The organism is Cupriavidus sp. OTU4054 (assembly GCF_038440175.1).
Lineage (GTDB): Bacteria > Pseudomonadota > Gammaproteobacteria > Burkholderiales > Burkholderiaceae > Cupriavidus > Cupriavidus pauculus_D.
In genome coordinates, this window is sequence record NZ_JASATF010000032.1 from 1 (window position 1) to 56009 (window position 56009).

At 66.5% G+C, this 56009-nt stretch carries 54 protein-coding genes (1 of these 54 running past the window's edge); 33 read left to right on the forward strand and 21 right to left on the reverse strand.

Annotated elements, in window-relative coordinates; all coding sequences use genetic code 11:
• Positions 1-198: 198 nt before the first annotated feature.
• The gene (gene thiL, locus AAHB16_RS27715) at positions 199-1212 is read right to left on the reverse strand and encodes a thiamine-phosphate kinase (RefSeq protein WP_342052513.1); all 1014 of its coding nucleotides are present in this window, start codon (positions 1210-1212) and stop codon (positions 199-201) included.
• 234 nt (positions 1213-1446) lie between these two features.
• On the opposite strand from thiL, the gene AAHB16_RS27720 reads away from it, so the two are divergent.
• The 3 genes from AAHB16_RS27720 (at position 1447) to AAHB16_RS27730 (ending at position 5019) form a co-directional block, all read left to right on the forward strand.
• Complete coding sequence (locus tag AAHB16_RS27720; RefSeq protein WP_150370713.1) at positions 1447-3771, forward strand: NADP-dependent malic enzyme; 2325 nt, start codon at positions 1447-1449, stop codon at positions 3769-3771.
• Positions 3772-3973: 202 nt separating this feature from the next.
• Entirely contained in the window at positions 3974-4414 is a 441-nt protein-coding gene (locus AAHB16_RS27725) for a ribonuclease domain-containing protein (RefSeq protein ID WP_191002166.1), read from the forward strand.
• The gene (locus tag AAHB16_RS27730; RefSeq protein WP_342052514.1) at positions 4411-5019 is read left to right on the forward strand and encodes a barstar family protein; all 609 of its coding nucleotides are present in this window, start codon (positions 4411-4413) and stop codon (positions 5017-5019) included. Before AAHB16_RS27725 ends, AAHB16_RS27730 begins: the two co-directional genes overlap by 4 nt.
• Positions 5020-5100: 81 nt before the next feature.
• Here the strand turns inward: AAHB16_RS27730 and AAHB16_RS27735 are convergent, their stop codons facing one another.
• Genes AAHB16_RS27735 through AAHB16_RS27745 form a run of 3 tightly spaced genes read right to left on the reverse strand, consistent with a single transcriptional unit; the run spans position 5101 to position 6931 of the window.
• Positions 5101-5712: a YidB family protein gene (locus AAHB16_RS27735; RefSeq protein WP_342052515.1), complete on the reverse strand. Its 612-nt coding sequence runs from the start codon at positions 5710-5712 to the stop codon at positions 5101-5103.
• Positions 5713-5747: 35 nt separating this feature from the next.
• Entirely contained in the window at positions 5748-6497 is a 750-nt protein-coding gene (locus AAHB16_RS27740; protein WP_342052516.1) for a 16S rRNA (uracil(1498)-N(3))-methyltransferase, read from the reverse strand.
• Positions 6497-6931 (reverse strand): VOC family protein, encoded by a 435-nt coding sequence (locus tag AAHB16_RS27745; RefSeq protein ID WP_150370717.1) that lies wholly within the window; start codon positions 6929-6931, stop codon positions 6497-6499. The genes AAHB16_RS27740 and AAHB16_RS27745 overlap by 1 nt, the downstream gene beginning before the upstream one ends.
• Before the next feature lie 225 nt (positions 6932-7156).
• On the opposite strand from AAHB16_RS27745, the gene tkt reads away from it, so the two are divergent.
• Positions 7157-9193, forward strand: a complete 2037-nt coding sequence (gene tkt, locus AAHB16_RS27750; protein ID WP_191002167.1) for a transketolase — start codon at positions 7157-7159, stop codon at positions 9191-9193.
• Between the two features lie 30 nt (positions 9194-9223).
• Positions 9224-10222 (forward strand): type I glyceraldehyde-3-phosphate dehydrogenase, encoded by a 999-nt coding sequence (gap, locus tag AAHB16_RS27755; protein WP_150370718.1) that lies wholly within the window; start codon positions 9224-9226, stop codon positions 10220-10222.
• Between the two features lie 47 nt (positions 10223-10269).
• Here the strand turns inward: gap and AAHB16_RS27760 are convergent, their stop codons facing one another.
• A complete protein-coding gene (locus tag AAHB16_RS27760) occupies positions 10270-10875 on the reverse strand; it encodes a flavin reductase family protein (protein ID WP_342052517.1) in 606 nt (201 codons plus the stop codon).
• Between the two features lie 309 nt (positions 10876-11184).
• Here AAHB16_RS27760 and AAHB16_RS27765 point away from each other — a divergent pair, with 309 nt between their 5' ends.
• Positions 11185-12177, forward strand: coding sequence for a LysR family transcriptional regulator (locus AAHB16_RS27765; protein ID WP_150370720.1), 993 nt, complete (start codon positions 11185-11187; stop codon positions 12175-12177).
• Between the two features lie 91 nt (positions 12178-12268).
• Here AAHB16_RS27765 and fur read toward each other — a convergent pair whose 3' ends face one another.
• Positions 12269-12700 carry a ferric iron uptake transcriptional regulator gene (gene fur, locus AAHB16_RS27770; protein ID WP_150370721.1) on the reverse strand — a complete coding sequence of 144 codons (432 nt, stop codon included), beginning with the start codon at positions 12698-12700 and terminating at the stop codon, positions 12269-12271.
• 204 nt (positions 12701-12904) lie between these two features.
• Here fur and AAHB16_RS27775 point away from each other — a divergent pair, with 204 nt between their 5' ends.
• From AAHB16_RS27775 to AAHB16_RS27815, 9 genes are all read left to right on the forward strand, one after another.
• Complete coding sequence (locus AAHB16_RS27775) at positions 12905-13552, forward strand: outer membrane protein assembly factor BamE (RefSeq protein WP_342052518.1); 648 nt, start codon at positions 12905-12907, stop codon at positions 13550-13552.
• A 95-nt stretch (positions 13553-13647) separates the two neighbouring features.
• A complete protein-coding gene (gene dapB / locus AAHB16_RS27780) occupies positions 13648-14445 on the forward strand; it encodes a 4-hydroxy-tetrahydrodipicolinate reductase (protein ID WP_342052519.1) in 798 nt (265 codons plus the stop codon).
• An 85-nt stretch (positions 14446-14530) separates the two neighbouring features.
• Positions 14531-17152: a leucine--tRNA ligase gene (gene leuS / locus AAHB16_RS27785; protein WP_150370724.1), complete on the forward strand. Its 2622-nt coding sequence runs from the start codon at positions 14531-14533 to the stop codon at positions 17150-17152.
• 36 nt (positions 17153-17188) lie between these two features.
• Positions 17189-17704: an LPS-assembly lipoprotein LptE gene (locus AAHB16_RS27790; RefSeq protein WP_150370725.1), complete on the forward strand. Its 516-nt coding sequence runs from the start codon at positions 17189-17191 to the stop codon at positions 17702-17704.
• Positions 17705-17714: 10 nt separating this feature from the next.
• Positions 17715-18773 (forward strand): DNA polymerase III subunit delta, encoded by a 1059-nt coding sequence (gene holA / locus AAHB16_RS27795; protein ID WP_342052520.1) that lies wholly within the window; start codon positions 17715-17717, stop codon positions 18771-18773.
• A 72-nt stretch (positions 18774-18845) separates the two neighbouring features.
• Positions 18846-20126: a glutamate-5-semialdehyde dehydrogenase gene (locus tag AAHB16_RS27800; RefSeq protein WP_342052521.1), complete on the forward strand. Its 1281-nt coding sequence runs from the start codon at positions 18846-18848 to the stop codon at positions 20124-20126.
• Between the two features lie 4 nt (positions 20127-20130).
• Positions 20131-20553 carry a CopD family protein gene (locus AAHB16_RS27805; protein WP_150370728.1) on the forward strand — a complete coding sequence of 141 codons (423 nt, stop codon included), beginning with the start codon at positions 20131-20133 and terminating at the stop codon, positions 20551-20553.
• A 12-nt stretch (positions 20554-20565) separates the two neighbouring features.
• Positions 20566-21171 carry a 2-hydroxychromene-2-carboxylate isomerase gene (locus AAHB16_RS27810; RefSeq protein ID WP_150373683.1) on the forward strand — a complete coding sequence of 202 codons (606 nt, stop codon included), beginning with the start codon at positions 20566-20568 and terminating at the stop codon, positions 21169-21171.
• Between the two features lie 24 nt (positions 21172-21195).
• Entirely contained in the window at positions 21196-22494 is a 1299-nt protein-coding gene (locus AAHB16_RS27815; protein WP_150370729.1) for a THUMP domain-containing class I SAM-dependent RNA methyltransferase, read from the forward strand.
• A 19-nt stretch (positions 22495-22513) separates the two neighbouring features.
• Here the strand turns inward: AAHB16_RS27815 and AAHB16_RS27820 are convergent, their stop codons facing one another.
• The 5 genes from AAHB16_RS27820 to AAHB16_RS27840 all read right to left on the reverse strand — a co-directional run bounded on the left by AAHB16_RS27820 (position 22514) and on the right by AAHB16_RS27840 (position 27279).
• On the reverse strand, positions 22514-23557 hold the full coding sequence (locus tag AAHB16_RS27820; RefSeq protein ID WP_150370730.1) for a response regulator: 1044 nt from the start codon (positions 23555-23557) through the stop codon (positions 22514-22516).
• A 219-nt stretch (positions 23558-23776) separates the two neighbouring features.
• The gene (locus tag AAHB16_RS27825; RefSeq protein ID WP_342052522.1) at positions 23777-25249 is read right to left on the reverse strand and encodes an NAD(P)(+) transhydrogenase (Re/Si-specific) subunit beta; all 1473 of its coding nucleotides are present in this window, start codon (positions 25247-25249) and stop codon (positions 23777-23779) included.
• Positions 25246-25572 (reverse strand): NAD(P) transhydrogenase subunit alpha, encoded by a 327-nt coding sequence (locus tag AAHB16_RS27830; RefSeq protein ID WP_150370732.1) that lies wholly within the window; start codon positions 25570-25572, stop codon positions 25246-25248. Before AAHB16_RS27830 ends, AAHB16_RS27825 begins: the two co-directional genes overlap by 4 nt.
• Positions 25573-25705: 133 nt before the next feature.
• Positions 25706-26068 (reverse strand): aspartate 1-decarboxylase, encoded by a 363-nt coding sequence (panD, locus tag AAHB16_RS27835; protein WP_150370733.1) that lies wholly within the window; start codon positions 26066-26068, stop codon positions 25706-25708.
• 89 nt (positions 26069-26157) lie between these two features.
• Entirely contained in the window at positions 26158-27279 is a 1122-nt protein-coding gene (locus AAHB16_RS27840; RefSeq protein WP_150370734.1) for a Re/Si-specific NAD(P)(+) transhydrogenase subunit alpha, read from the reverse strand.
• A gap of 272 nt (positions 27280-27551) precedes the next feature.
• On the opposite strand from AAHB16_RS27840, the gene AAHB16_RS27845 reads away from it, so the two are divergent.
• The 5 genes from AAHB16_RS27845 to mnmA all read left to right on the forward strand — a co-directional run bounded on the left by AAHB16_RS27845 (position 27552) and on the right by mnmA (position 31460).
• A complete protein-coding gene (locus AAHB16_RS27845) occupies positions 27552-28394 on the forward strand; it encodes a TorF family putative porin (protein ID WP_342052523.1) in 843 nt (280 codons plus the stop codon).
• Between the two features lie 124 nt (positions 28395-28518).
• A complete protein-coding gene (locus AAHB16_RS27850; RefSeq protein WP_150370736.1) occupies positions 28519-28878 on the forward strand; it encodes a hypothetical protein in 360 nt (119 codons plus the stop codon).
• Entirely contained in the window at positions 28865-29779 is a 915-nt protein-coding gene (locus tag AAHB16_RS27855) for a 4-hydroxy-tetrahydrodipicolinate synthase family protein (RefSeq protein ID WP_342052524.1), read from the forward strand. The genes AAHB16_RS27850 and AAHB16_RS27855 overlap by 14 nt, the downstream gene beginning before the upstream one ends.
• A gap of 113 nt (positions 29780-29892) precedes the next feature.
• Positions 29893-30384, forward strand: a complete 492-nt coding sequence (locus AAHB16_RS27860; protein WP_191002168.1) for an NUDIX hydrolase — start codon at positions 29893-29895, stop codon at positions 30382-30384.
• Positions 30381-31460 (forward strand): tRNA 2-thiouridine(34) synthase MnmA, encoded by a 1080-nt coding sequence (mnmA, locus tag AAHB16_RS27865; protein ID WP_150370739.1) that lies wholly within the window; start codon positions 30381-30383, stop codon positions 31458-31460. The genes AAHB16_RS27860 and mnmA overlap by 4 nt, the downstream gene beginning before the upstream one ends.
• 117 nt (positions 31461-31577) lie before the next feature.
• On the opposite strand, the gene AAHB16_RS27870 is transcribed toward mnmA, so the two are convergent.
• On the reverse strand, positions 31578-32192 hold the full coding sequence (locus AAHB16_RS27870; RefSeq protein ID WP_342052525.1) for a glutathione S-transferase family protein: 615 nt from the start codon (positions 32190-32192) through the stop codon (positions 31578-31580).
• 305 nt (positions 32193-32497) lie between these two features.
• Here AAHB16_RS27870 and purB point away from each other — a divergent pair, with 305 nt between their 5' ends.
• Positions 32498-33874: an adenylosuccinate lyase gene (gene purB, locus AAHB16_RS27875; RefSeq protein WP_150370741.1), complete on the forward strand. Its 1377-nt coding sequence runs from the start codon at positions 32498-32500 to the stop codon at positions 33872-33874.
• A 7-nt stretch (positions 33875-33881) separates the two neighbouring features.
• On the opposite strand, the gene AAHB16_RS27880 is transcribed toward purB, so the two are convergent.
• From AAHB16_RS27880 to AAHB16_RS27895, 4 genes are all read right to left on the reverse strand, one after another.
• Positions 33882-35333, reverse strand: coding sequence for a CoA transferase (locus AAHB16_RS27880; RefSeq protein WP_342052526.1), 1452 nt, complete (start codon positions 35331-35333; stop codon positions 33882-33884).
• 11 nt (positions 35334-35344) lie between these two features.
• The gene (locus AAHB16_RS27885) at positions 35345-36265 is read right to left on the reverse strand and encodes an SMP-30/gluconolactonase/LRE family protein (protein ID WP_342052527.1); all 921 of its coding nucleotides are present in this window, start codon (positions 36263-36265) and stop codon (positions 35345-35347) included.
• Positions 36266-36301: 36 nt separating this feature from the next.
• On the reverse strand, positions 36302-37297 hold the full coding sequence (locus AAHB16_RS27890; protein WP_342052528.1) for a tripartite tricarboxylate transporter substrate binding protein: 996 nt from the start codon (positions 37295-37297) through the stop codon (positions 36302-36304).
• Positions 37298-37375: 78 nt separating this feature from the next.
• The gene (locus tag AAHB16_RS27895; protein ID WP_342052529.1) at positions 37376-38170 is read right to left on the reverse strand and encodes an enoyl-CoA hydratase/isomerase family protein; all 795 of its coding nucleotides are present in this window, start codon (positions 38168-38170) and stop codon (positions 37376-37378) included.
• 334 nt (positions 38171-38504) lie between these two features.
• Here AAHB16_RS27895 and AAHB16_RS27900 point away from each other — a divergent pair, with 334 nt between their 5' ends.
• From AAHB16_RS27900 to AAHB16_RS27930, 7 genes are all read left to right on the forward strand, one after another.
• Entirely contained in the window at positions 38505-39083 is a 579-nt protein-coding gene (locus AAHB16_RS27900) for a cytochrome b (protein WP_150370745.1), read from the forward strand.
• Positions 39084-39109: 26 nt separating this feature from the next.
• Positions 39110-39700 carry a YceI family protein gene (locus tag AAHB16_RS27905; RefSeq protein WP_150370746.1) on the forward strand — a complete coding sequence of 197 codons (591 nt, stop codon included), beginning with the start codon at positions 39110-39112 and terminating at the stop codon, positions 39698-39700.
• 67 nt (positions 39701-39767) lie between these two features.
• Complete coding sequence (locus AAHB16_RS27910) at positions 39768-40358, forward strand: YceI family protein (RefSeq protein WP_150370747.1); 591 nt, start codon at positions 39768-39770, stop codon at positions 40356-40358.
• A gap of 449 nt (positions 40359-40807) precedes the next feature.
• Positions 40808-42199 carry a class I SAM-dependent methyltransferase gene (locus AAHB16_RS27915; protein ID WP_150370748.1) on the forward strand — a complete coding sequence of 464 codons (1392 nt, stop codon included), beginning with the start codon at positions 40808-40810 and terminating at the stop codon, positions 42197-42199.
• Between the two features lie 28 nt (positions 42200-42227).
• Positions 42228-43559 (forward strand): sensor histidine kinase, encoded by a 1332-nt coding sequence (locus AAHB16_RS27920; RefSeq protein ID WP_150370749.1) that lies wholly within the window; start codon positions 42228-42230, stop codon positions 43557-43559.
• A 13-nt stretch (positions 43560-43572) separates the two neighbouring features.
• A complete protein-coding gene (locus AAHB16_RS27925; protein ID WP_150370750.1) occupies positions 43573-44718 on the forward strand; it encodes a hybrid sensor histidine kinase/response regulator in 1146 nt (381 codons plus the stop codon).
• Positions 44715-45713: a response regulator gene (locus tag AAHB16_RS27930; protein WP_150370751.1), complete on the forward strand. Its 999-nt coding sequence runs from the start codon at positions 44715-44717 to the stop codon at positions 45711-45713. Before AAHB16_RS27925 ends, AAHB16_RS27930 begins: the two co-directional genes overlap by 4 nt.
• Before the next feature lie 75 nt (positions 45714-45788).
• Here the strand turns inward: AAHB16_RS27930 and secF are convergent, their stop codons facing one another.
• From secF to queA, 5 genes are all read right to left on the reverse strand, one after another.
• A complete protein-coding gene (secF, locus tag AAHB16_RS27935; RefSeq protein WP_150370752.1) occupies positions 45789-46763 on the reverse strand; it encodes a protein translocase subunit SecF in 975 nt (324 codons plus the stop codon).
• A 21-nt stretch (positions 46764-46784) separates the two neighbouring features.
• Positions 46785-48665 (reverse strand): protein translocase subunit SecD, encoded by a 1881-nt coding sequence (gene secD, locus AAHB16_RS27940; protein WP_342052530.1) that lies wholly within the window; start codon positions 48663-48665, stop codon positions 46785-46787.
• Positions 48666-48871: 206 nt separating this feature from the next.
• Positions 48872-49198 carry a preprotein translocase subunit YajC gene (gene yajC, locus AAHB16_RS27945; protein WP_109580152.1) on the reverse strand — a complete coding sequence of 109 codons (327 nt, stop codon included), beginning with the start codon at positions 49196-49198 and terminating at the stop codon, positions 48872-48874.
• A gap of 231 nt (positions 49199-49429) precedes the next feature.
• A complete protein-coding gene (tgt, locus tag AAHB16_RS27950) occupies positions 49430-50569 on the reverse strand; it encodes a tRNA guanosine(34) transglycosylase Tgt (RefSeq protein WP_342052531.1) in 1140 nt (379 codons plus the stop codon).
• A gap of 14 nt (positions 50570-50583) precedes the next feature.
• Complete coding sequence (queA, locus tag AAHB16_RS27955) at positions 50584-51657, reverse strand: tRNA preQ1(34) S-adenosylmethionine ribosyltransferase-isomerase QueA (RefSeq protein WP_150370755.1); 1074 nt, start codon at positions 51655-51657, stop codon at positions 50584-50586.
• 97 nt (positions 51658-51754) lie between these two features.
• Here queA and recG point away from each other — a divergent pair, with 97 nt between their 5' ends.
• From recG to ubiA, 5 genes are all read left to right on the forward strand, one after another.
• Entirely contained in the window at positions 51755-53911 is a 2157-nt protein-coding gene (gene recG, locus AAHB16_RS27960) for an ATP-dependent DNA helicase RecG (protein WP_342052532.1), read from the forward strand.
• 90 nt (positions 53912-54001) lie between these two features.
• Positions 54002-54958 carry a LysR substrate-binding domain-containing protein gene (locus AAHB16_RS27965; RefSeq protein ID WP_150370757.1) on the forward strand — a complete coding sequence of 319 codons (957 nt, stop codon included), beginning with the start codon at positions 54002-54004 and terminating at the stop codon, positions 54956-54958.
• 90 nt (positions 54959-55048) lie between these two features.
• Complete coding sequence (locus tag AAHB16_RS27970; protein WP_150370758.1) at positions 55049-55237, forward strand: hypothetical protein; 189 nt, start codon at positions 55049-55051, stop codon at positions 55235-55237.
• Positions 55238-55362: 125 nt separating this feature from the next.
• Positions 55363-55848, forward strand: a complete 486-nt coding sequence (locus AAHB16_RS27975) for a Dps family protein (protein WP_150370759.1) — start codon at positions 55363-55365, stop codon at positions 55846-55848.
• Between the two features lie 80 nt (positions 55849-55928).
• Positions 55929-56009: the start of a 4-hydroxybenzoate octaprenyltransferase gene (gene ubiA, locus AAHB16_RS27980; RefSeq protein WP_342052533.1), read on the forward strand. Its footprint extends 804 nt past the window's final position; 81 of the gene's 885 nt are visible here — the first part of the coding sequence; the start codon lies at positions 55929-55931; its stop codon lies off the right edge, out of view.

Genomic DNA, 56009 nt, shown 5'->3' on the forward strand with positions numbered 1-56009 from the left:
CGGCGTGTCGGGGTGGGGGGCCCCGCCCCCGCGCGGCCGCCCCCCGGGTGGGTAGGCGGACATCTTGAAATCGGCTCGGTATCTAATGTTTTTGTCAGGCAGCCCGCAGGAAAGCGGGCCGCGCATGGCGGCATCATGACACGGCTTGCGTCGCCCCGTCATGCAGTAACGTCCGACCGGCGGGGTCGGCAGTCGCGGTCAGGGCGAAGCGAAGTGATCGAACCCCGCGCCGTCGAACCGGCAGGGATTGCCGTCGCGATCGACGAGCCGAAGTCCCGCCTCCGGCGTGATGGCGCCGACACGCGTCAGCGGCAGGCCGAGGCGCGTGGCGATGCCCGCGAGGGTCTCGCGCGCATCGGCCGGCGCCGTGAAGCAGAGCTCGTAGTCGTCGCCGCCGGTCAGCGTGCACAGCCGCTGGCAGTCCACGGGCTGGTTCGCGAGGATGTCCGAGCGCGGCAGCGCATCGACGTCGAGCCATGCGCCGACGGCCGAGCGGTCGAGGATATGTCCGAGGTCGCCCACGAGGCCATCCGAAATATCGAGTGCCGCATGCGCAACACCGCGCAGCGCCAGCCCGAGCGCGACGCGCGGCGTCGGCGTGTCCATGCGCGGCCGTACCGCGGTGAAATCGGGTTCGGGCAGCAGCCATTCGCCGCGGAAGTCGCCGAGCGCGAGGCGCGCGTCGCCGAGCGTGCCCGAGATCCAGATATCGTCGCCGGGCCGTGCGGCATCGCGCCGCAGCGCCTGGCGCGGCGGCACGTCCCCGAACACGGTGATCGACAGCGTCAGCGGCCCGCGCGTCGTGTCGCCGCCAATCAGCTCGCAACCGTGCAGATCGGCAAGTTCCAGCATGCCGGCCGCGAGTTCCGCGAGCCACGGCGCTTCGGCGCTGGGAAGCGCGAGCGCGAGCGTGAAGGCGCGCGGCTCCGCGCCCATCGCGGCGAGGTCCGACAGGTTGACCGCCAGCGCCTTGTGGCCGAGCGAGCGCGGCGGGACGTCCGGAAAGAAATGCCGGCCGGAGACGAGCATGTCCGTGCTGATCGCCAGCTGATGGCCGGGTCGCCCCTCGATCAGCGCGCAGTCGTCACCGACGCCGAGCGCGGCCTTGTGGACCGGGCGCGTGAAATAGCGGCGGATCAGGTCGAACTCGGATAAGCGATCGGGGGGAAGGGCGGCGAGAGCGGGGGCGGGAGGGGAGGCGGGAGGGGGCATGGCGTTCGGGACAGGGAGGGTCGAGCGCCGTGGAGAATACGGCTGGTCAAGCCCAGCGGCATGCGGCATATTGTACCGAAACGCAAAGCTGCCCCGCGTAAAACGCTTATTGTGAAATAATATTTCACAATATAAAATGCGAGGCTCTTATACAGAGAGACAGCGGGTACGGAGCCGGCCCGCTTCGGTCCCCGTCACATTCACGTGCGGCTCCACCGATCGGAAGATGCGCAGATGACAAGTCCTCAGCAGTCCCCGTCCCAAGACGACCTGAAACAACAGCAGCGTGAGGCGCTGCGCAAGGCCGCACTCGAATATCACGAGTTTCCGACGCCGGGCAAGATTTCCGTTACCCCCACCAAGCCGCTTTCGAACCAGCGCGACCTGGCGCTGGCCTATTCGCCGGGCGTCGCCGCCGCGTGCGAGGAAATCGTTGCCGATCCGGCCAACTCCTTCCGCTACACCGCGCGTGGCAACCTCGTGGCCGTGATCACCAACGGTACCGCAGTGCTGGGTCTCGGCGACATCGGTGCCGCGGCATCGAAGCCCGTGATGGAAGGCAAGGGCGGCCTGTTCAAGAAGTTCGCCGGCATCGACGTGTTCGATATCGAGATCGACGAGAAGGATCCGGAAAAGCTCGTCGATATCATCGCCTCGCTCGAACCGACGTTCGGCGGTATCAACCTCGAGGACATCAAGGCCCCCGAGTGCTTCTACGTCGAGCGCAAGCTGCGCGAGCGGATGAAGATTCCCGTCTTCCACGACGACCAGCACGGTACCGCGATCGTGGTCGGTGCGGCCGTGATCAACGGCCTCAAGGTCGTGGGCAAGGATATCTCCAAGGTGAAGCTGGTGGCCTCGGGCGCCGGTGCGGCCGCGCTGGCCTGCCTGGACCTGCTCGTGGACATGGGCATGAAGCTCGAGAACATCTGGGTCACCGATATCGCCGGCGTCGTGTACGAGGGCCGTACCGAGCTGATGGATCCGGAGAAGTCCCGCTTCGCGCAGAAGACCGACAAGCGCAAGCTGGCCGAAGTCATCGATGGCGCCGACATCTTCCTGGGCCTGTCCGCCGCGGGCGTGCTCAAGCCGGAGATGGTCAAGGGCATGGCCGAGAACCCGCTCGTGCTGGCCCTCGCCAACCCGAATCCGGAAATCATGCCGGAGCTGTGCAAGGAAGTCCGTCCCGACGCGATCATCGCCACGGGCCGTACCGACTACCCGAACCAGGTCAACAACGTTCTCTGCTTCCCGTTCATCTTCCGCGGCGCGCTCGATTGCGGCGCCACGACGATCACGCGTGAAATGGAGATTGCCGCCGCCAACGCGGTCGCCGAGCTCGCGCGCCAGGAGCAGAGCGATGTCGTGGCCTCGGCCTACGGGATCCAGGACCTGTCGTTCGGCCCCGAATACCTGATTCCGAAGCCGTTCGACCCGCGCCTGATCGTCACGATCGCGCCGGCCGTGGCCGAGGCTGCCGCCAAGGGCGGCGTGGCCGCGCGTCCCATCGAGGACATGGACGCCTACAAGCTGCAGCTGCAGCAGTTCGTGTACCACTCGGGCACGCTGATGAAGCCGATCTACGCGGCCGCGCGCAAGGTGGAGATGGAGCGCAAGCGCATCGTCTTCGCCGAGGGCGAGGAAGAACGCGTGCTGCGCGCGGTGCAGGTCATCGTCGACGAGAAGCTGGCCAACCCGATCCTGATCGGCCGTCCGGCCGTGCTGACGCACCGCATCGAACGCTTCGGCCTGCGCCTGCGCATGGGCGTCGATTTCACGGTGGTGAACCCCGAGCACGACGAACGTTTCCGCGACTACTCGGAGACGTACTACAAGATGATGGCGCGCGAGGGCATCACGCCGCAGTACGCCAAGCTGGAAATGCGCCGCCGTACCACGCTGATCGGCGCGATGCTGATCAAGAAGGGCGAGGCCGACGGCATGATCTGCGGCACCGTGAGCAACACGGCCGCGCATCTGCGTTACATCGACCAGGTCCTGGGCGGCACGCACTGCGTGTACGCGGCGATGAACGGCCTGGTCCTGCCGGGCCGCCAGATCTTCCTCGTGGACACGCACGTCAATATCGATCCGACGCCGAACCAGCTGGCCGAGATCACGATCATGGCGGCCGAGGAGCTCAAGCGCTTCGGCATCGAGCCGAAGGTCGCGCTGCTGTCGCATTCGAACTTCGGTTCGTCGGATTCGCCGTCGGCGATCAAGATGCGCGACACGCTCAAGATCCTGCGCGATCGCGCGCCGGATCTCGAGGTCGATGGCGAAATGCACGGCGACAGCGCGCTCGACCAGAAGCTGCGCGATTCGCTGGTGCCGGATGGCGCGCTGAGCGGCGAGGCCAACCTGCTCGTCTGCCCGAACATCGACGCGGCGAATATCTCGTACAACCTGCTGAAGGTTGCCGCGGGGAACAACGTGGCGATCGGTCCCATCCTCCTGGGTGTGAACGGTCCGGTACATATCCTGACCCCATCCGCCACGGTGCGCCGCATCGTCAACATGACGTCCCTCGTGGTCGTCGACGCGGCCGCCAAGCGCTAAGCACGCCTTTCAGCACAGCCGTATGAAAAAGCCGGGTCCGCCCGGCTTTTTCATTGTGTAATGGTTGCAATGTAAGTGTGTGCACACATATCAATAACATATTGAAACAATTGAAGAATTCCGGCGGCCACCCCTGCGGGGATTGATTAATCCGCGCCGGACGCGTAACCTTACGCCTTTGAATACTGGCGGAGTCCCCACGATGGCGAGAAGGCTGGCCCACGCATTGTCAGGGTTGGTGCTACGCGCTTCGTTGGCGGCTTCGCTGGCCGCTTCGGTGACCTTCGGCGCCGCGTTCTCGCTGGCGCCGCTGGACGCCATGGCCAGGCAGGCGCAGTCGGATGTGGCGGCGGGCATGGCGGGAACCATCGCCGTGCAGCAGTTGCCCAACGAGGCGCAGCGTACGCTGGAACGTATTCAATCCGGCGGACCGTTCCCGTATGACAAGGATGGATCGCGGTTCGGCAATTACGAACGCATCCTGCCCCAGCAATCGCGCGGGTATTACCGCGAGTACACCGTCAAGACGAATAGCCGGAACCGGGGAGCAAAGCGCATCGTATGCGGTGGTGATCAACGCGCCGCCAACGATTGCTATTACACGGAAGACCACTACAACAGCTTCAAACGGATAACCAAATGACGACTGACATTTTCGGATTGGGCGACGCCCTTGCCGCCCGCGACGAGCGCGGCGCCGGAGATGGCTGGCATCGGGCCCAGCATCAGGCCCAGAACCTCTACGACAATGTGCTGATGATGCCCCGACAAGAGCTCACGCACGGACTACCGCCCGCATGCGCGCCGATCGTGGTGCCCGGGTCCGAAGACGGCACCAACGAGGGAGCCATGAACCTGTTCAAGACGGTGCGCCCGAACATCGTCCAGTCGATCCGCGCGTTCCGCGTGCCCGAGCTGGCCCAGGCGGCCGCTGCCCTCGACCAGCATTTCCTCTATGCGAACTGCGCGAACTGCCAGAGCAAGGCGGAGATCCTGGAGACGATCGCTACCGAGTTCCTGTTCCCGAAGCATTTCGGCAAGAATTTCGACGCGCTGTCGGACTGCCTGACCGACATGATCCACAAGGCCGGCCCTCAGCCGGGCTTCGTGATCGTGCTGGAAGGCCTGCCGATCGCGCAGAAGTTCGACAAGGAAGCGCGCGAGGTCCTGCTCGACGTGTTCCGCGACGCCGCCGAGTTCTGGGGCGAGCGCAAGGTGCAGTTCCGCGTCTTCTACTCGTTTGCGTGATGACGCTGCACGCTACCGATTACGCCGCCGATGCAAAAACGCCCGCCTGAAGCGGGCGTTTTGCTTTGCGGCGACGGCCGCTCAGGCGTCCGGTACGCGGCCGTCGGGCGTCAGCCGGTCGATCAGCTCCGGTAGCCCGGCGCTGAGACTGGCCGCCACATCCTCGTGCGACATCCCCGTGGTTTCGGCGAGCGATTGCAGCGCGCCGCTGCCGCCGAGCGCATTCGACAACTCCGATGGGCTGATCGCCTCGTTGCTGCCGGTCCCGATCCACGAATCCACCTGATGGCCCAGTCCGGCCTGCGCGAGCACGTCGCGCAGCGCGCCGATGCCGCCCGCGGCGGCCCCCATGGCCTGCGCGCTGCCGGCCGCCTCGCCCTGGCCGCCCAGCAGGCCGCCCAGCAGCGAGCCGAGGTCGAGTCCGCCGGGCGCGGGTGCGCTGCCGCCGCCGAGCATGCCTCCCAGCACACCGCCCAATCCACCACCCAATCCACCAGCAGCGCCCGCCGTTGCGCCGTCCGCGGCGCCCGCGTCGCCGCCGCCCTTGTTGCGCATGGCCAGCATCGCCAGCAATCCCAGCGCCATCATGATCTTCGGGTCGAGCCCGCCGGCGCCCTGATTGCCTTGCGCGTCGCCCTGATGGCCGCCTAATTGGCCCAGCACGCCACCGAGTACGCTATCGAGTAGTCCCATGATCGACTCCTTGCAGGTGAGTAACGGAGAGGCCGTCAAAATCCGCCGAGCACGGCGTTCAGCGTCGCCAGGCAGGCCAGCCCGGCGGTTTCGGTGCGCAGGATGCGCGGTCCCAGTGACACCGCGGTGAAGCCCGCGCGCAGTGCCATGTCTTCTTCCTCGGGCGCCAGCCCGCCTTCCGGGCCGATCAGCAGCGTCACGCCGCCGGCCAGCCAGGCCTCGCGCTCCGCCGCCGCGAGCGCCGGCAGCGACGCGGTGGCGCGCGGCGATACCAGCAGCCGCGCGTGCGGCGAGGGCGAGGGCGGGGCCGCAAGCCATGCCTCCACGGTAGCTACCGGCGCGAGCGCCGGCAAGCGATTGCGGCCGCATTGCTCGCAGGCCGCGGCAATCAGCGCCTGCCAGTGCGCCTCGCGCTTTGCCGCGCGCTCGCCGTTCAGCCTTACCACCGAGCGGTGGGCCTGCAGCGGCTGGATCGCGGAGACGCCGAGTTCCACGGCTTTCTCGATCAGCCAGTCCATCTTGTCGCCGCCGGCGAGGCCCTGCGCCAGCGTGACGCGGAACGGCAGTTCGGCTTCGGCGGCATCGTGCGCGCCGATCTGGACCACGGCGCGGCGCTTGCCGAGCTCGACCAGCGTGGCCGCGTGGCTGCCGCCGTGGCCGTCGAACAGGGTCACGGCGTCACCAGGCGCCAGACGCAGCACCTGCGCATGGCGGACGACGGTTTCGGGCAATTCCAGCATGGCGTCGGCGGCGAGGGCCGCTTCGACGTAAAAACGGGGAGGCATCAGGGGGTATCGCGGGGGTTGTCGGGTTGTGCGAGGTGTTTGCCGAAGCCCCAGCGATAGCCGTCGGGGTCCTCGACCATGCAGTAGCGGTCGCCCCAGAACTGGTCCGCGGGCGGCATGACGCTGGTGGCGCCCGCGGCGATCGCGCGCGCGAACATCGCATCGACGTCCTCGCAGTACACGTAGAATGTCTGCGACGCTTCCACGCCGAGCGAGCGCGGCGTGCGCGCGGTGCTGCCCCAGGCGCCCTCGGGCGCGAACATCACCACGAGCTGGCCCTGGTAATGCATTTCCGCGTGCGTCGGCACGCCGTTCTCGTCGAGGACGTTGTGGGCCGTGAAGCCGAACGCGCGGCTGTAGAAATCGAGCGCGGCACGTCCGCTGGCGACCGTCAGGTAGGGGGTGAGCCAGGGCGTATTGGGCGGTCTGGTCATGATGGTCTCCGCGAAGGTCTCCTCAGTAGGGCAGGCACATGTTACGCGGGCGCGCCGCCGCTGTCGCGGCCCCCGGCGGGCCCGCGCGCGGATGACAACTCGGCACTTGGCGCCGCGCTATGCGCGCGAGCGTCCGGAAACCGCCCGGAACCGCTGGCGGGCGGTCTGGCGGAACGCCTCCTTCTGCTAAAATTGCGGTTTTCCCGCCGCCAGGTTTCCGCCCGCATGTCTGCCCTCGCACATCCCGCCACTAGTCCCTACGCTTCCCAGCCCGCCCAGCTGATGGCCAACGCAATCCGCGTGCTCGCCATGGATGCCGTGCAGCAGGCCAATTCCGGCCACCCCGGCATGCCGATGGGCATGGCAGACATCGCCGTGGCGCTCTGGAGCCGCCATCTGAAGCATAATCCGGCGAACCCGCACTGGGCCGACCGCGACCGCTTCGTGCTGTCCAACGGCCACGGCTCGATGCTGCTCTACGCACTGCTGCACCTGACCGGCTACGACCTGCCCGTCAGCGAGTTGAAGAACTTCCGCCAGCTGCACAGCAAGACCGCGGGCCACCCCGAATACGGCATCACCCCGGGCGTCGAGACGACGACCGGCCCGCTGGGCCAGGGCATCACGAACGCGGTCGGCATGGCACTGGCGGAACGCCTGCTTGCCGAAGAGTTCAACCGCCCCGGTTTCGACCTCGTCAACCACCACACCTACGTGTTCCTCGGCGACGGCTGCCTGATGGAAGGCATCAGCCACGAGGCCTGCTCGCTGGCCGGCACGCTGAAGCTGAACAAGCTCGTCGCGCTGTGGGATGACAACGGCATCTCGATCGACGGCGACGTCGTGCACTGGTTCGCCGACGATACCCCGAAGCGTTTCGAGTCCTACGGCTGGAACGTGATCCGCGCGGTCGATGGCCACGACGTGGCTGCCGTCGATGCGGCGATCGCGCAGGCCAAGGTCAGCGACAAGCCGACGCTGATCTGCTGCCGTACCGTGATCGGCAAGGGTTCGCCGAACAAGGCCGGCGGCCACGACGTCCACGGCGCCCCGCTGGGCGGCCAGGAAATCCTCGCCACGCGCGAGGCGCTGGGCTGGGCCCACGCGCCGTTCGAGCTGCCCGAAGACGTGTACACGGCGTGGGACGCCAAGGCGACCGGCAGCGCGCTGGAAAAGGCCTGGAACGCGCTGTTCGACGCCTACGCCGAAGTGCATCCGTACGAAGCCGGCGAATTCAGCCGCCGCATGCGCGGTGAGCTGCCGCAGGGCTTCGACGCCGCGGTGGACGCCTTTATCGCCAAGTGCGAAGAAAAGGCCGAGACGATTGCCACGCGCAAGGCCAGCCAGAACACGATCGAGGCCTTCGGCCCCGTGCTGCCCGAGTTCCTGGGCGGCTCCGCCGACCTGACCGGCTCGAACCTGACCAACTGGTCGGGCAGCAAGGCCGTGCGCGCCGACGCATGGGGCAACCATATCAACTACGGCGTTCGCGAATTCGGCATGAGCGCGATCATGAACGGCGTGGCGCTGCACGGCGGCTACATTCCCTACGGCGGCACGTTCCTGACGTTCTCGGACTACAGCCGCAACGCGCTGCGCATGGCGTCGCTGATGAAGATCCGCACGCTGTTCGTGTTCACGCACGACTCGATCGGCCTCGGTGAAGACGGTCCGACCCACCAGTCGGTGGAGCACGTGGCCAGCCTGCGCCTGATTCCGAACATGGATGTCTGGCGTACGGCCGACACCACCGAGACGGCCGTGGCCTGGGCCCAGTCGATCCGCCGCGAGGACGGTCCGAGCTGCCTGATCTTCAGCCGCCAGAATCTGCCGTTCCAGAAGCGTGACGATGCCACGCGCGCCAATATCGCGCGCGGCGGCTACGTGCTCCGCGACGGCAAGAACCCGCGTACGAAGCGTCCCGACGCCGTGATCCTGGCCACCGGCTCGGAAGTCGGCCTCGCGGTCGGCGCGGCCGACCAGCTCGCGATCGACGGCATCCACGTGCGCGTGGTCTCGGTGCCCGCGACGACGGTGTTCGACAAGCAGGACGCCGCCTACAAGGCGAGCGTGCTGCCGGCCGGCGTGCCGCGCGTCGCCGTGGAAGCGGGCGTGACCGACTTCTGGTGGAAGTACCAGGTCCAGGCTGTGGTCGGTATCGACACCTTCGGCGAGTCGGCGCCTGCCGGCGTGCTGTTCAAGCATTTCGGGTTCACCGTGGAGAACGTCGCCGATACGGTGCGTGCCACGCTGGCCCAGTAAGCGCTTTTATCGATTCAACTGGAGATAGACATGACCATCAAGATCGGCATCAACGGCTTCGGCCGTATCGGACGCATGGTATTCCGCGCGGCCGTCGCCAACTTCAAGGACGTCGAAGTTGTCGGCATCAACGACCTGCTGGAGCCGGACTACCTCGCGTACATGCTGAAGTACGACTCGGTGCACGGCCGCTTCGACGGCGAGGTGTCGGTCGATGGCAACACGCTGGTCGTCAACGGCAAGAAGATCCGCCTGACCGCCGTGAAGGATCCGGCCGAGCTGAAGTGGGGCGAGATCGGTGCCGACGTGGTGGTCGAGTCGACCGGTATCTTCCTGACGAAGGAAGGCGCGCAGAAGCACATCGACGCGGGCGCGAAGAAGGTGATCATGTCGGCCCCGTCCAAGGACGACACCCCGATGTTCGTGTACGGCGTGAACCACGAAACGTATGCCGGCGAAGCGATCATCTCGAACGCCAGCTGCACGACGAACTGCCTGGCGCCGATCGCCAAGGTGCTGAACGACAAGTGGGGCATCAAGCGCGGCCTGATGACGACCGTGCACGCCACCACCGCCACGCAGAAGACCGTGGACGGCCCGTCGAACAAGGACTGGCGCGGTGGCCGCGGCATTCTCGAGAACATCATCCCGTCGTCGACGGGCGCGGCCAAGGCCGTGGGCAAGGTGATCCCGGTGCTGAACAAGAAGCTGACCGGCATGTCGTTCCGCGTGCCGACCTCGGACGTGTCGGTGGTCGACCTGACCGTCGAGCTCGAGAAGCCGGCCACGTACGAAGAAATCTGCGCCGAGATGAAGTCGCAGAGCGCCGGCGCGCTGAAGGGCGTGCTGGGTTACACGGAAGACAAGGTCGTCGCGACCGACTTCCGCGGCGACGCCCGTACGTCGATCTTCGACGCCGAAGCCGGCATCGCGCTGGACTCGACGTTTATCAAGGTCGTGAGCTGGTACGACAACGAATGGGGCTACTCGAACAAGGTGCTCGAGATGGCTCGCGTGGTGGCGAAGTAATCGTCGTCACCCGATAAGAAAGGCGCGGAATATTCCGCGCCTTTTTTTTATTGCGATCCGCGCGGTGTCAGCGGTCGGGCATCGACGGCGGCGCCATCGACGATGAAATGGCCGCCCGCCACATGGTGAATGGTCCTGAGTTCGTCCTGTCCCTCGAAATGCCACCGGCCCGCGCTGAAGACACGCGTATCGGCATGGGCGGCGATCACCTCGCCGAGAAACAGGTCATAGGTCTGCTGAATCGCGGCCTCGGGCAGGAGCCGGCATTCGAGCCACGCCGCGCAGCCTTCCAATAGCGGCGCATCGATCACATCGCCCTGAAACGTCTGCAGCCCATAGGCGGCGAACTTGTCGGTCTGCTGGCTGGCGAGCGCCTGGCCCGAACTCGAGCCGAGCGCTTCGGTGATATCGACCTGCGCGACCGTGGGCACCTGCAGCGCAAAGGTCCCGCTGGCTTCCAGCAGCTGCCGCGTCCACGTGGACTTGTCGAGCACCACGGCGACCTTGGGGGGCGCGAAATCGAGCGGCATGGCCCAGGCCGCGGCCATGATATTGCGCTGCCCGCCGTGGGCCGCGCTGACGAGCACGGTCGGCCCGTGGTTGAGCAGCCGGTAGGCTTTGGCGAGTTCGACAGGGGCGCGGAAACTGGACATGGGGAAAACGGCTTACGCCGTAAGAAGTGTCGGCATTAGGGCATCTACTATAGCCACAAGGCAAAAACCGCGTCATAAAGTCAGACTTCGACATAATCTGTCGTGATCATGTCAAAGGCAGATCAAAAAGCCCGCCGCGAGAGTGCAAGAAATGCTGAATTTGCTTTCCGAGGCAGTTTTTTCCTCTTACACTAGAAGAATCTGTTGACATCTGATGTGCAGCCAGAGCAAATGGTGGGGCCATCGACGACGCGAATCTCGCGAATGAAATTTCGCAATTAATGTATCGAGCATGGACCGGGCCTGATCATGGTGAACGTTGATACCAAGCTGCTCGTTATCTTTACCGAGCTGCTAAGCAAAAGAAACGCCACTTATGTGGCGGAAAAAATGCACATGACCGCGCCGGCCGTGTCGCATTCGCTGGGCCGTCTGCGCGAGATCTTCGACGATCCGCTCTTTATCCGCGTGCCGCACGGGCTGACGCCGACGCCGCGCGCGCTCGAGCTCGGTCCCAAGATCCGCGACATGCTGGATCTCTGGTCCTCGATCAACGAGGGCGACGCCGACAATTTCGACCCGGCTGTGGCCACGGGCACCCTGAGCATCGGGTTTGCCGCCGAACTGGGCGACACGGTCTTCAACCGGTTTGTCCTGCGCATCAAGCAGATGGCCCCGGATCTCCATATCCGCCTCGTCGAATCCCATTCGTGGGAAGCCGACGTGGCATCGATGCGCGCGAACGAACTCGATGTCGCGTTCTCGCCGTTCCCGACCCGCCATCCCGAGATCGTCGAGGAGATGGTCACGTCGCTGAACCTGTGGGTTTGCGCGCGCAAGAATCATCCGCTGCTGAAGTCCGAATGCACGCTCGAGCAGTACCTCGATTGCAGCCATATCTTCATGGCCCATTCGGGGGGCGCGGGCCGTCCGGCGCCGGCGCTGATTCCGCTGGACTACGCGCTGCAGCAGCGCGGGCTCAAGCGCAATGCCACGCTGACCGTTCACTCGTGGCGCGCGCAGGCCGAACTCGCGGCCCAGACCGACATGATTTTCACGGTCAACGCGCTGACGAAGGACATGGCTTGCGAAACCTACGGCCTCAAGGCGTTCCCGTTGCCGGCCGAACTCAACACGATGCTGGGCCTGAACATGTTCTGGCACCGCAGCCGCAATACGCATCCGATGCTGGTGTGGGCGCGTGGCCTGTTCCGTCAGGTGGTGGGAGAGTTCGTGGGACTGCCCCAGGTATCGCGCGCGCAGCGTGCGGTGCTGGAGCAGGACATCCCGCAGGAGCCCTGAGCACGGGCATTTGCGGTGAAACCATAAAAAAACCGGCGCCTGGCGCCGGTTTTTCGTTGCATGGGCGTCCGGTCATGGCCGGCGCCACAGCTTATCTTTTGGGTTTGTGAGGGCACTCGTTCTTCGTGCAGTTGCCATAGAGCGACAACGCGTGTTCCTGCAGGGCAAAGCCACGCTCGCGCGCGATGCTTTGCTGGCGTTTCTCGATCTCGGAGTCGAAGAATTCTTCGACGCGGCCGCAATCGAGGCACACCAGGTGATCGTGATGCTTACCTTCGTTGAGTTCAAAAATGGCCTTGCCCGATTCGAAGTTGTTGCGCGACAGCAGGCCGGCTTGTTCAAACTGGGTGAGGACGCGATAGACCGTGGCGAGGCCGATGTCCATGTGCTCGTTGAGCAGGATGCGGTAGACGTCTTCCGCGCTCAGATGGCGCTGTTCGCTGGTCTGGAAGATTTCAAGAATCTTCAGGCGGGGGACGGTCGCCTTGAGGCCTATATTTTTGAGGTCCGCCGGACTCGGCATGGGCGTGACTCCCTAGAGTACAATGTCTGGATAGCTGAATCATAAGGGTTTTGGCGACAAAAGTCGCCTCGGTGCCCAGACCGCCGCCGGTCATGGCGCGCCGTGCCGGGCCCGCCGCATCCGCCGCCTTCGACGCGGCGAAGCGACGCGCGCTCAGGTCACACGGCCCACCCCCTCCTTTTTTGAAGCTTTGAAGCGAGAGACATGCGTTCAAACCGTTCGACCGCCATGCGACCGACGCTGGTGACTTCCCTGCTGGCCGCCACGATGCTGGTGGGTGCCTGCTCGGCATATGACAGCACCTCGCGCAAGGTGGCCAACGCCATCACGCCGTACCGTATCAATATCGTGCAGGGCAACTTCGTGTCTCGCGAAGCCGCCTCGCAATTGCGGGAAGGCATGACGCGCGACCAGGTGCGCTTCCTGCTCGGTACGCCGCTGCTGACCGACGTGTTCCACGGAAACCGCTGGGATTACGTGTTCTCGTTCCGCCGCGGCAGCACGCCCGTGGTGCAGCAACGCCGCTATACCGTGTTCTTCCAGGACGACAAGCTCGTGAAGTTCGGCGGCGACGAACTGCCGTCGGAATACGAACTGATCGCGGAAATCGACGGTTTCAAGGCTGTGCAGAAGAACCAGACCGTGGGCAAGATCCTGACCGGCCGGAATACGGATGAACCGGTGGCGCCGAAGGTCGCGCCGGCGCCGTCGTCGGATGGATCGGCGCCCGTGCCCGCCACGGACGCATCGGCCCCTGCCGCCGCGCCGGCCGCCCCGGCCGCGGCATCGCCGCAGACTTCCGAGGCACCGGCGGCCGCCGATACGGGCGTGGTCGTCAAGCCCGTCAACTAACGTCGCTCCGGCGCGCCGCCGCCGCCGCATCGCTGGAAGCCGGTCCGCACGGACCGGCTTTTGCATCCTCCACAGCCCCACTTACTGATACCGCCATGAATATCGCCATCGCAGGCGCTTCCGGCCGCATGGGCCGCATGCTGATCGAACATGTCCTCGACACCGAGGGCGTCACCCTTTCGGGGGCCCTCGATGTGCCGGGATCGGCGGCGCTTGGGCAGGATGCCGGCCTGCTGCTCGGCCGCCAGACCGGCGTGCTGTTGACGTCCGATATCGAGGCCGGCCTCAAGGGGGCCGACTGCCTGATCGACTTCACGCGCCCGGCGGGCACGCTCGCGCACCTCGAGGTGGCGCGCCGCCTCGGCGTGAAGATGGTGATCGGCACGACCGGTTTCGACGCCGCGGGCAAGGCCGCGCTGGCGGACGCCGCGAAGGAGATCGGCGTCGTGTTCGCCTCGAACATGAGCGTGGGCGTCAACGTCACGTTCAAGCTGCTCGAGGCCGCCGCGAAGCTGCTGTCCACGGGCTACGACATCGAGATCATCGAGGCCCATCACCGCCACAAGGTCGATGCACCCTCGGGTACGGCGCTGAGCATGGGCGAGGTCATTGCCGACGCGCTGGGCCGCGATCTGTCGAAGTGCGCGGTGTACGCGCGCGAAGGCCACACCGGCGAGCGCGATCCGCAGTCGATCGGCTTCGCGACCGTGCGTGGCGGCGATATCGTCGGCGATCACACCGTGATGTTCGCGGGCATCGGCGAGCGCATCGAGATCAGCCACAAGTCGTCGAGCCGCCGTTCGTATGCCGATGGCGCGGTGCGCGCGGCGCGTTTCCTCGCGGACAAGCCGAACGGCCTGTACGACATGCAGGACGTGCTCGGCCTGAAATAAGCGTGGCGCGGGATGCCGGGCGCCAGCCCGGTCGCGCAAACGTATAATCGTTGCTTTCGCATCACCCCTGAATTCCGTCCCGATCATGCAAGACAAATACCTTCCGTCCGCCGTTGAACAAGCCGCCCAGCAGCACTGGCAGGCCACCGATGCCTATCGGGTGTCGGAACACGCGACGGGCCCCGACGGCAAGGCGCGCGACAAGTTCTACGCCTGCTCGATGCTGCCGTACCCGTCGGGCAAGCTGCATATGGGCCACGTGCGGAACTACACGATCAACGACGTGATGGCGCGCTACCTGCGCATGAACGGCCATAACGTGCTGATGCCGATGGGCTGGGACGCGTTCGGCATGCCCGCCGAGAACGCCGCGCTGAACAACGGCGTGGCGCCAGCCGCCTGGACCTACGACAACATCGCTTACATGAAGAAGCAGATGCAGTCGATGGGTCTCGCGATCGACTGGTCGCGCGAAGTGGCGACGTGCAGCCCGGACTACTACCGCTGGAACCAGTGGCTGTTCCTCAAGATGCTGGAGCGCGGCATTGCCTACCGCAAGACCGGCACCGTGAACTGGGACCCGGTGGACCAGACCGTGCTGGCGAACGAGCAGGTGATCGACGGCCGCGGCTGGCGGTCGGGCGCGGTGGTCGAGAAGCGCGAGATCCCGATGTACTACCTGCGCATCACCGACTATGCCGAGGAACTGCTCGGCGATCTCGATGGCCTGGGCTGGCCCGAGCGCGTCAAGGTGATGCAGCAGAACTGGATCGGCAAGAGCGTGGGCGTGCGCTTCGCGTTCCCGCACAAGATCGCGGGTGCCGACGGCCAGCCGATCCAGGACGGCAAGCTGTACGTGTTCACGACGCGTGCCGACACGATCATGGGCGTGACGTTCTGCGCGGTGGCCGCGGAACACCCGCTGGCCGCGCATGCGGCCGCGACCAATCCCGAGCTCGCCGCGTTCATCGAGGAATGCAAGATGGGCTCGGTCATGGAAGCCGATATGGCGACCATGGAGAAGAAGGGCATGCCCACCGGCCTCAAGGTCACGCATCCGCTGACTGGCGACGAGGTGGAAGTCTGGGTCGGCAACTACGTGCTGATGAGCTACGGCGACGGCGCCGTGATGGGCGTGCCCGCGCACGACGAGCGCGACTTCGCGTTCGCGCGCAAGTACGGCCTGCCGATCCGCCAGGTCGTGGACGTCAAGGGCCAGGCATACTCGACCGAAGCGTGGCAGGACTGGTACGGCGACAAGGAACACGGCACGCTGATCCATAGCGGCAAGTACGACGGCCTCGGGTATCAGGCCGCGGTGGAAGCGATTGCCGCCGATATCGCCGCGCTGGGCCTCGGCGAAAAGAAGACGACGTGGCGCCTGCGCGACTGGGGCATCTCGCGCCAGCGGTACTGGGGCACGCCGATTCCGCTCATCCATTGCGACAGCTGCGGCGTGGTGCCGGTGCCCGAAAAGGACCTGCCGGTCGTGCTGCCCGAGGACCTCGTGCCGGACGGCACGGGCAATCCGCTTGCGAAGGACCAGCGCTTCCTGGCCTGCACCTGCCCGTCGTGCGGCAAGCCCGCGCGCCGCGAGACCGACACGATGGATACGTTCATCGACTCGTGCTGGTACTACATGCGCTATACGTGCCCGGACGCGACGACGATGGTCGATGGCCGCAACGATTACTGGATGCCGATGGACCAGTACATCGGCGGTATCGAACACGCGATCCTGCACCTGCTGTACGCGCGCTTCTGGACCAAGGTCATGCGCGACCTCGGGCTGGTGAAGTTCGACGAGCCGTTCACGAACCTGCTCACGCAGGGCATGGTGCTCAACGAGACCTACTACCGCGAAGACGCGAGCGGCAAGAAGTTCTGGTACAACCCGGCCGACGTGGACGTGAAGCTGGACGACCGTGGCCGCCCCGTCGGCGCGACGCTCAAGGCCGACGGCCAGCCCGTGGTGATCGGCGGCGTGGAGAAGATGTCGAAGTCGAAGAACAACGGCATCGACCCGCAGGCGCTGATCGACCAGTACGGCGCCGATACCGCGCGTCTGTTCGTGATGTTTGCCGCGCCGCCCGAGCAGCAGCTGGAGTGGAGCGGTTCGGGCGTGGAGGGCGCATCGCGCTTCCTGCGCCGCGTGTGGGCCTACGGCCACGCCAATGGCGAGGCGATCGGCGCGGCGACGGGTGCCGCACCGGCGGCTGACGACGCCGCGCTGCGCCGCGAGATCCATACCGTGCTCAAGCAGGCCAACTACGACTACCAGCGCATCCAGTACAACACGGTCGTGTCCGCGACCATGAAGATGCTGAACGCGCTCGAGGGTGCCAAGGGCGCCTCGCCGGCCGCGCGTCGCGAAGGCTTCGGCATTCTGCTGCGCGTGCTGTACCCGGTGGTGCCGCACATCGCGCATGCGCTGTGGCAGGAGCTCGGCTATGCGCGCGAATCGGGCGAGCTGCTCGATGCCGCCTGGCCGCAGGTCGATGAAACCGCGCTCGTGCGCAGCGAGATCGAACTCGTGCTGCAGGTCAACGGCAAGGTGCGCGGCAGCCTGACGGTGCCGGCCGATGCCGACCGTGCCGCCATCGAGGCCATGGCCGCCGCGAGCGAGACCGTCGCCAAGTTTGCCGCGGGCGCCACGCCGAAGAAGATCGTGGTCGTGCCGGGCCGCCTCGTGAACGTGGTGCTGTAACGGCCATCGCCGATCATTGAAGGAATCCGCCAAGCCATGACCCGACCGAACCTGCGCCGCCGACTCGTTCTTGCCTCGACGCTCGCCACTGCGATGGCCGCCGGTCTGGCGGGTTGCGGCTTCCACATGCGCGGCACCGCCGACTTCGCGTTCAAGAAGCTGTACGTCGGCATTCCGCCCAATTCGCCGATGGGCGCCGACCTGCGCCGCACGATTCTCGGCGGCTCCGACACGATCATCGTGGAGGATCCGAAGCAGGCCGACGCGCTGCTCGACGTGCTGAGCGACACGCGCGGCCGCGCGATCCTGTCGATCACGACCGAAGGCGTGGTGCGCGAATACCGGCTGAGCCAGCGCTTCAGCTTCCGCGTGCGCGACCAGTCGGGCAAGGAACTGATTCCGCCCTCGACGATCCTGCTGACGCGCGATATCACGTACAACGAATCGGCCGTGCTGGCGAAGGACTACGAAGAGCAGCAGCTTTATCGCGACATGCAGCGCGACATCGTGCAGCAGCTGATGCGCCGCCTCGCGGCGATCAAGTCGGCCTGACGGTTACGCGATGCAGCTTCGGCTCGACGGCCTCGATGGCCATCTGAAGCAGGCCCAGGCCAAGGGCCTCGCGCCGCTCTACGTCGTGCACGGCGACGAGCATCTGCTCGTGCTGGAGGCGGTGGACCGGCTGCGCCGTGCCGCGCGCGACGCGGGCTATACCGAGCGCGACGTGCTCGTGGCCGAGCGCGGCTTTCACTGGAGCCAGCTCGTCGAGGCGCAGCAGTCGATGTCGCTGTTCGGCGACCGCAAGATCGTCGAGTTGCGGATTCCGTCGGGCAAGCCCGGCAAGGATGGCGGCGAGGCGTTACGCGCGGTGGCCGCGCAGCCGTCGCCGGATGTGCTGATGCTGGTCACGCTGCCGCGGGTCGATTTCGCGACGTCGAAGTCCGCATGGTTCCAGGCGCTCGAGGGCGCCGGGGTGTCGATCAAGGTCGATACCGTCGATCGCACGCGCCTGCCGGCCTGGGTCGGCGAGCGGCTGGCATTGCAGCAGCAGCGCGTGGAGGGCGGCGAGCCCGGACGCCGCGCGCTGCAGTTCATCGCGGACAAGGTGGAAGGCAACCTGCTTGCCGCGCATCAGGAAATCCAGAAGCTCGGGCTGCTGTATCCGCCGGGCGAGCTCAAGTTCGATCAGGTGCACGACGCGGTGCTCAACGTGGCCCGCTACGACGTGTTCAAGTTGTCCGAGGCGATGCTCGCCGGCGACGTGCCGCGGCTCGTGCGCATGCTCGAGGGGCTGCGCGGCGAGGGCGAGGCGACGGTGCTGGTGCTCTGGGCGCTGACCGAGGAAATTCGCGTATTATCCAAGGTCCGGCAAGGGCTGGCGGCCGGCAAGCCGGCGCCGGTGCTGATGCGCGAGCTGCGCGTCTGGGGCCCGCGCGAGCGGCTCGTGCCGCAGGCGGCCCAGCGGCTGTCGATGCCACAGCTCGAAGCCGCGCTGGCGCTGGCCGCGAGGCTCGACCGGCAGGTCAAGGGTTTGCCGGACCTGCCGCCGGGCGCGGCGGCGAGCCTGCCCGCGGAGCCATGGGACGGCCTGCAGCAGCTTGCGCTGTCGATTGCGCGCTAGCCGCTAGCGACGATCGGCACCTCCGTTCCCCACAAGACTGCACGACCGCCGGGACAGGACCCGGCCACGATCATGACCGAGTTCGATCTCAACCAATACATGGACCGCGTGGGCCAGCAGGCCCGCGCCGCATCGCGCGCGATGGCGCGTGCCTCCACCGCCGACAAGAACCGCGCGCTGCTGACCATCGCGGCGGCGATCCGGCGCGACGCCGACAAGCTCAAGGCGGTCAACGCGCGCGACGTCGAGCGTGCGCGCGCCAACGGGCAGGATGCCGCGTTCGTCGATCGGCTCACGCTGTCGGACAAGGCCATTGCCACCATGGCGGCGGGCCTCGAGCAGATTGCCGCGCTGCCCGACCCGATCGGCGAGATCTCGAACATGAAATTCCGCCCGACCGGTATCCAGGTCGGCCAGATGCGCGTGCCGCTCGGCGTGATCGGCATCATCTACGAATCGCGGCCCAACGTGACCATCGACGCGGCGGCGCTATGCCTGAAGTCCGGCAATGCGACGATCCTGCGCGGCGGTTCGGAAGCCATTGAATCGAACACCGCGCTGGCCGCGCTGGTCGCCGAAGGCCTGTCGGCCGCGGGGCTGCCCGCCGAAGCGGTGCAGGTGATCGAGACCACCGACCGTGCGGCCGTTGGCCGGCTCATCACGATGACCGGGTACGTGGACGTGATCGTCCCGCGCGGCGGCAAGAGCCTGATCGCGCGGCTCATGGAAGAAGCGCGCGTGCCGATGATCAAGCATCTGGACGGCATCTGCCACGTCTACGTCGATGACGACGCCGATGTGGAGAAGGCCGTGCGCGTGTGCGACAACGCCAAGACCCAGCGCTACGCGCCGTGCAACACGATGGAAACGCTGCTGGTCGCGCGCGGTATCGCCGCGACCGTGCTGCCGCCGCTGTGCCGGATCTATCAGGACAAGGGCGTGGAGTTGCGCGTCTGCGCGGACACGCGCGCCACGCTCGAGGCGGCGGGTTTCACGGGCCTCGTCGATGCGACCGAGGAAGACTGGCGCCTCGAGTATCTGGCGCCCGTGCTCGCGATTCGCACCGTGGACGGCCTCGACGCGGCCATCGCCCATATCAATACGTACGGCTCCGCGCACACGGACTCGATCGTCACCGAGAATTACAGCACCGGCATGCGCTTCCTCCGCGAGGTGGATTCGGCGAGCGTGATGATCAACGCCTCGACGCGCTTTGCCGACGGCTTCGAATACGGCCTGGGCGCCGAGATCGGTATCTCGAACGACAAGCTGCATGCGCGCGGCCCGGTGGGTCTGGAGGGACTGACGTCGCTCAAGTACGTGGTGTTCGGCCACGGCGAAATCCGGAGCTGACCGCATGCTCTGGATCAAGTCGTTCCATATTCTGTTCGTCATCTCCTGGTTCGCGGGGCTGTTCTACCTGCCGCGGATCTTCGTCAATCTGGCGATGGAGACCGATGCGGCGGCCACGCAGCGGCTGCTGCTGATGGCGCGCAAGCTGTTCCGCTTCATGACGATACTGGCGGTGCCGGCCGTGGTGTTCGGGCTGTGGCTGTTCCTCGGCTACGGCATCGGGCGCGGGGCAGGCCAGGGGTGGATGCACGCGAAGCTGGCGCTGGTGCTGGTGCTGATCGGCTACCACCATGGCTGCGGCGTGCTGCTGCGCAAGTTCGAAGCGGGCCGCAACACGCGGTCCCACAAGTTTTATCGCTGGTTCAACGAATTGCCGGTACTCGTGCTGCTGGCGATCGTGATTCTGGTCGTGGTCAAGCCGTTCTGAACTGAGGACATGATGAGCAAGCAGGTCGAGTATTTCATGGCACCGCAGTCCCCGTTCGTCTATCTGGGGCATGCGCGCTTCGCCGAAATTGCCGCGCGCCACAAGGCGCAGGTCGTGCTCAAGCCGTTCGATCTCGGCAAGCTGTTCTCGGTGTCGGGCGGCCTGCCGCTCGCCCAGCGGCCTCCGCAGCGCCAGGCGTATCGCCTCGTCGAGCTCGAGCGCTGGGCCGAATTCCTCGGCATGCCCGTCAATCTGCATCCGACGTTTTTCCCGGTGTCCGGCGATCCGGCCGCGAAGATCATCATCGCGGCGCAGCTGGCCCACGGCACCACGCGCGCGCTTGCGCTCGCCGGCGCCTACTGCCGCGCGGTATGGGCCGAGCAGCGCAATATCGCCGATCCGGCCACGCTGACGCAGATCGCCGACGAGAACGAGTTCGATGGCGCAAACCTGCTCAAGGCCAGCGAGGCGCAGGCCGTGCAGGCCGCTTACGCGCAGAATACCCAGGACGCGATCTCGGCGGGCGCGTTTGGCGCCCCCTGGTTCGTGCTGGACGGTCAGCCCTACTGGGGCCAGGACCGCCTTGAATTTCTCGACCGCGCGCTGGCCGCCGGTTGAGGTCGTTTTTGTTTTGAGTCGCACATGTCCCTGAACGAACGGTCGCAGACCGAAAGCTTCTTCGCTCCCTGCCCGCGCGGTCTGGAAGCCGCGCTCGCCGAGGAGTTGCGCGAGATCGCGCAGCTGCCGGCCGTGGCCGCCACGGCGCCGTTCGCGGTGCACAAGGAAATGCCCGGCGGCGTGCCGTTCTCGGGGCCTCTGGCCGCGGCCTATGCGGTGAACCTCCATTCGCGCATTGCCAGCCGGGTGCTGCTGCGCGTGGCGCAGAAGCGCTATCGCCACGAGGACGACGTGTACGCGCTGGCGCGCGCGCAGCGGTGGGAGAACTGGTTCTCGCCCGACGAGACGCTGCGCGTCGATATCACCGCGCACAAGTCGCCGCTGCAAAGCCTGAATTTCGTCGGCCTGCGGGTCAAGGACGGTATCTGCGACGGCATGCGGGACCGGCTGGGTGCGCGGCCGAGCGTCGATACCGCGAGCCCCGACGTGCGCGTCTACGCGCATCTGACCGAGTTCGACTGCACGATCTACCTCGATACCACGGGCGAGCCGCTGTTCAAGCGCGGCTGGCGCATGGAGAAGGGCGAGGCGCCGCTCAAGGAGAACCTCGCCGCCGGTATCCTGCGGCTTGCCGGCTGGGTGCCGGGACAGACCGCGCGCCCGTTCTACGATCCGATGTGCGGCAGCGGCACGTTCCTCGTCGAGGCCGCGCAGGTGGCGCTCGGCGTGGCGCCGGGCGCGGGCCGGACATTCGCATTCGAATGGCTCAAGGGCGCGGACACGCGCGCGTGGCAGGCGCTGCGCGCCGATGCCCAGCACGCGCGGGAAGCGGCACAGCGCATGGATCCGGCCACGCTGCGCGTGGTGGGCTCGGACATCTCCACGGGCATGCTCGGCATGGCGCAGGCCAACTGGGAGCGCGCGGGGCTGCCCGGCGAGGCGCAACTGAAGCAAGTGGACGCACGCTTCGTGCAGCCGCCTTTCGCGGAGCCGGGGATGCTGCTGATGAACCCGCCTTACGGCGAGCGGATCGCGGTGCGCGGCGAGCGGCGCCAGCCCATTGACGAGCCGCCGCGCGACGAGGCCGAAGAGGCCGCCGCGAACCAGTTCGCGAGTGCTTTCGCCACGACGCTGAAGCAGTCGTTCGCGGGATGGCAGGCGTGGGTGTTCACGGGCGATATGACGATGCCCAAGCGCATGCGGCTGAAGGAATCGCGCCGCACGCCGCTGTTCAACGGCAATATCGAATGCCGGCTGTTCCGGTTCGATATGGTGCGGGGCGGCAATCGCGCCGCCACCGAGGACAAGCCGGCGCAGGGCTGAGCGCGGACACCGCGGGCCGTCAGGCCTTGCGGTGCGTCAGCGCTTCCGGGTTGCGCGCGAATTCGGCGAGGAAGCTCTGCAGGCTGACCACGGGCTCCTGGAGCAGATGGCGCGGCAGGTCGAACAGCGCGTAGAAATATTCCTCCCGGCCCTCGCAGCGTTCGGCGGGCAGGCAGTACTGCTCCCAGTCCACACAGGCGGGCGTGTACATGCCGTTGCCGGGCCAGAAGAACGGCACGATGCGGCCTTCGCGCAGGCCCTCGATCAGCGCGGCCGGCGCTTCATACGCTTCCGCGGATTCGACCTGGTTCATCAGGCCCGCACGCGTCTCGATGACCATCAGCGTGGCATGGCCCTGCGCGGTCAGCAGCAGGATGCCCACCGGATTCGGATACAGGTAGTACTCGACGAAGTTGTAGCGGGCCACGGTCTGCCGCACGCGCTCGGCCATGACCGGATCGGACAGGAACGAGTACGAATGGCGTGTGAGCAGGTCGCGCAGCGTGCGCGACAGCGTGGCGAAGTACTGCTGCTGCAGCGCTTCGATTTCCTGATCGAGCCGCGCGACCATGTTCGGGTCGTGCTTCTTGACGTAGCGGTCGATCAGCCCGTTGTTGAACCCCTGGATCGCGATGCTTTCGTCGGCCGTGCCCGTCAGCAGGATGGTCTTGCACGGCAAATCCGACAAGGCCTGGCAGAACTCGAGTCCGTCCATCTGCGGCATGGAGTAATCGACGACGATCACGCCGGGCTGCAGAAAGCGGTGGACGTCGTGGATCTGCCGATGGATCCGATCGACGTCTAGCTGCACGGTGCGACGCTCGCTAAGGAACGTCAGGTCGTCGTGCGTGACGCGCACGGGCAGGAAGCCCGGGTAGCGCGTGTCGTACGACTCGCGGATCCAGGCCAGCGCCTCGCGCGGATCGGTAAAGCTGACCACCGCACGCGATGCATCCATCTGGAAGGCCAGACTGTCGATAAACGACTTGCTGTCGTCTACGAGCACGGTCAGGACTGGGTGATGGAAGACCGACAGGTTTCTGTCGTGCGGGTTGAAAGTCATGGTGCGATAGGTTCGGCAAGCGTTTCGGCAAACGGCCGTGGCTGACGGCGGAAGGGCTGGAGCGAAGGCCAGTATAGCGCGCCAGCAAGTCCGTGCAACCCGCACACATGAAAGCAAGCGACCGGCGTTGTCAGCCGGCCGCATGAGTTCGATAACGTTGATTTCAGGTCTTCACGGCACTTTATTCTGAAGCGCCGGAACGCACGGAAATCCGCAGGGTCATTCGACGGCCTTGACCATGTCCTCGACCACCTTCTTGGCGTCGCCGAACACCATCATCGTCTTGTCCATGTAGAACAGCTCGTTGTCGAGGCCGGCGTAACCGGCCGCCATCGAGCGCTTGTTCACGATGATGGTCTTGGCCTTGTAGGCCTCGAGAATCGGCATGCCCGCGATCGGCGATTTCGGGTCGGTCTTGGCGGCGGGGTTGACCACGTCGTTGGCGCCGAGCACCAGCACCACGTCGGCCTGCCCGAACTCGCCGTTGATGTCCTCCATCTCGAACACCTGGTCGTACGGGACCTCGGCCTCGGCCAGCAGCACGTTCATATGGCCCGGCATGCGGCCCGCCACGGGGTGGATCGCATACTTCACGGTGACGCCGTGCTCGGTGAGCTTGGCGGTCAGTTCCTTGAGCGCGTGCTGCGCGCGGGCGACGGCCAGGCCGTAGCCCGGCACGATGATCACGGTCTCGGCATTGCTCATCAGGAACGACGCATCGTCGGCCGAGCCCGACTTGACCGGGCGCTGCTCCTGCTTGCCGGCGCTCGCACCGCCCGCCTCGCCGCCGAAGCCGCCGAGAATCACGTTGAAGAACGACCGGTTCATCGCCTTGCACATGATGTACGAGAGGATCGCACCGGAAGAGCCGACCAGCGAGCCCGCGATGATCAGCATCGGGTTGTTCAGCGAGAAGCCGATACCCGCCGCCGCCCAGCCCGAGTACGAGTTCAGCATCGACACGACCACGGGCATGTCCGCGCCGCCGATCGGGATGATGATGAGCACGCCGAGCACGAACGCGATCGCGAGCATGATCAGGAACGGCAGCCAGTCCTGCGACAGGAAGAAGATCACGCCGAAGCCGATCATCGCGATGGCGAGCAGCAGGTTCAGCCAGTGCTGTCCCGGAAAGACCACCGGCGCGCCCTGGAACAGGCGGAACTTGTAGCGGCCCGCGAGCTTGCCGAACGCGATGACGGAACCGGAGAACGTGATCGCGCCGACGAAGCAGCCGATGAACAGTTCGACGCGGTTGCCCGTGGGAATCAGGTGCGAGCCCGGTGCCGTGATGCCGAACGCGGCGGGTTCCGCCACGGCGGCCACCGCGATGAACACCGCGGCCAGGCCGATCAGCGAGTGCATGGCCGCCACGAGCTCGGGCATCTTGGTCATCTCGACCTTGCGCGCCACATAGGCGCCGATGCCGCCGCCGACGACGAGCGCCGCGAGGATCAGGCCGATGCCGGTGCCGATCGATTGCTGCGCGGCGCCCGCGGCCAGGAATTCATGCTTGAGCTTGACGATCAGGACCAGCGTGGTCACCGCGGCGATGGTCATGCCGGCCATGCCGAACGCGTTGCCGCGCCGCGCGGTGCCCGGCGACGACAGGCCCTTGAGCGCCTGAATGAAGCAGACCGACGCGACGAGGTACAGCAGCGTGACGAGGTTCATGCTGATGAGTTCCATCACGCACCCTCCTTGCCAGCTTCGGCCTTTGCCTTCGGTTCCTTCTTCTTGAACATCTCCAGCATGCGCTGGGTCACGAGGAAGCCGCCGAACACGTTGACGGCCGCGAGTGCCACCGCGAGCGTCCCCATCACGCGGCCCACACCGCCTTCGGTCAGGCCGGCGGCGAGCATCGCGCCGACGATGATGATCGCCGAGATCGCATTGGTCACGGCCATCAGCGGGGTATGCAGCGCGGGCGTGACGGTCCACACCACGTGGTAGCCCACGTAGATCGCCAGCACGAAGATGATCAGGTTGATCACCGTATGGTTCACCATCTCCATCGACTTCTCCCTCCGTTTGCTTGATTCTTGAGAATGCGGAAAACCGGGTCGACTTCTGTTGTTGCGAACGACATGTTGCGAACTACGCGGGCGGGGCGTCCCTGGCTCGGGACGCCCGGCACGGACCGGCGGATCAGGTCTGCTTGATTTCCTTGATGCCGTTCCTGTCGTTCACGAGGATGACCTTCGGTTTGTACGAGCGGATTTCCTCGTCGGTCATCGGCGCGTAGGTGCAGATGATCAGGTGGTCGCCAAGGTGCGCGCGGCGGGCCGCAGCCCCGTTCAGCGAGATCTCGCCGGTACCGCGCGCGCCCTTGATGATGTACGTGGAAAAGCGTTCGCCGTTGTTCACGTTGTACAGCTCGATCTTCTCGAATTCCTTCATGTCGGCGGCTTCGAGCAGATCTTCGTCGATACCGCACGAGCCCTCGTAGTTGAGGTCCGCCTGTGTCACGGTGACACGGTGGAGCTTGGCGCGGAGCATGATGCGTTGCATGGGTGATACGTCCTTCAGGAGTGAGACATGCGGCGCCGGTCCATGCCGGCGCCGTCGGTGGGTAAAGCGGGCGATGCGGTTGATGCGGGTCAGGCGGCCTGTCGGACGAGCTGGCCGTCGCGGCACATCAGGCAGGCCGCGACGATGTCGTCTTCGAGGTTCAGCACGTAGCGGCCATCCTTGTCGATGACGAGCTTGAGAAAGTCGAGCACGTTGCGCGCGTAGAGCGCGGACGCGTCGGCGGCGACCATGCTGGCCAGGTTGGTATGACCGATCAGGGTGACGCCGTGGCGCTCCACGACCTCGTCGGCCACCGTCAGCGGGCAGTTGCCGCCCTGCGCGGCGGCGAGGTCGACCACGACCGAGCCGGGCTTCATCTGCTGGACGGTTTCTTCCTTCAGCAGCACCGGTGCCTTGCGGCCCGGAATCAGCGCGGTGGTGATCACGATGTCGGCCTGGCGCGCGCGCTCGTGCACGAGCTCGGCCTGGCGGCGCATCCAGTCGGCGGGCATCGGGCGCGCGTAGCCGCCCACACCCTGCGCGATCTCGCGCTCCTCGTCGGTCAGGAACGGCACGTCGAGGAACTTGGCGCCCAGCGATTCGATCTGCTCCTTCACGGCGGGACGCACGTCCGAGGCTTCGATCACCGCGCCGAGCCGCTTGGCCGTGGCGATCGCCTGCAGGCCCGCGACGCCGGCGCCGAGGATCAGCACGCGGGCCGCCTTCACGGTACCGGCCGCGGTCATCAGCATGGGCATGAAGCGCTGGTAATGATGGGCGGCGATCAGCACGGCCTTGTAGCCGGCGATATTGGCCTGCGACGACAGCACGTCCATGCTCTGCGCGCGCGTGGTGCGGGGTGCGGCTTCGAGCGCGAACGCCGTGATCGAAGCCGCGGTCATGCGCGCGTTGTTCTCGGTATCGAACGGATTGAGCATGCCGATAAGCACGGTGCCGGGCTTCATCTGCGCGCGCTCGGCATCGTCGGGCGCGCGGACCTTGAGCACGATCTCCGCGCCATACGCCTCGGCGGCGGAGCCGATGCGGGCGCCCACGGCCTCGTATGCGCCGTCGGGCTGGCTCGCCCTGACGCCCGCGCCGGATTGCACCGTGACCTGGTGCCCCTGCGCGACGTACTTCTTGACGGTCTCCGGGGTGGCAGCGACGCGAGTTTCGCCTGCCCGCGTCTCCAGCGGGATACCGATGTGCATCGTTAATTTCTCCTTATGAGATATCAATCCGATACCGCAGTTTTTGCGCAGCTTACCCGAATATGGGTGGGGATGGTGGCTGACTCGTCGGATTTTTGTCGGATCGACACCACCCATTTTCAGTACGCATCAAACCGCCGAATTGATGCGGCATATCCCGGGCGAGGACGTCTTTTGACACCGAATTGATGCGCGGCTCCGTATCGTGCCGCTCACGCCGCCCAAGGCACCTCTGCCGGGCGGACGCATCGTTCAACTCGTCTCCCATCCTCATGATCGCCTCGCGTCTGTTTACCGCCGTCCCCGCCACCATCGTCCTGACCGCCTCGCTCGCGGTGCCGCTCTCGTCCGCCTTGGCGCAGGAGGCACCCGCCGCGGGCGTGTCCTCCGATATGCCCTCCTCCGATACGCCCTCCGATAAGCCGGCGGACGTCTCGCCGCACACGTTCACCGCGAACGTGACGCTGGCCAGCGAATACCGCTATCGCGGCCTCATGCAGACCAACCGCCGTCCCGCGATTCAGGGCGGCTTCGACTATGCGCATGCCAGCGGCCTCTACCTCGGCAACTGGAACTCGAACATCAGCTGGCTCTCGGACAGCAACGCCGAGGTGTCCGCGCCGATCGAGATGGATTTCTACGGCGGCTTCCGCAACACCCTCGACGTGGCCGGGGCCGACATCGCCTACGACGTCGGCGTGCTCGAGTATTACTACCCGGGCGACTACCCGTCGGGCTTTACGCGTCCGTACACCACCGAGGTGTACGCGAGCGTCGGCTATGGCCCGGTGACGCTGAAGTACTCGCACGCGCTGACCAACCTGTTCGGCTTCGCGGACAGCAAGAACAGCTACTACCTCGACCTGTCGGCCAACGTGCCGCTCAACGTGTGGGACCTCACGTTCAACGCGCATGTCGGCTATCAGAAGGTGCGCAACGTGGTCGATGCCTCGTACACGGACTGGAAGGTCGGCGTGACCAAGGACTTCGGCAAGGGCCTGTCGGTCGCGGTGGCGTATCTGGACACCAACGCGGCGCGCGGCGTCTACACGAACTCGCATGGCCGCTACATGGGCCGCGCCACGGCGTTCGCGTCGATCACCAAGACGTTCTGATACGCCATGCGTCTTGACGCGTTTTTGATGCCGCCCCGGCGCATTGCTGCATCAAATTGAGATGCCCGTCCCTAGCATGGAAGCATGTTCAACAGACGACTCGCCGCTGCGCGGGTCAACGTCCATGCGACAGACCAGCCTTGCCATCGCCTTCGCTTCCGTGCCGCGACGCCGTCCGGCACCGGCCCCGCGCGCCACGCGCACCGAAGGCGATGGTCAAAGGATCCGCATCCGGCTTGCGGTGGCTTCCGCGCAGGTGTTCGCGCTGCGGCAGATCCTGCATCGCGCGATCGGCGAACTGGCGCGCGTCTACGTCGTGGAGGTCGATCATCGCCACGAAGAGACCACGCTGCATGTGGAAGTGGAACGCGGCGGCCGCGATGCGGCGATGCACGCGATCATGGCCGCGCTGCCGGCCGCCGAGTTTGGCGTGACGTCCGTGCTGGGATGCGATCACGTCGGGAGCGATCATGCCGCACACTGATGGCCCGCGCGGCGGCCTCTGGCTGCCGATGATCACGCCGATGCGCGGTGGCGAGCCCGACCTCGACTGCACGCAGCGGCTGGCCGCATGGTACGCGGCGGAAGGTGTCGATGGCCTGATCGTGCTGGGCACGACGGGGGAGGGCGGGTTGCTCTCCGACGCCGAACGGCTGTCCCTGACCGAAGCCGTCTGCGAGGCCGTGCGGGGTGCCGTGCCCGTGATGGCGGGCGTGGGCGCCGTGGATACGCGCGCGGTCTGCGAACAGGTGCGCCGGCTCGAACGGTTCGACCTCGCGGGCTACCTCGTGCCGCCCCCCTATTACCTGCGCGTCTCGGACGAAGGCATCGCCTGGCACGTGCGCCGCGTGGCCAGCCAGACGCCGCGCGCGCTGATGCTCTACAACGTGCCCAAGCGCACGGGCACGTCGATTTCCGCCTCGCTGGCGTTGCGGCTGGCCGCGCATGGACAGGTGCGCGCGATCAAGGAGTGCGATCCGGCCAACATGGGGGCGCTGGCGGCGCCGTCGCACCGCCACGCGGGGCTCGACGTCTACTGCGGCGAGGATGCCGCGATGCTCGACCACCTGCTGGCCGGCGGCGCCGGCGCGGTGCCCGCCGCCGCGCATGTGCGGCCGGACCTGTTCGTGCAGCTGCTGCGGCTGGCGCGTGCCGGCGACGCGGCCGGCGCGCGTGCGCTGTTCGAGCGCCTGCTGCCGATGATCACGCTGTTGTTCGCCGCGCCCAATCCCGCGCCGGTCAAGGCCGCGCTGGCGCTCTGCGGCCTTGCGCGCGATGAAGTACGGCTGCCGCTGACCCCCGTCGATACGGTGCTGGTTGCACGCATCGAGGCCGCGCTGGCCCAGTTGCCGCCACGGATGTCGCTGCACGCCCGTGCGGCCTGACCGACCGGCTGGCTGGGCAGGGGCGGGAGCAGGGGCGGGAACAGCGTGAGCGGGACCGGTGCACGATCGTCCGGCAGCCGGTAAAATGCCGGATTGCTTAAAAATTGTGCATCATGTCACGTGACTGGAACGCCAGTGTCACGGTTGCCGCGGTCATCGAGCGCGGCGGCCGCTTCCTGCTGGTCGAAGAGGAAACGCCCGCGGGCCTGCGGCTCAATCAGCCCGCCGGCCATCTCGAAGCGGGCGAGAGCCTGATCAATGCCGTCATCCGCGAGACGCTCGAGGAGACCGCGCATACGTTCGAGCCGCGCGCGCTCGTCGGCTGCTATATGAGCCGCGGCCTGTCGTCGCGCGACCAGGGCGATACCACCTATATCCGTTTCGCGTTCACGGGGGACCTCGGCTCGCTCGACTCGGGACGTCAGCTCGATACCGGCATCGTGCGCACGGTGTGGATGAGCATCGAGGAATTGCGCGCCTGCCGCGACCGGCATCGCACGCCGCTGCTGCTGGCATGCGTCGAGGACTACGTCGCCGGCAAGCGGTTCGCGCTCGACGTGCTCTATACCCACCCGACCGCGGTGGCCACCGAGGTGGCGCCATGAGCGGACGCCGTGTGGTGGTGGGCATGTCCGGCGGCGTCGATTCGTCGGTCACCGCATGGCTGCTCAAGCAGCAGGGTTACGAGGTCATCGGCCTGTTCATGAAGAACTGGGAGGACGACGACGACAGCGAGTACTGCTCCACACGGCAGGACTGGCTCGACGTGGCGTCCGTCGCGGACGTGATCGGCGTGGATGTGGAAGCGGTGAACTTCGCGGCCGAATACAAGGACCGCGTGTTCGCGGATTTCCTGCGCGAGTATTCCGCCGGCCGCACGCCGAACCCCGACGTGCTGTGCAACGCCGAAATCAAGTTCAAGGCGTTTCTCGACCATGCGATGTCGCTGGGCGCGGACCTCATCGCCACCGGCCACTATGCGCGCGTGCGGCAGGCCGACAGCGGCCGTTTCGAGCTGCTGAAGGCGTTCGACCATACCAAGGATCAGAGCTACTTCCTGCACCGGCTGAATCAGGCGCAGCTGTCGCGCACGCTGTTTCCGCTCGGCGAGATCCCGAAGACGCGCGTGCGCGAGATCGCCGCGGATATCGGGCTGCCCAACGCGAAGAAGAAGGACTCGACCGGCATCTGCTTTATCGGCGAGCGGCCGTTCCGCGATTTTCTGAACCGCTATCTGCCGACGAAGCCGGGTCCGATGAAGACCGACGACGGCAGGGTGGTGGGCGAGCATATCGGGCTGGCGTTCTACACGCTGGGACAGCGCAAGGGCATCGGCCTGGGCGGCAGCCGCGATGGCAGCGGCGATGCATGGTATGTCGCACGCAAGGACATGGCGAACAACACGCTGTATGTGGTGCAGGGGCACGATCATCCGTGGCTGCTGAGCGCGAAGCTCGATGCGGCGGACCTGTCGTGGGTCGCGGGCGAGGCGCCGGAGGCGGGGCTGGAGATTGCCGCGAAGACGCGCTATCGGCAGAGCGATGCGCCGTGCACGGTGGCCACGGCAAGTGGCGACGCGTTGCAGCTGGCGTTCGCCGAGGCGCAGTGGGCGGTGACGCCCGGGCAGTCCGCCGTGTTGTATGACGGCGAGGTCTGCCTGGGTGGCGGCATCATCCAGTGACGGCCGTATCAGGACGATTCTGGCGTCGTTGCGCGGCCTTGCCGTACCACTTGTACTGTCTGCGGCCGCGCGCCTAGCCAGAACCGCTACGCTTCGCCCTGATACGGCCGTGAAGCGTCAGGGGGTCGGTGGCAGCGTATCGAGGAACGACTGCCGTTTCTCGATCTTCTCCTGGAACGCGGCGAGCGTCGGATGGCGTTCGCGCCAGGGAATCTCCGGGAACCGGAAATCCAGATAGGCGAGCGCGCAGCCCACGGCCACGTCGGCGAGCGAGTAGTGGATGCCCGTGCACCACGGCCGGTCGCCGAGGCCGCTGGCCATGGCGACGAGCGCCGCGTCGATCTTGCCGCGCTGGCGCGCCACCCACGTTTCGCTGCGCTGGCTTTCGCTGCGTTGCGTGGTTTCCACGCGCACGAGCAGCGCGGCGTCGAGCAGGCCATCGGCCAGCGCTTCCCAGCAGCGGACCTCGAGCCGCTCGCGGCTGCCCTGCGGAATCAGGCGGCTGACCGGCGACAGCGTGTCCGCGTACTCGACGATCACGCGCGAATCGAATACCGCGCCGCCGTCTTCCATGATCAGGCACGGCACCTTGCCGAGCGGATTGAACTGGCCGATGGTGGTTTGCGGCGACCAGACGTCCTCCTCGATCATCTGGTAGTCGATCTTCTTCTCCGCCAGCACCACGCGCACCTTGCGCGCGTAGGGACTGGTCCGGGATGCATACAGCTTCATTCTTCTCCCCTTGAGCTTGTTATGAAGTGCATCGGCGCTCCGTGGCAGGCAGATGGCAGTCTTCCTGCCCAATGCACTTCATAACAGGCTACCGGAGCGGCGTGCGGGAGTATACCCGCGCACGCCCCGGAATGACGCACCATTGCGGCCTTGCGCACGGATGTCTGCACGACTGTTGTGCGGCCATCGCACAGGACGGGGCGCGGTGGTAAAATCCCGCCTTCCGTGATGCCGCCGGCCCCGCCTTGTGCGACGCATCGGTCGCTTCCTCGCGCATTTCCCCCTATTTCTCCCCGGTTGCCAGCATGTCCACGACGCCCCTTTCGCCCCTCACCGCCCTGTCCCCGATCGATGGTCGCTACGCCGCCAAGGCCGACGCGCTGCGCGAATGGTTGTCCGAGGCGGCCTTCATGCGCAATCGCGTCAAGGTCGAGGTGCACTGGCTGATCGCCCTGTCGCAGGCCGGCCTGCCCGACGTGCCGAAGTTCTCGGCCGAGTCGGAAGCGAAGCTGCTCGCGCTCGTGGAAAACTTCACCGAAGCCGACGCCGCGCGCATCAAGGACATCGAGGCCGTGACCAACCACGACGTCAAGGCCGTGGAGTACTGGCTCAAGGAGCAGGTCAAGGGCAATGCCGAACTCGAGGCCGCCAGCGAGTTCATCCACTTCGCCTGCACGTCGGAAGACATTAACAACACTTCGCACGGCATGATGCTGAAGGGCGCCCGCGAAGGCGTGGTGGTGCCCGCGCTGCGCCGCGTGCATGCGCGCCTCGTGGAACTGGCTAAGCTCAACGCCGCGCAGCCGATGCTGTCGCGCACGCACGGCCAGCCCGCGAGCCCGACCACGCTCGGCAAGGAAATGGCCAACGTGGCGGCGCGTCTGGAGCGCGCGATCGTGCGTATCGAGCGCGTGGAACTGCTGGGCAAGATGAACGGCGCCGTGGGCAACTACAATGCGCACCTGTCGGCGTATCCGTCGTTCGACTGGGAGTCGTTCTCGAAGTCGGTGATCGAGCAGCGCCTCGGCCTGACGTTCAACCCGTACACGATCCAGATCGAGCCGCACGACTACATGGCCGAGCTGTTCGACGCCGTGGCGCGCGCCAACACGATCCTGCTCGACCTCGACCGCGACGTGTGGGGCTATATCTCGCAGGGCTACTTCAAGCAGAAGACCAAGGCCGGTGAAATCGGTTCGTCGACGATGCCGCACAAGGTCAACCCGATCGACTTCGAGAACTCGGAAGGCAACCTGGGCCTGGCCAACGCGGTGCTGCGCCACCTCTCGGAGAAGCTGCCCGTTTCGCGCTGGCAGCGTGACCTGACCGATTCGACCGTGCTGCGCAATATCGGCGTGGCGTTCGGCTACAGCCTGCTGGCCTACGAGGCCTGCCTGCGCGGCCTGGGCAAGCTCGAGACCAATCCCGAGCGCCTGAACGAAGATCTCGACAACTGCTGGGAAGTGCTGGCCGAGCCCGTGCAGACCGTGATGCGCCGTTTCGGCGTGCCCAACCCCTACGAACAGCTCAAGGAGCTGACGCGCGGCAAGGGCATCTCGCGCGAAGCGCTGCAGACGTTCGTATCCGGCCTTGCGATTCCCGACGATGCCAAGAAGCTGCTGCTGGAGATGACGCCGGGCAGCTATATCGGCAAGGCGGTCGAACTGGCCAACAAGATCTGATCCGCCGCTAAGGCAGATTCCCTTCGCGCGGCAGCCATGCCGCGTCGTCGCCGCCCAGCACCGGCGTTGGGCGGCGCCAGACCGGCGGGGTCTCGGAGAGGCCCAGCGCCGGTCCCAGCGTGCGAAGCGTCCCGTTCGGGCCCGTCTCCTCCACGTGCCATGCGCGCAATGCCTCGTCGTCGAGGCGTCCCGGCAGTTCCGCAAATCCCTCCGCCATGCCCTGACGCTGTACGAGCATCGCCGCACCGGCCAGCGCCGTTTGCACGCGATAGCCGCCGCCGTCGCGCGCGCGTCGCGCGAGCGCCAGCAGCGTGCCGTACGCGGCCAGATAGCCGGTGGTGTAGTCGCATACCGGCGCGAAGACGAGCTTCGGCTGGCCTGCTTCGATCGCCCGCCCCTGCGCCTCGCAGACGCCCGTCACGGCCTGCGCCACCTGCTCCCACCCCGCACGGTCCGCCCAGGGCCCGCCCGAGCCGTAGCAGCTGACCGACACGTGCACGAGCGACGGTTGCAGCGCGCGCAGCGTGGCGTCGTCGAAGCCCAGCGCGGCGAGGGCGCCCGGCCGGTAGCCATCGACGAGCACATCGGCCTCCGCGACGAGCGTGCGCAGGCGTTGCGCGTCGCCATCGCGGCGCAGGTCGAGGAAGCAGCTGCGCTTGCCGTGGCTCGTGTCGCGCACGTGCTCGGGGGTCTGCGGCAAATGCTTCGCGGTCACCATCAGCACGTCGGCACCGAGTTCGGCGAGCGTGCGCCCCGCGATCGGCCCGGCGAGGATGCGCGTGAGGTCGAGCACGCGGATACCGGCCAGCGGCTGCCTGGGCGAGGGCGTCCACGCGGGCGCCGGCGCGGCGACCCCCGCATCCACGCGGTCCACTTCGACCACGGGGCGGCCCGCCAGATATTGCCCCTGCGGATGGGCCAGCCATTCGTCGCGCGTGCGGATGGTGCCGCCGCACGCGCGCGCCGCGGCAATCGCGTCTTCGAGCGCATCGGCGTCCCATTGCGCCACTGCCGCGCGCACGGCCTCGGGCGTGCTGTCGCAGCGGAGCACGTCGAGCACGCGTTGCGAAAGGTGGGGCAGGTTCAGATGCGGCAGGAACCAGCGCCCGTCGCGCGTGCGCCACGGCTGCGTGACCTCGAGCATATGCGCCATGGCCTGCGGGATCGGCACATGCGCGAACACGCCGCCGGCATCGGGCGCCTGCGTGTAGTCGACGGTGCGCACGGTCGCCGCCGCATGGCGCACGTCGAGCGTCACCGACTGGCGGCGGCCCGTGCGGGCGGCCCAGATATCGTTGGCCGCCACGCCCACGGCGGCCAGCACCGCGGCCGTTGTTTCGCCGACGCGGAATGGCGTGGGATGGAACGGATCGCGCCCGTGGATCGTGACTTCCCCCGCGCGCGGCGGCGCATCGCCGCGCAGGGTCATGAGTTCCGCGAACGCCGGTATCGTGGCCATCGATCAGGCGCCTAGGCGTGGGAGAACAGCGGCGCGCCCGCGGCCGGCAGTTCGGCTTCGAGCACGGTGCCGCTGGCCGATTCGGTCAGCACGAGCTTGTTCGTGCCGGGCCGGAACGCGATATTGGTCACCGTGCCGCCGATCGGACTGCGGATGAAATGCGTGCACCAGCCATGCGCGTCGAGCACGAACGCGCCGCCGAGGCTCGCATGCGCGACCACGAGGCGGCCCTCGGCATCCATCGCGAGGCCGTCGGGGCCGCTGGTGCCAAAGAACGTCTGGAACGCGCCCGCCTTCGAGACGGAACCGTCGGGCAGCACCGGCATGCGCCACACCGCATTGGCGCGCGTCGCGGCGACGAACAGAAAGCGCTGCGAGGGATCGAGCACGATGCCGTTGGGACTCGGCACGTTCGACAGCAGCAGGTCCATCTGGCCCGAGGGCCGCAGGCGATAGACGCGGCCGGTCGGATCGTGCAGGCCCGTCTGACCCTGGTCGGTGAAGTAGAGGTTGCCCTCGGCATCGAACGTAAGGTCGTTGATGCCGCGAAAGCTTTCCGAGTTGCGATGCCCGCGTACGACCGTGACATCGCCATGCGTGGGCTCCACGCGCAGGAGGCCGCAGCGATAGTCCGCCACCCAGAGGCTGCCGTCGCGATGCATCGCGATGCCGTTGGGCCAGCCGGCGGTCTCGGCGAACGCTTCCCAGCGCAGATCGGGTGCGATACGGAAGATGCGGCCGTGCGGAATGTCGGTGACGAACAGATTGCCCTCGCGGTCGAAGGTCGGCCCCTCGAGAAAGCTATCGACGATCTGCCCGGGTTTGTTGGCGTCGGCCCATTCGCTGCGGCGGGCGATGCGCAGCGCGTCGGGCATGCGCGTCAGCACGCGTGCCTCGATGATTTGCGGGGGCGTGAAATTGACGTTCCACATGTCGCGGATCCTCTTTCGGTCTACAGTCTTCTGGCTTCAGTCTGCCTTGATGTTCGCGGCCTTGATGACCGCGCCCCAGCGCGTGATCTCGTCGTTCAGCAGCTTCGTGGCCTGGGCGGGCGTGCTGCCCACCGGGTCGAGCCCCTGATCCTGCAGGCTCTTGCGAATCTCCGGCGTGTTGACCGCGTCCACCATTTCCTTGTTCAGCTTGTCGATGACCGGTTGCGGAGTGCCCGCCGGCACCGAGAATCCGACCCAGAACTTCATGACCATCCTGGGCATGCCGACCTCGGGTGCGGCCGGCACGTCGGGCAGCACCGGCGAGCGCGTGTCGTTGGCGAGCATCAGCGCGCGCACCTTGCCGCTCTTGATATAGGGAAGGGCGGTCGGCAGCGAGGTGATCAGCGCCTGCACCTGTCCGCCCATCAGGTCCTGCATCGCGGCCCCCGCGCCGCGGTACGGCACGTGCACGAGGTTCACGCCGGCGAGGTTGTTGAACAGCGCGCCGCCGAGGTGGGTATTGGTACCGTTGCCGCCGGAGCCGTAGTAGTACTTGCCGGGGTTGGCCTTGGCCAGCGCGATGAACTCCTGCACGGTCTTCGCGGGCACGCTCGGATGGACCACGAGCACGTGCGGCATGGCCGCGGCTACCGTCACCATCTGGAACGCCTTGTGCGGATCGAACGGCAGCTTGGGCAGCAGCGTGGCCGCGATCGCATACGACATCTCCGTCGTGAGCATCGTGTAGCCATCGGGCGCCGCGCGTGCGACCGTGCCCCAGCCGATGACGCCGCCGCCGCCCGTGCGGTTGTCGACGAGCGCGCTGGTGCCGCGCGCGCTCATGCCCGTGGCGACGAGCCGTGCGACGAGGTCCGTGGAGCCGCCCACCGAGAACGGCACGATGATCGTGATTGGCTTGGAAGGAAAGGCGTCTGCCGCGAACGCGGCGGGCACCGAGGTGGCGCCCATGGCCGCGGCGATGAGCGTGGCGCAGGTACGGAGGAAGCGTCGACGGGGGATGCTGCGTGGCATGTTGTCTCCTGATGCAGGGTCGGTGCCTGCGCATGCTCTGTGGCATGTCGCATGGGTGACGAGTAAAAAGGGGGGGGGCTAGGTGCCCTGGCCGCGATGGCGGCCGCCCGCGTTGGAATGCACGAGGCCCGCCGGCGCGAGGCCCGCCGATGCCGCGGCCGTGCGTTCGCGAATGCGCGCGTTGACGGTCTGGCCATAGTCCATGGCTTCGCGCCAGCGCGTGATCTCGGCCGGAATCTTCTCCAGCGCGGCCTTCGTTTCGGCGAGCGCGACCGCGTCGAAGCCGGCCAGCCGCACGGCGAGTTCGGCCGCGCGCGCATCGAGCTGCGCCGGCGGAACGACCTCGTTCACGAGGCCCCAGTCCGCGGCGGTCGCGGCATCGATGCGTTCGGTGGTCAGCAGCAGCCAGGCCGCGCGTTTGCGCGTGAGCAGCAGTTGCGAGGTCGGGCCGGCCATGCTCGCGTAATTGGCAAAGCCGATCTCGGGACAGCCTAGCGCGGCCGTGGACGACGCGATGGCGAGGTCGCAGCTGTTGACGAGCGTGACACCGCCGCCCAGCGCCAGGCCGTTGACGGCCGCGATGAAGATGGCCGGATGCGCGCGCATGGCGAGGTTGAGTTCGATGGCTTCCTGGCCCGCAAGATCGGGTGCGCCCGCGGCGCGCTCTTCCTCGCGTTCACGCAGGTCGAGGCCCGCGCAGAAACTGGCGCCCGTGCCCGTCAGCACGATCGCGCGCGTGTCGCCCCGAAGATTCGCCAGCGCGGCCGCCAGCGCATGGCGCGTGGCGCGGTCCAGCGCGTTGCGCCGCGCTTCGCGGTCGATGCGAATCACGGCCCAGCCGGCGTGGCGGGTCACCCGGACGGTCTCGTCCATCGTGCGTCTCCTGCAAGGGTCTGTCTCGGTCCGCGCGTCTGTCGGCGCAGCCGTCCGCTCGTCGTTGGTTAATATGTTCTATAAGTCGGAACGACGTTCGAACTATCATCCGGTTGCGTTTGGCGCGTGTCAAGACGGGTCGATGCCGATGGCGCCGCAACGTGGAGGTGACGGGTGGCGGCTGCGACATCCGGTCACATCAAATCATTTGAACAACTTAATGAAGTTCGGACTTTCAAGCCGCACGCCGGTCCCCCAATAATGCGAGAATCGCTGGCGCAGCAAGTAGCCGGCCGCACAACAAGACCCCCCTCGAGCAGAAAGGGATGCATTCATGAATTCGACGAAGGTGCTACACGCAACCGCGACGCCGGGCGCCGTGACCCGCTACACCGCGACTGCGATCGGTTTCCACTGGCTGATTGCCTTCGGCATCTTCACCGCGTTTGGCCTCGGCCTGTACATGACCGGCATTCCCGGTTTCACGCCGACCAAGCTCAAGCTGTTCTCGTGGCACAAATGGCTGGGCGTGACGATTTTCGCGCTGGCCGTGCTGCGCGTGATCTGGCGCGCCACGCATGCGGCGCCGCCGGTCGCGGCGGGTACGCCCGCATGGCAGGCACGCGCCGCCGCGGGCGCCCATCATCTGCTGTACGTGCTGATCCTCGTGGTACCGGTGACGGGCTATCTCTATAGCTGCGCCGCCGGCGTGCCCGTGGTGTATCTGGGCCTGTGGAAGCTGCCGATGCTGATCGAGCCCGGCGACACGGCCAAGGTCGTGCTTCAGACCGCCCATATCTGGCTCAACTACACGATGGCGGCGATCGTCGTCGTGCATGCGCTGGCCGCCATCAAGCATCAGGTCATCGACCGCGATGGCACGCTGGCCCGCATGCTGCCGTTTCTTCGTTGAGCGTTTTCCCAAGCAAGGAGTTGCAGATGACAAGCATCACCCGCCGCGGCATGCGTCCGCTCGTCACCGGTGTGGCAGCCCTGGCGGCCGCCGCGTCGCTCGCCTCGGTCGCCGGACTCGCGTGGGCGCAGGTGGATACGGCCAAGAGCGCCGTCACCGCGACCGCGCGCCAGATCGGCGTGCCGATGGAAGGCAAGTTCAAGAAGTTCGATGCGACCGTCGACTTCGATCCCAACAAGCTTGCGACGTCCTCGGCCAAGATCGAGATCGACGTGGCCAGCTTCGAGATCGGCGACGCCGAGACCAGCAAGGAGGTCAAGGGCCGCGAGTGGTTCGACGCTGCGAAATTTCCGAAGGCAACGTTCCAGTCGACGAGCATCAAGAGCAGCGGCGCGGGCAAGTTCGACGTGGCCGGCAAGCTGACCATCAAGGGCAAGACCGTTGACGTGGTGGTACCGGCGACCTATCGCCAGGACGCCGCGGGGCAAGTGTTCGATGGCGTGCTGCCGATCAAGCGCACCGCCTTCAACATCGGCGAGGGCGAGTGGAAGGACACTTCCGTCGTCGCCGACGATGTACAAATCAAGTTCCATATCGTGACGGCGAAGAAGGGCTGACAGGGCTGATGCCCGCCTGCCTTCGTCCCGACCTTTCCATCCCTGAACCTATTCGCGAGAATCTTCTATGCAAATGCGTACCCTGACCGCATCCCTCGTCGCCGTTGCGGCCGCTTCCGCAACGTTCGTGGCCTCGGCCGCGCCGACCACGTACAACCTCGACCCGACGCACACGTACCCGAGCTTCGAGACCGACCACCTGGGCGGCCTGTCGGTGTGGCGCGGCAAGTTCGACAAGTCCAGCGGCGTCGTCACGCTGGACCGCGCGGCCAAGGCCGGCACCGTCGAGGTCAAGATCGACGCCGCGTCGGTGGACTTCGGCAACAGCAAGCTGAACGAGCATGTGAAGGGTCCCGAGATGTTCGACGTGCAGGCGTTCCCGGACGCCGTGTACAAGGGCAAGTTCTCGAAGTTCAAGGGTGACGTGCCGACCGAAGTCGACGGCGTGCTGACGCTGCGCGGCGTGTCGAAGCCCGTGAAGCTGGAGATTCATCAGTTCAAGTGCATCGAGCATCCGATGCTCAAGCGCGAAGTGTGCGGCGCCGATGCGTCGGGCACGTTCAACCGCGCGGACTTCGGCGTGGACTACGGCGCGAAGTACGGCTTCAAGCAGGACGTCAAGCTCGCCATCCAGGTGGAAGGCGTGAAGGCGGACTAACCGGTCCTGCCTGGTCATACACCGCGCGGGCCCCCGCGCGGTGCGCCGCAACCCTGCCCGCGGCAGGGTCGGCCCCGATCGGAGGCATCTCGCCCTCGATCGGTTTGAATGCCCATCTCCGGTGCGTGGCCACCGACCTCGGGCATACCCCACCAATTACGGTATCGGCGCGGTTGTACGACCGGCGAGAGCCACAGTACAATGGGTCGCCGCAGTCTCACCTCTCCGGGAACCGCTTCCGGGAATCGCTTCCCTTTCGCGCTTCCCTGTTTGCGTCCCTATTCGCATCCTAACCGCATAACAACCGGTCGCGCGCATACGACATGAGCCTTGGCTGCATTCCCTGATTCCGGTCACCCGCCGCGAGACCTCTTGCCCGAGCTGTACCCGGCCTGCCGTTCGCGGCGCCCTGGCGCGCAGCGTTTTTCGGATTTCCCTGGCGCGATACCGTGTACTCCAAAACGCAAATCGATCCGGTAGTTAGCTTCCGCAACTCGCAGGGCGAGCAGGTGCGCGGAACGATCATCAATCTCCAGAGAAAGTCTCTGGTGATGGAAATCTACAACCCATACTCGATCGTGCAGGTCAGCGAGGTGCTGAGCGAGCTCAGCGTCCGCATGGGCACGAAGAATGCGTACCTCGGCAAGGCCGTGGTCATGAGCCTCGTGAATACGGGCCTGACCGCAGTGGTGTCGCTGACGCTGATCGACGAGTGGCGCGAACTCACCGACGTCAACCACGAGCCGAAGTCCGTGGCGCGCGAGGCCGAGATGTTCGTGCAGGACTGGGACACGCGCTTCAACATCCGCCGCGATTATCAGATCGTGGTCAACGAGATGCGCGCGTACCTGTCCGAAGTGTCCCGCTGGGTCGAGCAGGTCGATCTGACCGAGTCGCTGCCCAAGGTGGAGGGACGCCTGCGCGAGGACGTGTTCTACGAACTCGCCACGCCGCTGATGACGAAGGTCAAGACCTACCTCGACTGGCTCGAGGGCGAGGCGCAGCGCGTGGATCCCGAGATCGCGCCCGTGCACCGGACGTACGCGCAGGCCGCGCTGCATCCGCTGCTGCTGCGCGCGCCCTTCGTGTATCGCACGTTCACCAAGCCGCTCGGCTATGCGGGCGACTACGAGATGGTGAACCAGATCCTCAGCGATCCGCAGCAGGGTCCGACCACGTACTTCCAGATCGTCAACACGGCGTTCCTGAAGGCGGCCGTGGCCACCGCCCACCGCAACCGCATCGATCTGCTCGTGGACTTCCTCACGCGCCAGGCCGAGCGCGCGCGCGCCGCGGGCCGGCCGTTCCGCATCCTGAACGTGGGCTGCGGTCCCGCGTTCGAGATCCAGCGTTTCGTGCGCGAGTATCCGAATCCCGAACTGCTGTCGTTCCAGCTCGTGGACTTCAGCGAGGAAACGCTCGAGTACACGAAGAGTTCGATCGAACGCTCGGCCGCGTCGGCCGGCCGCAAGGCGTCGGTGGAGATGGTCCACCAGTCCGTGCACGATCTGCTCAAGCGCCGTATCGCGCCCGACGAGCCGGACTGGCGCGCGTTCGAGGCCGTCTACTGCGCGGGCCTGTTCGACTACCTGTCCGACAAGGTCTGCGCGCGGCTGCTCACGTATTTCGCCTCGCGCACCAAGCAGGGTGGCGAGTTGCTGGTGACCAACGTCCATTCCGACAATCCCGAGAAGTTCGGCATGGAGCATCTGCTCGAGTGGTATCTGATCTATCGCAACGAATCGGGGATGTCCTCGTTGTTGCCGGAGAACTCGCATGCACACCGACTCTATGTCGATGAAACCGGGGTCAATGTCTTCGCCGAAGCCACCATCCAGTGACAGCGAGGTCGAGCTTCCCACCCCGAACATGAGTGCCAATCAACTGTACGCCGGTTATCAGACCGAACTGGCGGAATTTCGTCTCGCGTTCTCCCGCGGGGGCGCCTACACGGCCATCGTGCTCGTGATGCTCGGCGTCGGGCTCGACTACGGCCAGTATCCAGAGCAGCAACTGCCGTTCGCGATCGCGCGCGTGCTCGTCTCGCTGCTGATCGCGGGCGTGGTCCTGGCCCTGCACCGCGAGGCCGGCCGGCGCTTCGCGCCGTGGCTCACGCTCACATGGCTGCTGCTGCCGCAGATCATGATCGCGTGGATGATCTCGCAGACCGAGGGCGTGCAGTCGCCTTACTACGTCGGGCTGAACCTCGCGATCTTCGCGTCGGGCATCGCGCTGCCGTTCGGACTGTGGCAGAACGTGGTGTTCGGCATCCTGTCGTATCTGCTTTATGCGGCCGCGTGTTTTATCCATCCGGGCGGCATCGAGCCCGTGGGGACGTTTATCGTCAACTCGCTGTTCCTGTTGTTCGCCGCGGCGGCGAGCGGCGTGTACACGTTCTTCAACGAGCGCGCGCGCTTCATGCTGTTCCGATTGAAGGCCGAGGTGGCCGAGAAGAACGTCGAACTCGAGGACATCAACCGCCAGCTCGTCGATATCAAGGGCCAGATGCTCCAGCAGGAGAAGATGGCGGCGATCGGTACGCTGGCCGCGGGTCTGCTGCACGAGGTGAACAACCCCGTGAACTTCTGCCTGATGGCGATCGAGGTCGCCATGGAAGAACCCGTCACGAAGAAGGAGCCGATGCTCGAGGAATGCCTCGTCGATGCCAAGCAGGGCATGCAGCGGATCCAGCATATCGTGTCGGACCTGAAGACGTTCGCGTACCGCAAGCCGGGCGCGGAGGTCGAAGGCACGCCGTTCCTGTTCGAGAAGGCGCTCGACTCGTCGGTCCGGCTGACCGCGCACGAGCTGCGCGGCGTCAAGATGACGCGCGAGATGCCCGACGACACGCTCGTGTTCGGCGACGAGGCGGCGATCATCGGCGTGCTGATCAACCTGTTCTCGAACGCCGCGCTGGCGATGCGCAAGGCCGGCACGCAGGGGCCGGCAATCCATACGACCGTGCGCTGGCTCGACGGCCGCCTGCATGTCCGCGTGCAGGACAACGGCCCCGGTATCGCGCCCGAGCATCTGGCGCGCGTGTTCGAACCGTTCTTCACCACGCGGGAAGTGGGGCAGGGGCTCGGCCTCGGCCTCTCGATCAGCTATGCCGTGGTCGAGCGCCATGGCGGCGTGCTGTTCGCGGAGAGCGAAGTGGGGCAGTGGGCGGCGTTCGCGTTCGATCTGCCGCGCGCGGAATGAGAATGAGGCTGTCATGAGCGATATCCCCCAGGTCCGGCCGACCGTTCTCTACGTCGATGACGAGGAGATGGCCTGCAAGTATTTCGCGCGTGCCGTCGGGGGCGAGTACGACGTGCTGCTGGCGAAGAGCGCGGACGAGGCGACCGAGGTCCTGCGCACGGACGGTGCGCGCATTTCGGTGCTCGTGACCGACTTCCGCATGCCGGGGCGCGACGGCGGCTCCCTGCTGCGGCAGGTCGCCCAGGACTACCCGCAGATCGTCCGCATCCTCGTCACCGCGTATGCGGATAAGGATATGTTGCTCGAGACCGTTAACAATGGTGAGGTGTTCCGCATTCTCGAGAAACCGATTGCCGTGAACGGCGTGCGCGAGGTCCTGCGCCTGGCTGGCGAGCGGCATCGCGAGCGCGCGGTGCGCCAGCAGCGGCTGATGGCGATCGACGAGACGCTCGCGTTTCTCGCGCACGAACTCAATACACCGCTCGCGGCGATCGCCAATTTCGCGCGCGGTATCGAGGCGCGCGTGAGCGGCGAGGACGGGGCGCAGCGGCTCGGCGAGATTGGCCAGGCCGCGGGCAAGATGCACGACAACGCGCAGTATTGCCTGGCGGTGCTGTCGTCGTTCCTGCAGTCGGTGCGCAACAGCGCCGGCATGTCGTCGGCACAGGGTACGCGTTCCGCGGCGTCGGGCGAGCCGGTTTCGGCGGGTTCGCTTGTGGCGTCGCTGCTGGACACCTATCCATTCGCGGACGCACAGCGCGACTGGGTCCAGGTGGAAGTACACGGCGATTTCCCGGTGCCGACGCTGCCCAACTGCGTGGCGCTGGTGTTGTCGTCGGTGATGAGCAATGGCTTGCGCGCGCTGGCCGATGTCCACGGTCCCGTGCTGCGGTTCGTGGTCGTGGCTGGCGAGCATCCCGAGATTCGTATTTCCGACAACGGGCCCGGCATTCCGCCCGAAGTCATGGAGCGACTGCTTGTCGACCCCGTCACGACGCACGCGGGCGCCGGTGGCAGCGGGCTCGGCATGATCTTCTGTAACCGCGTCATGCAGTCTTTCGGTGGCGGTATCCGGATCGCTTCGGCCTCCGGCGCCGGCACGACCGTGACGCTGGATTTCCCCAATTTCAAGAATCGTATGCACAGGAGTGATCGATGAGCGAACTGAATACAACGCAGGCACCCCCCGCGATTCTGTTCGTTGACGACGAGGCGACCGCCGTCAAATATTTCCAGCGGGCTATCGGGCAACTGGCGCCCGTGGTCACGGGCGGATCGGTGGAGGAGGGCAAGGCGCTGCTCGACGCGCATGGCGACAGCCTCGCCGTGCTGGTGTCGGACCAGCGCATGCCCGGCGAATACGGGAACGAGCTGCTGCGCTACGCGCGCGAACGCTACCCGCATATCGTGCGGATCCTGACCACGGCGTACTCGGAACTCGACCAGACCGTCGAGGCGGTGAACCAGGGCCAGATCCACCGCTATATCAAGAAGCCGTGGGACATTACCGCGCTGCGCATGGAGCTCAAGCAGGCGCTCGAGCTGTCGGGCCTGCGACGCGAGCGTGACCAGCTCGTGCGCGAAAAGCTGTCGGTGATGCAGAAGCAGACCCTGGCCGCGCGCATCGGCATGGTGCAGGCGCTGGCCGCGAGCCTGATCGGCCCGGGCCGCTTCCAGCCCGTGGAGACGTATCTGGCCGGTGCCGATCTGGCCGGTGCGAAGAATCCGGAACCGGACTGGAACCGCGTCGATTATGCCGATCTGGTCGGTGCCGAAAGCCAGCGCAGCGGGGCGTTCGGCCACGCGGTCGGAGCGCGGCTGGCCGAACTGCGCACGAAGCTTGCCGGAAGGAGCGCCGCGGATGTGACGGCGGTGCTGGCCGAGGTGGTGGGCGAGGCCGTGCGCCGGGACGGTGACGTCGTGACGTGGACCACGCCGGCCCTGCTTGCCGAGTTTATCGAGAAGCCGGTGGACGATGCGGTGTCGCCCGCGCATACGAGCTGGCTGGCGGTGCTGCTGTGGATCGAGGAAGCCGGCGGCGCGCTGCAGCTGGTGCGCGAAGGCGATACGATTTCCGCACGTGTCGGTACCCGGGGCGACTGGTTCGCGCCGGACCGTCTGGCGGTGTGGATCGAGAAGATGCTGGAAGCGTAAGCCGCTTCGTGCCACTGGCCGCAAACAAAAACGCCCGGGATATCCCGGGCGTTTTTTCTGGTACTGGAATCGTCGTCAGGCTTGCGCGCCGAAGTTCGGATCGTTCCGATCCGTATTCTCGCCGCCCTTCTTTTCGCCCTTGACGAGGTCCTCGCGCTTGACGCCGAGCCACATCGCGAGTGCCGCGGCCACGAACACCGACGAGTAGATACCGAACAGGATACCGACCGTCAGCGCGAGCGCGAAGTAGTGCAGCGTGGGGCCGCCGAAGAAGAACATCGACAGCACCATCATTTCGGTCGAGCCGTGGGTGATGATGGTCCGCGAGATCGTGCTCGTGATCGCGTTATCGATGATCTCGTGCGTGGTCATCTTGCGGTACTTCCGGAAGTTCTCGCGAATCCGGTCGAAGATCACCACCGACTCGTTCACGGAGTAGCCGAGCACCGCGAGAATCGCCGCGAGCACCGACAGCGAGAATTCCCACTGGAAGAACGCGAAGAAGCCGAGGATGATCACCACGTCGTGCAGGTTGGCGATGATGCCCGCGACCGCGAACTTCCACTCGAAGCGGAACGACAGGTAGATGACGATACCGATCACCACGCACAGCAGCGCCAGCAGGCCGTCGGTGGCCAGTTCCTTGCCTACCTGCGGGCCGACGAACTCGACGCGCTGGAGCTTGACGTCAGGCGTGGCGGCCTGCAGCGAGGTCATGACCTGCTGGCTTTGCTCGGCCGAGGTCACCGGCTTGCCGTCCGCGCCCTTCTGGAGCGGCAGGCGGATCATGACGTCGCGCGAGGTGCCGAAGTTCTGCACCTGCACGTCGGTATAGCCGAGCTTGCCCACCTGGCCGCGAATCTGCTCCAGGTTGGCGGCCTGCTGGTAGTTGACCTCCATCACGGTACCGCCCGTGAATTCGATCGACAGGTGCAGGCCCTTGTGGAAGAGGAAGAAGACGGCTGCGGCAAACGTCAGGAAGGACACCACGTTGAAGACCAACGCGTGCTTCATGAACGGAATGTCGCGCTTGATGCGGAAGAATTCCATGATGTTGTCCTCTGTGTCCTCTTACTTCGCGACGGGCGGCTTGGCGGCAGGCGCCTCGGCACCCGGCTTCCAGATCTGGCCGATCGACACGCTTTGCAGCTTCTTCTTGCGGCCGTACCAGAGGTTCACGAGCCCGCGGTTGAAGAAGACCGCCGAGAACATCGACGTGAGAATACCCAGGCAGTGCACGACCGCGAAGCCACGCACCGGGCCGGAACCGAAGGCCAGCAGCGCGAGGCCCGCGATCAGCGTGGTGACGTTGGAGTCGAGAATCGTGGCCCATGCGCGGTCGAAGCCGATCGCGATGGCCATCTGCGGCGAGGCACCCGCGCGCAGCTCTTCCCGAATCCGCTCGTTGATCAGCACGTTCGCATCGATGGCCATACCGAGCACCAGCGCGATAGCGGCAATGCCGGGCAGCGTCAGCGTGGCCTGCAGCATCGACAGCACGGCGATCAGCAACAGCAGGTTGACGGCCAGCGCGGCCACCGAGAACACGCCGAACAGCATGTAGTACAGCACCATGAACACGGCCATCGCGCTGAAGCCGTAGGCCACGGAGTCGAAGCCCTTCTGGATGTTGTCCGCGCCGAGCGACGGGCCGATCGTGCGTTCCTCGATGATGTCCATCGGCGCGGCCAGCGAACCGGCGCGCAGCAGCAGCGCGAGGTCGTTCGCGGCTTCGGTCGAGTAGGAACCGGTGATCTGGAAGCTCGAACCCAGTTCGGACTGGATCGTCGCCACGGTCAGCACTTCGCCCTTGCCCTTCTCGAACAGCACGATGCCCATCGGCTTGCCGATGTTCTCGCGCGACACGTCGCGCAGCACGCGGCCGCCCTGGGCGTCGAGCTTGATATTGACCGACGGACGCTGGTTCTGGTCGAAGCCAGCGGACGCGCTCTCGATGCGGTCGCCGGTAAAGATCACCTGCTTGCGCAGAATCACCGGCGCGCCGTTGCCCTGCGTGAACAGTTCGTCGCCGAACGGCACCGGGTCGCCCGCGCGCGGGTTGCGCGGCGCGTCCGGATCGGCCAGGCGCGCCTCGAGCGTCGCGGTACGGCCGATGATGTCCTTGGCCTTGGCGGTGTCCTGCACGCCCGGCAGCTGCACGACGATGCGGTCCGAGCCCTGCTGCTGGATCACCGGCTCGGCCACGCCGAGTTCGTTCACGCGGTTGTGCAGCGTGGTGATGTTCTGCTTGACGGCGGCGTCCTGCACCGCGCGGCGCGCGGCTTCCGTGAACGTGCCGACAATATTGTTGCCGTCGTTCGTGAATGCGAGTTCGCGGAGGTTGTCGGCCAGCACGCCGCGCGCGCGGTCGGCGTCGGCGGCATTGCTGAAGCGCACGGTCAGGCGTTCGCCATCGCGCTCGATGCCGCCGTGGCGGATGTTCTTGTCGCGCAGCAGCGTGCGCGCGTCGCCGGACAGGCTGTCGAGCTTCTTGTCGACCGCGCCCTTCATGTCCACCTGCAGCAGGAAGTGCACGCCGCCGCGCAGATCCAGGCCCAGGTACATCGGCAGCGCGTGCAGCGAGGTCAGCCATTGCGGCGAGCCCGACAGCAGGTTCAGCGCGACCACGTAGGTCGGATCGTTCGCGTCGGGGTTCAGCGCGTGCGACAGCACGTCCTTGGCCTTCAGCTGATCGTCGGTCGTGCGGAAGCGCGCCTTGATCGAGCCGGACTGGCCCGAGACGTCGAAGAACACGCCGTCAGGGTGCAGCTGGTTCTGCGCCAGCACGTCCTCCACGCGTTTCTGCATGGAGAGGTCGACCTTGACCGTGGCCTTGCCCGAAGACACCTGGACAGCGGGGGCCTCGCCGAAGAAGTTCGGCAGCGTGTAGATGATGCCGATGGCAAGCGCCACCAGGATCACGATGTATTTCCAAAGCGGATAACGATTCATCTTTGGCCAGTCGTTGCGATTCGGCCTGCCGGGTCGCCGCGGAAAGCGGCTCGGCATGGCCGGACCGGTTGGCAAACAGCCGCCTGGCAGTCCTGGCGGGGCCTCGCGGACCCGTCTGGCTGGTACAGGCGGCTGCGGGGGCGCGCGGATGACAGGGAAATGTCAGCCGCGCGCCGGATTGCGGTTTGCCGGGGAAGACGCGCCGGTCAGAGCGACTTCAGCGAACCCTTGGGCAGCACCGTGGTGACGGCGTTCTTCTGGACCGTGATCTCGGTACCTTCCGAGATTTCCAGCGTTACGTAGTTCTCGTTCACCTTGGTGACGCGGCCGAGGATGCCGCCAGCCGTCACGACCTCGTCGTTCTTTGCCAGGGCTTCCAGCATGGCCTTGGACTCTTTCTGACGCTTCATCTGCGGGCGGATCATGATGAACCAGAGCACCGCGAACATCAGGATGATGGGCAGGAAGCTCATCAGGCCACCTGCCGCGCCACCGGCGCTGGCAGTCTGGGCAAAGGCGTTCGAAATCAGCACGTTACTTCTCCGTCACAAATATCAATCTGGGAATCGGGCATTCTATCACCCGGTCTATGTCCCGCCAGTGCATTCTAGGGCGATTTGCGGGTTTGTTCGGGGGCGTTCGGACGGCTTGGCGTCAGGTGACGCCGGCACGCCCGCGGAGCCCCGGAATTCGACAGCCGGGCGCCGAAAAGTTCGCGCGCCCGGTCAGATTTGGCGTTGCGGCGACTGCGCGTGTTCCGCGCGCTACTGCGCGCCGCGGGCGCGATGTTCGGCGAATTGCCGGCGGAACGCCTCGAAGCGGTGCTGCTCGATAGCCTCGCGCATCTCGCGCATGAGCTCGAGGTAGTAGTAGAGGTTGTGGATCGTGTTCAGGCGCGCGCCGAGGATCTCGCCCAGCCGGTACAGGTGGTGCAGATACGCGCGCGAGAAGTTGCGGCACGTATAGCAGCCGCACTGCTCGTCGAGCGGGCGCTGGTCGCTGCGGTGGATGGCGTTGCGGATCTTGACGTCGCCGAAGCGCGTGAACAGCCAGCCGTTGCGCGCGTTCCGCGTCGGCATCACGCAGTCGAACATGTCCACGCCCGCGGCCACGCCCGCGACGAGGTCCTCGGGCGTGCCCACGCCCATCAGGTAGTGCGGCTTGTCGGCGGGCAGGCGCGGACCCACGTGCGCGAGCACGCGCATCATGTCTTCCTTCGGCTCCCCCACGGACAGCCCGCCGATGGCGTAGCCGTGGAAGTCGAGGTCCGAAAGGCCGGCCAGGGACTCGTCGCGCAGGTCCTCGAACATGCCGCCCTGGACGATGCCGAACAGCGCGTTGGGGTTGGGACCGAGCTTGCCGCCATCGAATTCTTCGCGGGAACGCTTGCCCCAGCGCAGGCTCATGCGCATCGAGCGCGCGGCCTCCTCGTGCGTGGCCGGGCGGCCATCGATCTCGTACGGCGTGCACTCGTCGAACTGCATCACGATGTCCGAGTTCAGCGTGCGCTGGATCTGCATCGAGATCTCGGGCGAGAGGAACAGCTTGTCGCCATTGATCGGCGACGCGAACGTGACGCCCTCTTCGGTGATCTTGCGCAGGTCGCCGAGCGAAAACACCTGGAAGCCACCCGAATCGGTCAGGATCGGCTTGTCCCAGCCGATGAAGCGATGGAGGCCGTCATGTGCGCCGACGACGTCGAGGCCCGGGCGCAGCCAGAGGTGGAACGTATTGCCGAGGATGATCTGCGCGCCGATCTCGTTGAGCTCGAGTGGCGACATCGCCTTGACCGAGCCATAGGTGCCCACGGGCATGAAGATCGGCGTCTCCACGACGCCGTGGTTCAGGGTGACGCGGCCGCGCCGCGCGGCGCCGTCGGTCGTGATCAGTTCGAAATTGAGCATGGGGGATCCGTGTGTCAGGGCCGGCGGGTCAGCAGCATCGCGTCGCCGTAGCTGAAGAAGCGGTAGCGTGCGTCCACGGCGTGGCGGTAGGCGGCGCGGATCGCTTCCACGCCGGCGAGCGCCGAGACCAGCATCAGCAGCGTCGACTTCGGCAGGTGGAAATTGGTGATCAGCGCGTCGATCAGGCGGAAGCGGTAGCCGGGCGTGATGAAGATATCTGTATCGCCGCTGCCGGCCGCAAGCGAGCCGTCCTCGGCGGCGGCGGACTCCAGCGCGCGCAGCGAGGTGGTCCCCACGGCGATCACGCGGCCGCCGCGCGCGCGCGTCTCGCGCACGGCCTGCGCGAGCTCCTCGGAGATGGCGTACCACTCCGAGTGCATGCGGTGCTCGGCAATGTTCTCGGTGCGCACGGGCTGGAACGTGCCCGCGCCGACGTGCAGCGTGAGGAACGCGCGGCGCACGCCGTGCGCATCGAGCCGCGCGAACAGCGCGTCGTCGAAATGCAGGCCCGCGGTCGGCGCGGCCACCGCGCCGGGGTTGCGCGCGTAGACGGTCTGGTAGCGCGTCTCGTCGTAGGCGTCCGGGTCGTGCGTGATGTACGGCGGCAGCGGCAGGCGGCCGTAGCGCTCGATCAGGTCCAGCGCGGGCGCCGGAAAGCGCAGCGTGAAGAACTGGTCCACGCGCGGGCCCACGGTCACCGCGAAGGCGCCATCGGCGAGATGCAGCTGGCTGCCTTCGGGCGGCGTCTTCGAGGCGCGCACCTGCGCCAGCACCGTATCGGTGTCGATCACGCGTTCGACGAGCACCTCGACCTTGCCGCCGCTGGGCTTCTGGCCGAAAAAGCGCGCCTTGATCACGCGCGTGTCGTTGAACACGAGCAGGTCGTCCGGACGCAGGTATTCGACGATGTCGCTGAACGCGCGATCGCGCATGCGCACGGCCTCCGCGGTGTCTTCCGGCGCGGTGCGCTCGACCACGAGCAGCCGGCTGGCGCTACGGTCGGGCAGGGCGGACTGCGCGATCAGCTCGGGCGGCAGCGGGAAATCGAAGTCGGATAGCGTCAGGGCGGACGCGGGAGGCGTGGGCATGGCAGGCAAACAACGAATCTGGAACGGAGTGCCGCGGGCGGCATGGGTACAATCGGCGGGTCCGACATTGTACATACACCCCTCGAACGCGCACCCGATGCCAGCAGCAGGTAACGCCACCCGGTCCGCCCGGGCCACCGACGCCGCCGAACCGACGCAGGACGCCAGCCCGGCGCCCAAGGCGGCGGCCAAGCCGTCCACCGCCGCCGCGCGGCTGGCCAAGCTCGGGCTGCGCCGCAGCGTGGACCTGGTGCTGCATCTGCCCATGCGCTACGAGGACGAGACGTCGATCCTGACGATTCGCGACGCAATCGCCCGTGCCGGCGCGGGCATCGCGGCGCAGGTCGAAGGCGAGGTGGTCTCGAACGAAGTCACGTTCCGGCCGCGCCGCCAGCTCGTGGTCAAAATTGCCGACGAGACCGGCGAACTCACGCTGCGCTTTCTCAATTTCTACGGCAGCCAGACCAAGCAGATGGCCGAAGGCGCGCGGTTGCGCGTGCGCGGCGACGTGCGTGGCGGCTTCTTCGGGGCCGAAATGGTCCATCCGACCGTCCGTCCCGTGGCCGAGGGCGAAGGTCTGCCGGACCGCCTGACGCCCGTCTATCCGGCCACGGCTGGCATTTCGCAGGCCTATCTGCGCAAGGCCATCGGCGGCGCGCTCCAGCGCACGCCGATGCCCGAGACGCTGCCGCAGCCGCTGTTGCGCGGCCCGCTCGCCAGTCTGCGCCTTGCCCCGCTCGCGGATTGCCTGCGGCTGCTGCACAACCCGCCGCAGGGGGAAAGCGAGGCCGCGCTCGCGGACCGTTCGCATCCGGCCTGGCAGCGGATCAAGTTCGACGAGTTGCTCGCCCAGCAGATTTCGCTGCGCCGCTCGCAGGCCGCGCGCCGGGAAAAGACGGCGCCCTCGATGCCACCGGTGCAGGACCAGCTGCGGACGCGCTTCCTCGCGGCGCTGCCGTTCGGGCTGACCGGCGCGCAGCAGCGCGTGGTCGCCGAGATCGCCGCCGACATGACGCATCCGCATCCGATGCACCGGCTGCTGCAGGGCGACGTGGGCAGCGGCAAGACCGTCGTGGCCGCGCTCGCCGCGTGCCAGGCCATCGACGCGGGGTATCAGGCCGCGCTGATGGCGCCCACCGAAATCCTCGCCGAACAGCACTACCGCAAGCTGTCCGCGTGGCTCGCGCCGCTCGGCGTGGCCGTGGTCTGGCTCGCGGGCAGCCTCAAGGCGCGCGAGAAACGCGAGGCCGCGGCGCGCGTGGAGTCGGGCGAGGCGCGGCTCGTCATCGGCACCCATGCCCTGATCCAGGACACCGTGCGGTTTGCGCGGCTCGGCCTCTCGGTGGTCGATGAGCAGCACCGCTTCGGCGTGGCCCAGCGGCTCGCGCTGCGCGGCAAGGCCGCCGAGGGCGAACGCGTTGCCGACGAGCGCGTCCCGCATCAGCTCATGATGTCGGCCACCCCGATCCCGCGCACGCTGGCCATGACCTATTACGCGGATCTCGACGTATCCGTGATCGACGAGCTGCCGCCGGGCCGCACCCCGATCGTCACGCGGCTCGTCAACGACGCGCGCCGCGACGAGGTCATCGAGCGCGTGCACCATGCGGCCGCGGAAGGCCGGCAGGTCTACTGGGTCTGCCCGCTGATCGAGGAGAGCGAAGCCCTGCAGCTGCAGACCGCGGTGGAAACCTACGAGACGCTGGTGGCCGCGCTGCCTGACCTGCGTGTCGGGCTGGTTCACGGCCGTCTGCCGCCGGCCGAGAAGGCCGCCGTGATGGACGAATTCAGTGCCGGGCGCCTGCAGGTGCTCGTGGCCACGACGGTGATCGAAGTGGGCGTGGACGTGCCGAACGCGTCGCTGATGGTGATCGAGCATGCCGAACGCTTCGGGCTGGCGCAGCTGCACCAGCTCCGTGGCCGCGTGGGGCGCGGCACGGCCGAATCGGTGTGCCTGCTCATGTATCAGGGGCCGCTGTCGCCGACCGCGCGCGAGCGGCTGGCGACGATGCGCGAGACCACGGACGGCTTCGAGATCGCGCGGCGCGACCTGCAGATTCGCGGGCCCGGCGAATTCCTGGGCGCGCGGCAGTCCGGCGAGGCGATGCTGCGTTTTGCGGACCTGGAAACGGACGCGTGGCTCGTGGAATACGCGCAGGAGGCGGCCGAGGCAATGCTGGCGCATTATCCGGAGGCCACGGAGGCGCATCTGCTGCGCTGGCTGGGCGGCCGCGAGCATTTCCTGAAGGCCTGATTCTGTGACGCGCGAAGGACTTTCGCGCGCCGGTCTGACAGCGACGGCAATAGAAGCTAAAATCTATCGCTTAACCGAACCTGATAAGTCATGACGCTCACCGAACTCAAGTACATCGTCGCCGTGGCTCGCGAACGCCACTTCGGCCGCGCGGCGGAAGCGTGCTTCGTGTCGCAGCCGACCCTCTCGGTAGCCATCAAGAAGCTCGAGGACGAGCTGAACGTGCAGATCTTCGAGCGTGGCACGTCGGAAGTCTCGGTGACCGCCATCGGGGAGCAGATCGTGGCGCAGGCGCAGCGCGTGCTCGAACAGACCATGGCCATCCGCGAGATCGCCAAGCAGGGCAAGGACCCGCTGGCCGGTCCGCTACGCGTCGGCGTCATCTATACGATCGGGCCGTATCTGCTGCCGATGCTGGTCAAGCAGATGATCGAGACTGTCCCGCAGATGCCGCTGATGCTGCAGGAAAACTACACGAACAAGCTCATCGAACTGCTCAAGCAGGGCGAGATCGACTGCGCGATCATGGCCGAGCCGTTCCCCGACTCCGGCCTGACCGTGCGCCCGCTCTACGACGAGCCGTTCGTCGTGGCCGTGCCGCGCGGCCACCAGCTGGCGACGCAGAGCCATGTGGACCCCGACGAACTCAAGCAGCAGACCATGCTGCTGCTCGGCAGCGGCCACTGCTTCCGCGATCACGTGCTGGGAGTATGCCCCGAGTTATCGCGGTTCTCGCAGGCCGCGGACGGCATCCAGAAGACGTTCGAGGGCTCGTCGCTCGAAACGATCCGCCATATGGTCGCCAGCGGGGTCGGCATCACGGTGCTCCCGCGCACGTCGGTGCCCGACCTCAAGCCGCGCAACGACCTGCTCGCCTATGTGCCGTTCGCCGATCCGGTCCCCGATCGCCGCGTGGTGCTGGCCTGGCGCAAGAGCTTCACGCGCCTGCCCGCCATGGAAGCGCTGGCGACCGCGGTGGCCGCCTGCGAACTGCCCGGCATCCGCCGCATCTCCGACAGCCCGCTCCAGGAAGCCGTCGCCGCATAGCCATTACCTATTCGATAGTTAGAAACAAACAAATTCTGACTTTCGATAGTGTTAGGTAGACTTCCCTTATCGCATTCAGGGAGGTGCATCATGGTCAAGCTGTTCATCGAAGATTACGCCGCGCTCCGTCAGGACGCCGCCACGGCGCCGCGCGCTCAGGAAGCCGCGCGGCTTCGCCTCAAGCTCTACCGCAAGGAAATCGGGATGGCCGTCGTCGCGCTGGGCGCGATGGCGATGTTCGTCGATGCGGCGCGCGCGTTCGCCGCGCTGGCTACCTGAAGTCCCCCGGCTAGTACCGGCGGATAGTGGTGCCTGTATAACATCCGATGCGATAATGGCCGCAACCCCTCGTGGGTAATTTCCTCGTGGCATGACCCGCATTACCGGAACGGAGCTGACCTACCATGGCAAAGAAGAACGAGATGAGCGTGAACATCGGTATTTCCGACAAGGACCGCAAGAAGATTGCTGAAGGGCTGTCGAAGCTGCTCGCGGATACGTACACCCTCTACCTCAAGACCCATAATTTCCACTGGAACGTGACGGGTCCCATGTTCAACACGCTGCATCTGATGTTCGAGACGCAGTACACGGAACTGGCACTGGCCGTCGATGCCATCGCCGAGCGCATTCGCGCGCTGGGTTACCCGGCACCGGGTACCTACAAGGAATACGCGAAGCTGTCGTCGATTCCCGAGGAAGAGGGCGTGCCCGAAGCCACCGAGATGATCCGCAAGCTGGTCGAAGGCCAGGAAGCCGTGGTGCGCACCGCGCGCTCGCTGTTCCCGGCGATCGACGCCGCCGGCGACGAGCCGTCGGCGGACCTGCTGACGCAACGCATGCAGACGCACGAGAAGACCGCGTGGATGCTGCGCGCGATGTTGGCCTGATATCTGCCCGGCCGATGTCATGAAACGCGCCCCGGCTTACAATGCCGGGGCGCGTTTTTCGTTCTTGCCCCCATATCCTCATGTCCCAGCCCGCCGCCGCCCCCCACCAGCCCAGCCGCCTGGCGCTCTATGCCAGGCTGATCCGCATCGACAAGCCCATC

What these genes read in the sequence shown, in the direction of transcription:
- fur (WP_150370721.1), bottom strand. Translation starts at nt 12,700, where the DNA reads ATGCCGAGTCCGGCGGACCTCAAAAATATAGGCCTCAAGGCGACCGTC.
- AAHB16_RS27820 (WP_150370730.1), bottom strand. Translation starts at nt 23,557, where the DNA reads ATGACTTTCAACCCGCACGACAGAAACCTGTCGGTCTTCCATCACCCA.
- AAHB16_RS27805 (WP_150370728.1), top strand. Translation starts at nt 20,131, where the DNA reads ATGCTCTGGATCAAGTCGTTCCATATTCTGTTCGTCATCTCCTGGTTC.
- holA (WP_342052520.1), top strand. Translation starts at nt 17,715, where the DNA reads ATGCAGCTTCGGCTCGACGGCCTCGATGGCCATCTGAAGCAGGCCCAG.
- tgt (WP_342052531.1), bottom strand. Translation starts at nt 50,569, where the DNA reads ATGCTCAATTTCGAACTGATCACGACCGACGGCGCCGCGCGGCGCGGC.
- AAHB16_RS27855 (WP_342052524.1), top strand. Translation starts at nt 28,865, where the DNA reads ATGCCGCACACTGATGGCCCGCGCGGCGGCCTCTGGCTGCCGATGATC.
- AAHB16_RS27890 (WP_342052528.1), bottom strand. Translation starts at nt 37,297, where the DNA reads ATGCCACGCAGCATCCCCCGTCGACGCTTCCTCCGTACCTGCGCCACG.
- AAHB16_RS27870 (WP_342052525.1), bottom strand. Translation starts at nt 32,192, where the DNA reads ATGAAGCTGTATGCATCCCGGACCAGTCCCTACGCGCGCAAGGTGCGC.
- AAHB16_RS27810 (WP_150373683.1), top strand. Translation starts at nt 20,566, where the DNA reads ATGAGCAAGCAGGTCGAGTATTTCATGGCACCGCAGTCCCCGTTCGTC.
- AAHB16_RS27930 (WP_150370751.1), top strand. Translation starts at nt 44,715, where the DNA reads ATGAGCGAACTGAATACAACGCAGGCACCCCCCGCGATTCTGTTCGTT.
- AAHB16_RS27745 (WP_150370717.1), bottom strand. Translation starts at nt 6,931, where the DNA reads ATGACCAGACCGCCCAATACGCCCTGGCTCACCCCCTACCTGACGGTC.
- gap (WP_150370718.1), top strand. Translation starts at nt 9,224, where the DNA reads ATGACCATCAAGATCGGCATCAACGGCTTCGGCCGTATCGGACGCATG.
- AAHB16_RS27910 (WP_150370747.1), top strand. Translation starts at nt 39,768, where the DNA reads ATGCAAATGCGTACCCTGACCGCATCCCTCGTCGCCGTTGCGGCCGCT.
- AAHB16_RS27720 (WP_150370713.1), top strand. Translation starts at nt 1,447, where the DNA reads ATGACAAGTCCTCAGCAGTCCCCGTCCCAAGACGACCTGAAACAACAG.
- AAHB16_RS27815 (WP_150370729.1), top strand. Translation starts at nt 21,196, where the DNA reads ATGTCCCTGAACGAACGGTCGCAGACCGAAAGCTTCTTCGCTCCCTGC.
- AAHB16_RS27725 (WP_191002166.1), top strand. Translation starts at nt 3,974, where the DNA reads ATGGCGAGAAGGCTGGCCCACGCATTGTCAGGGTTGGTGCTACGCGCT.
- recG (WP_342052532.1), top strand. Translation starts at nt 51,755, where the DNA reads ATGCCAGCAGCAGGTAACGCCACCCGGTCCGCCCGGGCCACCGACGCC.
- AAHB16_RS27900 (WP_150370745.1), top strand. Translation starts at nt 38,505, where the DNA reads ATGAATTCGACGAAGGTGCTACACGCAACCGCGACGCCGGGCGCCGTG.
- purB (WP_150370741.1), top strand. Translation starts at nt 32,498, where the DNA reads ATGTCCACGACGCCCCTTTCGCCCCTCACCGCCCTGTCCCCGATCGAT.
- secD (WP_342052530.1), bottom strand. Translation starts at nt 48,665, where the DNA reads ATGAATCGTTATCCGCTTTGGAAATACATCGTGATCCTGGTGGCGCTT.
- AAHB16_RS27970 (WP_150370758.1), top strand. Translation starts at nt 55,049, where the DNA reads ATGGTCAAGCTGTTCATCGAAGATTACGCCGCGCTCCGTCAGGACGCC.
- tkt (WP_191002167.1), top strand. Translation starts at nt 7,157, where the DNA reads ATGTCTGCCCTCGCACATCCCGCCACTAGTCCCTACGCTTCCCAGCCC.
- AAHB16_RS27905 (WP_150370746.1), top strand. Translation starts at nt 39,110, where the DNA reads ATGACAAGCATCACCCGCCGCGGCATGCGTCCGCTCGTCACCGGTGTG.
- AAHB16_RS27775 (WP_342052518.1), top strand. Translation starts at nt 12,905, where the DNA reads ATGCGTTCAAACCGTTCGACCGCCATGCGACCGACGCTGGTGACTTCC.
- AAHB16_RS27885 (WP_342052527.1), bottom strand. Translation starts at nt 36,265, where the DNA reads ATGTGGAACGTCAATTTCACGCCCCCGCAAATCATCGAGGCACGCGTG.
- leuS (WP_150370724.1), top strand. Translation starts at nt 14,531, where the DNA reads ATGCAAGACAAATACCTTCCGTCCGCCGTTGAACAAGCCGCCCAGCAG.
- AAHB16_RS27730 (WP_342052514.1), top strand. Translation starts at nt 4,411, where the DNA reads ATGACGACTGACATTTTCGGATTGGGCGACGCCCTTGCCGCCCGCGAC.
- AAHB16_RS27790 (WP_150370725.1), top strand. Translation starts at nt 17,189, where the DNA reads ATGACCCGACCGAACCTGCGCCGCCGACTCGTTCTTGCCTCGACGCTC.
- secF (WP_150370752.1), bottom strand. Translation starts at nt 46,763, where the DNA reads ATGGAATTCTTCCGCATCAAGCGCGACATTCCGTTCATGAAGCACGCG.
- AAHB16_RS27975 (WP_150370759.1), top strand. Translation starts at nt 55,363, where the DNA reads ATGGCAAAGAAGAACGAGATGAGCGTGAACATCGGTATTTCCGACAAG.
- AAHB16_RS27895 (WP_342052529.1), bottom strand. Translation starts at nt 38,170, where the DNA reads ATGGACGAGACCGTCCGGGTGACCCGCCACGCCGGCTGGGCCGTGATT.
- AAHB16_RS27830 (WP_150370732.1), bottom strand. Translation starts at nt 25,572, where the DNA reads ATGGAGATGGTGAACCATACGGTGATCAACCTGATCATCTTCGTGCTG.
- AAHB16_RS27765 (WP_150370720.1), top strand. Translation starts at nt 11,185, where the DNA reads ATGGTGAACGTTGATACCAAGCTGCTCGTTATCTTTACCGAGCTGCTA.
- AAHB16_RS27800 (WP_342052521.1), top strand. Translation starts at nt 18,846, where the DNA reads ATGACCGAGTTCGATCTCAACCAATACATGGACCGCGTGGGCCAGCAG.
- AAHB16_RS27760 (WP_342052517.1), bottom strand. Translation starts at nt 10,875, where the DNA reads ATGTCCAGTTTCCGCGCCCCTGTCGAACTCGCCAAAGCCTACCGGCTG.
- dapB (WP_342052519.1), top strand. Translation starts at nt 13,648, where the DNA reads ATGAATATCGCCATCGCAGGCGCTTCCGGCCGCATGGGCCGCATGCTG.
- AAHB16_RS27845 (WP_342052523.1), top strand. Translation starts at nt 27,552, where the DNA reads ATGATCGCCTCGCGTCTGTTTACCGCCGTCCCCGCCACCATCGTCCTG.
- AAHB16_RS27735 (WP_342052515.1), bottom strand. Translation starts at nt 5,712, where the DNA reads ATGGGACTACTCGATAGCGTACTCGGTGGCGTGCTGGGCCAATTAGGC.
- AAHB16_RS27920 (WP_150370749.1), top strand. Translation starts at nt 42,228, where the DNA reads ATGAGTGCCAATCAACTGTACGCCGGTTATCAGACCGAACTGGCGGAA.
- AAHB16_RS27740 (WP_342052516.1), bottom strand. Translation starts at nt 6,497, where the DNA reads ATGCCTCCCCGTTTTTACGTCGAAGCGGCCCTCGCCGCCGACGCCATG.
- thiL (WP_342052513.1), bottom strand. Translation starts at nt 1,212, where the DNA reads ATGCCCCCTCCCGCCTCCCCTCCCGCCCCCGCTCTCGCCGCCCTTCCC.
- mnmA (WP_150370739.1), top strand. Translation starts at nt 30,381, where the DNA reads ATGAGCGGACGCCGTGTGGTGGTGGGCATGTCCGGCGGCGTCGATTCG.
- AAHB16_RS27880 (WP_342052526.1), bottom strand. Translation starts at nt 35,333, where the DNA reads ATGGCCACGATACCGGCGTTCGCGGAACTCATGACCCTGCGCGGCGAT.
- panD (WP_150370733.1), bottom strand. Translation starts at nt 26,068, where the DNA reads ATGCAACGCATCATGCTCCGCGCCAAGCTCCACCGTGTCACCGTGACA.
- queA (WP_150370755.1), bottom strand. Translation starts at nt 51,657, where the DNA reads ATGCCCACGCCTCCCGCGTCCGCCCTGACGCTATCCGACTTCGATTTC.
- AAHB16_RS27965 (WP_150370757.1), top strand. Translation starts at nt 54,002, where the DNA reads ATGACGCTCACCGAACTCAAGTACATCGTCGCCGTGGCTCGCGAACGC.
- AAHB16_RS27860 (WP_191002168.1), top strand. Translation starts at nt 29,893, where the DNA reads ATGTCACGTGACTGGAACGCCAGTGTCACGGTTGCCGCGGTCATCGAG.
- AAHB16_RS27925 (WP_150370750.1), top strand. Translation starts at nt 43,573, where the DNA reads ATGAGCGATATCCCCCAGGTCCGGCCGACCGTTCTCTACGTCGATGAC.
- AAHB16_RS27840 (WP_150370734.1), bottom strand. Translation starts at nt 27,279, where the DNA reads ATGCACATCGGTATCCCGCTGGAGACGCGGGCAGGCGAAACTCGCGTC.
- AAHB16_RS27850 (WP_150370736.1), top strand. Translation starts at nt 28,519, where the DNA reads ATGCGACAGACCAGCCTTGCCATCGCCTTCGCTTCCGTGCCGCGACGC.